Below are 55903 nucleotides of genomic sequence, written 5' to 3' on the forward strand. Positions count from 1 at the left end.
CTCAACCCCATGCTCGCCGGAGCCGCCATGGCCTTCTCCTCCGTCTTCGTCGTCGGCAACAGCCTGCGACTGCGCGGATTCCAACCGGCCGACCGCTGAACTGCTGACCAATAGGAGGAGGCCGCCATGGCCGGGTCCAAGACTCACCAGGACGACATCATCCGGCGGCTGCGCAGGATCGAAGGCCAAGTGCGAGGCCTACAGCGCATGGTCGAAGAAGGGGTGCGGGGGGCACCGCCCGCACGGGCGAAGATCCGGTACTGGGCCTTCCTGGTCACGACGTAGACGCCGGTGCGGGTCACCGCGAACGAGTTCCCGAGCTGCTCGTTCAGCCGGAGGGTGCGGACGTTGCCCGTCGAGCGGTCGAGGACCCCGACGATGCCGGACGTGCTGGTCACGAACCAGATACGGCCCGACCAGTCCGGGAGCGCGGAGATGATGTGGTCCGCCCCGACCTGGCCGCTCAGGTCACAGTCGTTGACGAGCCGGAAGCCGGGGTGGTGCTTCCGGCCGGTCTGGGCCACCACCATCACGTGATTGTTGGACGTGGCCACAACAGCGCGGTCGCGCTCGTCGAGGTAGAAGTACGAGGCGCCGAACGACTCCAACGTCGGGGCCGGGGTGGGCAGGTCGAACGAGGCCGGGACCACCAGCGACTTCGGGTCGAGCAAAAGCAGCCTGACGCGGCCCGGAACGCCACTGCGGCCCGGATTGCCACACACCATCTCCAGTCGGCCGTGACGGTCGAAGGTGATCGAGATACAGAAGGACAATGGTGAGGAACCGCTCTGCTCCGGCGACGTCGACGACCGGACGGCCGGCCGACGCCAGAGGGGCCCGGCGATCGCATACGTCTCACTCATCCAAGCGTCGTTGTGCAGGTTGTTGAACGGGTTCGGCGCCATGAACGGGTTCTGCGGCGGCTTGTGCGCGGGCAGCCGCTTGCCCTTGGCCGCGTGCCCGATGAAGGACGGCAGGACAGTGGGACCTCCGTCCGGAACGGGGGTGACCGCACTCGCCGCGGCGAGCACCGAAGAGACGGCCAGAACTCCGACGGCGAACAGCGCGGCCAGGCGCACCCGGCCGAGTCGTCTCGGACGCATCAACAATCCTCTCCACCGGCTCCAGCTCACCCTGCGCACGACGGGACTTACCTGGCCAGACGCCGACCGGTCGGCCCATGAGGAGAACGGTCGGTTCAGCACCCGGATGTCGGAACCCCGTCTCGTGTCGCGCGAGCGACGATCAGGCGAGTATGTCCGGGCTCCAGCTGACCCGCGTCAGACCTACCGCCCCTAACTCCGCGAGTTGGGGATCAGCAGGTCAGGGCGGGTCGGAACGGGATCGGATTCAGCTGATCGGCCGTCATCCACTCAGCATCGAGACGGCATTCCACACGTTCATGCGATCGGCCGCCCAGGGCTTCCCCGGACGGCCGATCGGACAGAACAGCAGGCAATCTCTACGACATGACCTAGACGTGGGCGCGTTCGCCCTCCGTCGCCGACGCGGAGTCCGCCTGACCCGCGGCGGCAGCGGCCGCCTTGTCGCCGCGCATGACGAGCAGCGTGGCGAGCCCGCCGACGGCCGCGATCACCGCGGCCCAGACGAAGGCCGAGCTGAACCCGTCCGTGAGGGCGGGCAGGTTGCCCAGTTCACCGGCGCCCTGCGACGTGGCCACGGCGGTGAGCGCGGCGAGACCCAGGGCCGACCCCACCTGGTAGGTGGTGTTGACGATGCCCGAGGCCAGGCCCGCCTGCTCCTGCGGGGCGCCGGACATCGCGGTCATCATCGTCGGGATGTACGCGAGCGACATACCGAGCGCCGCGACCAGCGAGGCGGGCAGGACGTCGACCACGAAGGTACCCGTCGGCTCGACGGCGGACAGCCACAGCAGACCGGCCGCCAGGACCAGCAGGCCACCGGCGATCAGCGGCTTGGCCCCGAACTTCATCATCAGCCGGGCCGTGATGGCCGTCATGAAGATCATCAGCAGGACGGTCATCGGCAGCAACGCGGCGCCCGACTCGAACGCCCCGTAGCCCAGGACCTGCTGCAGGTACAGGTTGAGGAAGTACCACATCGGGATCCAGGCGGCGCCCAGCAGGGTCATGGCCAGGTTGGCCGAGCCGAGCCGCGGCACACGCCAGATACCGAGCGGCATGAGCGGTTCCCGCAGGGCCTTCTGGATCACGAAGAAGAGCAGGAGGAGCACGCCGGCACCGACCAGCTGGAGCACCGTACCGGTGGAGCCCCAACCGACCTCGGGTGCACGGACGACGGCGAAGACGGCAAGCGCCAGGCCCGCGGTGACCGCGATGGCGCCCAGTACGTCCACGCCACCGCGGCGGCCGGCGACGGCGGGCAGCAGTCCGGTGGCCGCCAGGGTGGCGACACCGATCGGCACATAGATGATGAAGACCCAGGGCCAGCTCAGCCACTCGGTGAACACTCCGCCGAGGAAGACGCCGGCCGTGCCACCGGCAGGAGCTGCCGCCCCGTAGAGCGCCATGGCCTTGCCGAGCTCCTTCGGGTTGTGCCCGAAGAGCATCATCAGCAGCGTCATGGCCGAGGGCGCGATCAGCGCACCGCCCACACCCTGTACGGCGCGCCCGACGACCTCCACGGTCGCGGACTGCGCGGCGGCCGCGACGACCGAACCCGCGATCAGGACCACCCAACCGGTGGTGAAGACCTTGCGCGCACCGAGCAGATCGGAGAGGCGGCCGCCGAGGAGCAGCAATCCGCCGAAGGCGATGACGTACGCGTTGAAGACCCACTGCAACTCACCTTGTGAGAAGCCGAGGTCCTTCTGCATCTCCGGGAGCGCCACCCCGATGATGGACGTGTCCATGATGACCATGAACTGGGCGGCAGCGAGCACGAGAAGCGCCCACCAGCGCCGGGGATTGACGGCTGACATGGTTTCACCCTTTCTGCAACATACCCCCAGGGGGTACCCTGAGGCAGCAACGTAGCATACCCCCGAGGGGTATGTAAGAGGTCTGCGTCGGCAGCGTTGCACGAGTCGGAGGACGGTCACCCTTCACCGCATCCTTCCGGGGTGACCGTCAGTGCGGGCGGGACCACGGGAGTCTGACGGCGTGACGCTGCCATCGCGCGACTCGTTCGTTGCCACGAGCCGGGAAACCACGGGAATGGCACGCGGTCGACGATCGTTCCCTTCTGCGGCGAACATCTGACCCAGCGGAGGCACGGCATGCACGGCGAGACGGAGACGGTCCGCAAAATCCTCGACGAACTCGGTGACACCTGGGCGATCGTCGGCCTCTCCTCGAACGAGCGGCGCACCGCCTTCGGAGTCGCGGACGTACTTCAGCGCTACGGCAAGCGGATCGTCCCCGTTCACCCGAAGGCGGAGAAGGTGCACGGGGAGCAGGGCTATCCCTCTCTCGCCGCCATTCCCTTCGACGTTGACGTGGTGGACGTCTTCGTGAACAGCGAACTCGCCGGCGCGGTAGCCGACGAAGCCGTGGCCAAAGGCGCCAAAGCCGTGTGGTTCCAGCTCGGCGTGATCGACGAGTCCGCCTATGAGCGCACCCGCGCCGCGGGCCTCGAGATGGTCATGGACCGGTGCCCGGCGATTGAACTTGACTCCCCACGTCAACGAAAGCTTGCTGACTGTTGCCCGCCAGGCACACCACGTGATCAATCAACTGGTCGCTCGAACGGGTGTGGCAGGCATGCACCTCTTGATAGCAGGCATGCACCTCTTGATAGAGGGAGATGACTTTGCGCCCACGCTTGGAAAGCGTGTTGGGGGCAACCCCTCACGAGTTCAAATCCCGTATCCTCCGCAGCCGCCTGAACAGGCGAAACGAAGAGCTGGACCGCTCATTGCGGTCCAGCTCTTCGGCATGCGCATCCGTCGGTGCCTTATTCACTCATCGCAGGCTGACCTGCGGCGACTCTGGTTCTCGGCGGATCCATGCGGATCCGTCCATGGTCCCGGACGATGTCGCGCTCATAGCGCGATCACCCGGACCTTGCTGCCGCACAGCCGGGTCATGTCATCGACATCCGACGTGAGGATGGCGACCGGGCCAGGCTGACGCAAGGCCGCTTCCGCGACGGTGGCGTCGATCGCGTACTTGTGTCCGTGCAGACCGGCGCCCTTGAGCAGTTGTGCCGCCGCCTTCGCCGCTGCCTCCGTGACCGGCTCCACCTTGACCCGGGAGAGCGTCCATTGCAGTCGGGGCAGGTTCACCCTGGCGTGGCTCACCTCCACGATGGTGTTGGCGCTGACGACCAAGTCCGCTCCCATGTCGTGGAACACCTGGAACAGCGCCATAACCTTCCGATCCTGTGCCACCCAGGCCGACAGCCCCTCGCCGTCCAGGACGACGGTCTCAAGGTGCCCGCTCACGCGGCGCTCGCACCGCCGGCGGCCGACGTCGTACCGAAGATCCGCGCCCGCGCCTCAGCCAGCTCTTCCTCACTGAAGGCCCCGTGCTCGTCTGTGTGGCTGCGCAGGTCGGCCCCCAGGAGCTGGTGCCGGATCTGTCTGGCGACCGCTTCGGCCACGTAGCTGGAGATGTTGTCCGTGATCTTCTTCAGCTCCATCACCTGTTCGGTGGGGAGCGTCACCGTGATGCGTGTGGTGTCAGCCATAGCCGCAAGCATACTGCGGTATGCGTGCTACGTGCTGTCTGTTCCCCAAGGTCAGTCCGAGCCGGCGGCAGTCGGGGCGACTGCCCGTTCGAGCAGGGGCTCAGCTGGGCAGTTGTGCGACGCGCCAGTTCAGCGGGCCCAGCAGCGGTATGCCTCGATCCATTGCGAGCCCTCTGGGGCGGGTTCCGGCAGCGGCAGGTCCAGAATTCCGATGTCCTGTCGGACCGACCCTCGGGCGCAGCGTGCGATCACGCGCCCGTCCTCGGCCAGGTGACACCGACCACGTTCACCTCGACGCCGAGAACTGTCGTGGTGAACGGCACGGCAAGGCTCTCCTCGATCATCGTGAAGAAGCCGGTGAGCTGCTCGTCCTCGCCGTAGGCGTCGACGGTGGCCTCCTCGATCAACGCCTCCGGCGCGGCTGGATCCCAGGTGCTCATGGCCTCGCCGTAGCGCTGCACCGTACGGTTGAGGACCGGTGTGTTCAGCAGCGGCGTATCCGCCGTGGCGCCGTCGCCGGCAGTCAAGCCAAGGCCCGTGGTTGCCAGCGTGTGACCTTGCCTGGTGGGGTTCGGTAGTGAGCGGCCCAAGGGAAGGTCCGGCAAGCGACAGGGCGGAAGAGAGTGGCACGAGTCGTCGTACGAGAGCCGAGTGCGGGCGCGAGGAGCGCACCGCCGCTGGCTCGGCAGGAAACATCCGCATTCGTGAGGGAGTTGCTCGGCGCCGGCTGGGCGGCGGTGTTCCTGCCCGGTGAGCCCGCCCGCCTTGGGCGGCTGCTGCTGTGGAAGCCGACCGGGGCAGCAGCCGGAGACAGTGTGGCGCCCACCGGCCTCGAGACCGAGGCGGTGGAGCTGGTCCTACCGCACGGCCGCTCGGTCAGGCGGCGCAGGGTTGAGGGTTACGCGCTGCCTGTCGCCGTCGCTGTCTCCGCCCTGGCCGATGCGGAGCCGACGCATCCATCCGGCGTCGCCTGGCAGGCTGCCACTCGCTTCGCGCTGCGGCTGCTCGCCGACGGCCGCCTCCACCCGGCCCTCACCCCTGCCGGTTACGACACCTGGCAGATGGGTCCCTGCACCGCCGCCCAGCGCCAGACGCTGGACGCCTTGGCCGCCGCCTTCCCGCCGCACGCCCACTGCCTGCCCGAACCGGGCCCTGCGCCGGTACGGATCGCCGAACCGGCCGCGCTGGTACGCCAGTTCTGCGACGCGGTCGCCGATGATCTGGTGCGTACCCCGGCCGCGCCGCTCGCCATGGGAGCGCTGCCGTACGCCTGGCGCGAGGCCCGTGCCGTGCCCACCTTGCGTGAGTGGGCCGAGGAAACCCAGGCGGCGCTCACCGCCGAGGTCAGTGTCTCCCTGCGCGTCGACGTACCCGAAGGACGCCGACGGCAGTTCCGGGCCGTCCTGCAACTGCACACCGCGGCGGATCCGGCGCTCGTCATCGAGGCCGCACGGCTGTGGAGCGAGCCGACCGAAGTGGAGCGGCTGCTCGGCCCGCGCGCCGAGACCGAGACCCTGCTCGCCCTGCGCCGCGGCTCCCGCGCCTGGCCCCCGCTGCAAAGGCTGCTCGACGATGCCGCTCCCGATCAGCTCCGGTTGACCGACGCCGAAGCCTTCGAGCTCCTCGGGGACGCCACGGACGCGCTGCGCGCGGCAGGTGTCGACGTGCACTGGCCGCGCGAACTGGTCAAGGCACTCACCGCGACCGCGGAGATCGGGCAGCGCACCGCCCCCGGCTCCACCGCGGGCGGCCTGCTGGACACCGAGGCCCTCCTCGACTTCCGCTGGCAGGTCTCCCTCGGCGGCGAGCCGCTCACCGAGGCCGAGATGGATGCCCTCGCGGAGTCACGCCGTCCCCTCGTCCGGCTTCGCGACCAGTGGGTGGTCGCCGACCCGAAGCTGGTGGCCCGCGCCAAGCGCCGCCGGATGGAACCGCTCACCCCCATGGAGGCGTTGAGCGCCGCGCTGACCGGCGAGGCCGAACGAGACGGTGACCGGGTCCCCTGTGCGGCGGTCGGTGCGCTCGGCGACTTGGTCGCTCGTATCCGCGACCCCGAGTCCCGTACCCCCGTGCGCCAGCCCGCCGCCCTCCGGGCCACGTTGCGCGAGTACCAGAAGCGGGGCCTGGCCTGGCTGGCCGAGATGTGCGCACTCGGCCTCGGCGGCTGTCTCGCCGACGACATGGGCCTGGGCAAGACCATCACCTTGCTCGCTCTGCACCTGCACCGCCAGAGCGACCCCACCACCGCGGGCCCCACCCTTGTCGTCTGCCCAGCCTCGCTGCTCGGCAACTGGCAGCGCGAGGCCGCCAGATTCGCACCGCTCACCCCCGTACGCCGTTACCACGGCGGCGACCGCCACCTCAAGGACCTGGCCGGCGACGAGATCGTCCTGGTCACCTATGGGGTGCTGCGCCGCGACCGCGAAGTGCTCGCCGAGACAGCCTGGTCGCTGGTGGCCGCCGACGAGGCCCAGCACGTCAAGAACCCCTACGCCGTCACCGCCCGCGAACTGCGCGCCCTGCCCGCCCGCGCCCGCGTCGCTCTCACCGGAACCCCGGTGGAGAACAACCTCTCCGAGCTGTGGGCACTGCTCGACTGGACCACCCCCGGGCTCCTCGGCACACTAGCCGCCTTCCGCGACCGGCATGCCCGTGCCATCGAGGCGGGTGAGGATCCCGAGGCAGCCGAGCGCCTGTCCCGTCTGGTACGTCCCTTCCTGTTGCGCCGCAAGAAGTCCGACCCCGGCATCGCACCCGAACTGCCGCCCAAGACCGAGACCGACCACGTCGTCCCGCTGACGGCCGAGCAAACCAGCCTGTACGAGGCACAGGTCCGCGAGACCATGGCGAAGATCGCGGAGTCAGAGGGCATCGCCCGACGCGGTCTGGTACTCAAGCTGCTCACCGCGCTGAAGCAGATCTGTAACCACCCCGCCCAGTATTTGAAAGAGCACAGCCTGCGCCAGTCCACTCCCCTGCGGGGTCGCTCCGGCAAGCTCGATCTGCTCGACGAACTTCTCGACACCATCACCGCCGAAGGCGAATCCGTGCTGGTCTTCACGCAGTACAAACAGATGGCGGCTCTGCTGGAGAAGCATCTCGCCGAGCGCGGCGTCCCCGCGCTCTTCCTGCACGGTGCCACCCCCGTCGCGCGGCGCGAGGAGATGGTGGACCGCTTCCAGCGCGGTGAAGTGCCGGTGTTCCTGCTGTCGTTGAAGGCGGCGGGCACCGGACTCAACCTCACCCGCGCCAGCCACGTCGTGCACTACGACCGCTGGTGGAACCCGGCCGTCGAGGAGCAGGCCACCGACCGCGCCTACCGCATCGGCCAGGACAAACCCGTCCAAGTACACAAGCTCCTCGCGGAGGGAACCGTGGAGGACAAGGTAGCGAAGCTGCTCGAAGCCAAGCGCGCCCTCGCCGACGCAGTCGTCGGCTCCGGCGAGGCAGCCCTGACCGAACTGTCCGACGCCGACCTCGCCGAACTCGTCGCCCTGGGAAGGCAGTCATGAGCCCCGCTGTCCCCGGTCCGCGCCGTGCGCCCACCCGCGGCAAGCGAGCTTTCGCCGCGACCTGGTGGGGCCAGGCATGGGTGGCTGCCCTGGAGGACTCCACCCTGGACGCCGGACGGCTCTCGCGCGGGCGCACCTACGCCCGCAAAGGCATGGTCGGCCTGGTCACCATCGCTCCGGGCCAGGTCAAGGCCGCTGTTCAGGGCAGCCGCCCGCGCCCGTACCGCTCCGCAGTCCACCTGCCCGTCCTCACCCGCCCTCAGTGGGACACCCTGCTCGACACGATCGCGGCCCGCGCCGGGCATCTCGCAGCACTTCTCGACGGCGAGATGCCCGCCGAACTCGTCGACGACGCCCGGCACGCAGGCGTCCCACTGCTCCCACTGCCCACCGAACTCGATCCGGAGTGCTCCTGCCCCGACTGGGGATACCCCTGCAAGCACGCCGCCGCGCTCTGCTACGCCATCGCCGCCACCATCGACACCGACCCGTTCGTCCTCTTCGCGCTGCGCGGACGCGGTCGCGAGGAGGTCTTCGCCCAGCTGCGCGCACTCCGTACGGCAGCACAGGAGACCGCCGCCCCGCCAACACCGGCCGGCATCCCGGCCGCCGCCGCATACGCCCATTGGGCCGAAGAGGCTCCCGAACTGCCCGAACTCCCGGAACCCGCCGCCCACACCACAGCACTGCCCGTCGCTCCGCCACCCGGCACCGGCTTGGCCGCCGCAGACCTGGAACGTCTCATGGCCGACGTCACCGCGCGCGCGGCCCGGCTCCTCGCGGGCGACACCGCCGACCTGCACCTGACCCAGCACCAGGACGGCGTGCGCATCGCCGCAAGCAACCCCGGGCCCGGGTGGTTCCACCACCTGATCCAGAACACCGGCACCAACCCCACTGCCTTCGCACGCCTCACCCGCGCCTGGCGTCACGGCGGCCCCACGGGCATCACCGTCGCCGAACAGCCCTACACCCCCGACCCGGGGGTGATGAAGGCCACCCGCGCCGCCCTGGACGCGGCCCTCGCCGAGATGACTGACTCCCCCACACACCTCAGAACCTGGCGCAACCGCGTCACCCTCATCCACCACGGCATCCAGCTGCGTCTGGGCCCCGACACCCGCTGGTACCCCTACCTCCAGGGCGACGACGGCGAATGGTGGCCCGCGGCACCAGCCGACAGTGACCCGGTCACCGCGCTCACTGCGGCCTGGTCGGAGAGCGGGGAGGGGTATGGAGGCGGTTCCCCGCTGACCAGGAGCCACGGGCAGAAAACGCAAGGAGCAGCCGCAGACGACTGCCCCGGTCGACTACGGCGCCGCAAGTGCTTCCGTCGGGGAGAGGCGGGAGGCACGGACGGCCGGGTAGACGCCGGCCAGTCCGCCGATGGCGAAGGTGGCGGCGAAGCCGCCGGCCACCGCCCAGGGCGGGACGACGATCGGCCAGCCCTGGTACAGCGCGTATCCGGCGGTGACCGCGGTTCCCAGCAGCGCCCCGGCGACCCCACCCAGACCGGAGAGCAGCAGTGACTCGGCCAGGAACTGGGTGCGGATCTGGCCTCGGGTAGCGCCCAGCGAGCGGCGCAGGCCGATCTCGGCCCGGCGTTCCAGAACTGAGATGACCATGGTGTTGGCCACTCCGACGCCGCCGACCAGCAGCGCCACCGCGCCGAGGCCGAGCAGCAGTCCGGTGAACGCCTTGCCCGCCGCCTGCTTGGCGGCCAGCGCGTCCGAGGGGCGGGAGACCTGTACCTCGTTGGGTGCCTCGGGGTTGGCGGTGGCGCCCAAGACCGACTGGACCGATGTCACATGCGCGTCCGCGGCACGCGTATAGATCATGGTCGCGTGGCCGTCGAAGCCCAGCTCGGTCCTGGCCGCCTGCCAGCCGATCAGAGCCCCGGTGTCCAGCTCGGGGGCGAGCGGAACCCGCCCCAGGATGCCGACGACGGTGAACCACCGGCCGCCCACCAGCACCCGGATGCCGGGTCCGGCATGGCTGATCCCGAGACGTTCGGCCGCGCTGGCGCCGAGGACCGTGGCCGGATAGCGGCTCGTCGCCGCGTTGAGCCAGGTGCCGCCGGCCAGCTTGGCGCCGGTCGTGGAGCGCAGACCGGTGCGGGCCGCGTACACCGCGATTCCGTTCGTCTCCGCCTTCGGGATCCTCTCCGTCCGGTAGACCTTGGCATCGGTCAGCCGTCCGATGGCCGAGACCGATTCCACCGGGCCGATCCTGCCGACCATCGACTCGGCTGCCAGTGGCAGTTGGGCCTCCCCTCCCATCAGGGTGTTGCCCGGTGAGACGGTGAGCAGATTGGTGCCCAGCGAGGCCAGCGTACGGTCGAGTTCGGCGCGGGAGGAGGACGAGATCCCGACCACGGCGACCATGGCCGCAATCCCGATGGCGATGCCCAGCGAGGAGAGGAACGCCCGCAGCGGGCGGGTGCGCAGGCCGACCGCGCCGACCTTGGCCACGTCGAGTGGCCGCAGTCGGGCCGGCCGCAGTGCTTCCGTGATCATCGGCCCGCCTCCGAGAGGGCGAACCCGCGCTGCGCGGTGTCGGCGATCACCTGACCGTCGCGCATCCGCACCTGACGGGGCAGGGACGCGGCGATCTCCTGGTCGTGGGTGATGATGACCACCGTGGTGCCTCCCGCATGCAGTTCGCGCAGCAGCTCCATCACCCCCGCCCCGGAGGCGGAGTCCAGGGCACCGGTCGGCTCGTCGGCGAGCAGCAGGGACGGGTCACCGGCGACTGCTCGGGCCACCGCGACCCGCTGGCGTTCGCCTCCGGACAGTTCGTGCGGCCGGTGCTCCAGGCGGTGCCCGAGGCCTACCCGGGTCAGCGCCGCCGCGGCCCGACGGCTCCGCTCGTCGGGTCGCAGTCCCGAATACAACAGGCCGTCGGCCACGTTCTTGAGCGCCGAAGTTCCCGCGGCGAGGTGGAACTGCTGGAAGACGAAGCCGATATGGCGGGCGCGCAGTGCGGAGAGCTTTTTCTCCGACAGGGTGCCCGCGTCATAACCGTTGACGTGCACGCTGCCCGATGTGGGGCGGTCCAGGGTGCCCAGCATGTTGAGCATCGTGGACTTGCCGGAGCCGGACGGGCCGACGATGGAGACCAGCTCACCGTCGGTGATCGTCAGCGTCACTCCGGCGAGGGCGGTGACGCCACCGCTGTAGACCTTTGTCACGTCCGTCAGGATGATCACTCCGGCATCCCCACCTTCGTGCCCTCGCTGATGCCGTCGCCGCTGACCTCGACCCGGCCGCCCGCGAAGAGGCCGGTGGTGACGGGGACGTACGAGGTGATTGAGCCCTTGACGACCTCCACTCCGAAACCGCCCTCCTCGAGCGCCAGCAGTGCGGCGACCGGGACGGTCAGGACGTTCTCGCGCCTGCCCGCGGTGAAGTCGACGTGCACCGCGGCCAGGGCGTACTTGTCCGCTGTCTTCTGCGCCTTCGCCCCGTCGAGCGCGACGACCACTTCCACCTTGGTCTTCGCCTCCTCCTGCTCGCTGCCGGCCGCCTCCATGACCGTGGAGACCTGGTCGATACGGCCCTCGACTTCCGTGTCGTCCGGGAGCCTCACCGTGACCTTCTTGCCTTCCTCGGCCAGCCGCTGGTCGGCGGTGTCGAGTTCCACGGTGACGACCTTGGTGGTGCCGGTGTACGACAGCACCTTCTGGCCCGGGGCGATCTGGTCGCCCTTCGCGGCCGCGAGGGTGTCCACGCGAACGGAGCCCGACGTGAACACCACCTGCCCGGGCTCCACGGTCCCTGTTTCCTCCAGGCCCCTGTCCTTCTGCCACTCCTCGACCGCGGCAGCCGTGCTGTCGGTGTACTCGTCGTCGACGGCGAAGCCGGTGTAACCGAGCGCTTTCAGGTTCTTCTCCAGTTGCTTGACGTCGGATCCTTTGGTGCCCGTCCTGAGTGCGCGATACGCGGGCACCGAGCCGTACATCAACGTCACCGGGCGCTCGTCCACCTCGTACAGCGCCTGTCCGCGGGTGATCTTCCGGCCGGCGTGCGGCAGTTCGGTGAGAGTGCCGGACAGCCTGCTGGTCGCGGTGATCGTGGACCCGTAGCCGAGCTCTCCTTCCTCGCTCCGGGAGTCGGTGAGCGTCTGCCGGGTCACCTCGGCCGTCTTGGGCGGCAGCGCGTCGTGCGACTCATCCGCGGACGAGCCGCCCCCCAGGCCGAGGCCCGCGGCCGCTGCCCCACCTGTGGCGACCACGAAGAGGGCGGTGGTGGCGGCGATCCTCCCGCGCAGCCGCTTCCGGCGGGGTGACCCTTCCGTTCCGGGCGACGGCCGGTCCGCCGGAGTGGCTGCTGCGGGCTCACTCATCCCTGCTCCTTCTTCTGCCTGTCGCCGTTACGGAAGGCCTTGATGAGGTCCTGGCACGCTGTGTCGGCCTTCTTGAAGTCCGCGTCCCCGGTGACCGACTTGTCGAGCCGCATGCCGCCGTCCCCCGGGTCGGGGAAGTTCTCCACGCCGTTCTTGCGCATGCACTTCGCGTACTTCCGCATCTGCTCCTGGGCCTTGGGATCCGAGCCGGGCGAGCCGGGACCTCCCTGGGGCATGTACTTGCGGCACGCCTGCATGGCCTTGTTCAGGTCGGTGCTGCCGTCTCCCATGACACGCATAGGCTTGCCGGGCTGCGGGTCCTCCATGTCGACCCCGTTCTCCCGCATGCACCGGGCGAACTTCACACCCGCCTCCTGCTTGTCCTTGTCGGACAGGCTGCCCTCGCTCCTGCTCTTCTTCTTGTCTCCATCGGCCGAGGCCACCTTGGCGCCGCCGTCATCGGAACCGCATCCGGTCAGCACCAGGGCCAGGGCGAGCGCCGGTGCCGCAAGTGCGCCACGGTTGAATATGCGCACGTCGTCGTCTCCTCCTCGTCACGACCGGCTGCAATGCCGGTCTGGGAGGGAATGGAAGACGACCGCGCGTTTCCTCGTTGTTTCCTCCTGACGAAAAGGAAACAACCCGACCAGCATCATGGGCTGTTGTGAACGTCGGACGGTCACGTACACCGAGGAAGGGCAGGAGACGAATGCGGGTGCTGGTGGTGGAGGACGAGCCGGTCCTCGCCAACACGATCGCGGAATGGCTGCGCCAGGAGGCCCACGCCGTCGACGTGGCCCACGACGGCGCCGCCGCCCTGGAACGCACGGACGTCAACGCCTACGACGTGGTCATACTGGACCGGGACCTGCCCCTGGTCCACGGCGACGAGGTCTGCCGCCGGCTCGTCGCGAACGGGGCGTCCTCGCGGGTACTGATGCTGACCGCCGCCTCGGACGTCACCGACCGGGTCGTCGGGCTCGGTCTCGGCGCCGACGACTACCTCACCAAGCCCTTCGCCTTCCCCGAACTCGCGGCCCGCGTCCTGGCGCTGGGGCGTCGCAGCCGCCCCGCGGCACCACCGGTCCTGAGCCGCTCGGGAATCACCTTGGATCCGGCCCGCCATGAGGTCTTCCGGGACAGGCGGTACGTTCCGCTCGCGCGGAAGGAGTTCGCCGTACTGGCCGAACTGCTGCGCGCCGACGGGTCCGTGGTCTCCGCCGAGCATCTGCTGGAGAAGGTGTGGGACGAGCACGCCGACCCGTTCACCGGCGCGGTCCGCCTCACCGTCCTCAAGCTGCGCCGCAAACTGGGAGATCCGCCCGTCGTCGAGACCGTGACCGGGGTGGGGTATCGCATCGCATGAAGCCTCGGAAGCTGTCGCCGCGCCGCATCACCCTGCAGAGCCGGCTCACGCTGATCTACAGCGGCATGTTCCTTACCGCGGGCGTCGTCCTGCTCGGCGTCACCTATGCCCTGTTCACTCAGCAGCTGGGCGCGCAAGGCCCCAAGATCTTCAGCGGCCGTGGCAGCGCGAGCACCTCGCCCCCCACCGTATTGCCGCCTCCCGGCGGCGCCGTACGCACCGGCGAAGACCCGACAAAGTGGATGAAGGTCCAACAGGACACGTTGCGCGACGCCGCAACCAACTCCCTGATCACCCAGGGCAGTATCGCACTCGCCGTCGTCGGCAGTGCCGCTGCCGGATTCGGCTGGCTCATCGCCGGCCGTGTCCTGGCCCCGCTGCACCGGGTCACCGACACCGCCCGGCGTATCGCCGCCGCTCCGGCCGCCGATCGCGGGCTGCACGAACGCATCTCCCTGCGCGGCCCCGACGACGAGGTCAAGGATCTCGCCGACGCCTTCGACACCATGGTCGAACGCCTCGATCGTTCCTTCGACGGCCAGCGGCGCTTCGTGGCCAACGCCTCCCATGAACTGCGCACACCCCTCACCCTGGGCCGTGCCCTGGTCGAGATGGCCGTGCACCGAAAGGCCGCCTCGGAGGACGTCATACGGCTCGGCGAGGACCTGCTGCAGATCAACGCCCGGCACGAGCGGCTGATCAACGGCCTTCTGCTGCTGGCCACTTCGGAGAACGAGGTAATCGAGCGGCGTCCGGTCGATCTGGCCGATGTCGCCGGTCATGTGGTGACACAGACGGCCCCGGAGGCGCAGCAGAACGGGGTCACCCTGCACGAGGAGTCGCACGAGGCGCTCACCGCCGGCGATGCGCTGCTGCTCGAACGGCTGGTCCAGAACCTGGTGGAGAACGGCATCCGGCACAATTGCGACCGCGGCGGCTGGGTCCGGGTCGACTGCCGCGCACTCGACGACGGCAGGGCCGAGATCGAGGTCGCGAACACCGGCCCCGAGGTGGCGGCGTACGAGATCCCGGCCCTGTTCGAACCCTTCCGCCGCCTGGGCGCCGATCGCTTGGTCACCGCCAAGGGAGCAGGCCTCGGCCTGTCCATCGTCCGCTCGATCGCCCGCGCCCATGGCGGCGACGCCACAGCCCGACCCCGCGAAGGCGGCGGCCTGGTGGTCACCGTGACCCTGCCGCCCGACTCGATTCCCCCGCACGCTGAGACATAGGCCGCTGCACCACGGCACGTAGGTGCCGCGGGATACCGATGGGCGCACGGCGGAACTTGTGCTCCGGCCATGAGGCTCACCATTTTGATCAGGCGGGGACAGGCCTGGGGGGTCTGCCGGCCCACAGCGGCCGCTGAGGCGTCGCCCCACCGCAATAATCGCTGGTCGTACCCGTACGCATCTGTCGCCGGGTGCCCTGCCGAGAATTCCACGCGACTGGCACTGGTTCCCTCGCTGGGAGTATCCGACCCACCGACCTGGCCGTCTGGTTCCAGCTCGGCGTCGTCGACAAAGCCGCCTACGAGCGCACCCGTGCCGCGGGCCTCGTCGTACTCATGGACCGCTGCCCGGCGATTGAACTCAATGCACTACGTTAGCTCCGGCTCGGCGAGCACTTCCAATCCGTCTTCATCCGCGATCTCCACGACCGGGAAGCGGTAGCGCGAAACGACAGCTTGCCGATCACTGTGCTCGACGGTCGCAAGGCGCAGTCTGCAGGGGACATCCAGATCCGCCCGCAGAGCTGTGCTCGACTGCACGGCATACCGAGACGCCGTGCACAACTGGAACGCTGCCATCTCGAAGGCGTCCACGAGTCGGAACCACATCGTCACAGTCAAGGGCAGGCGAGCCCGCCGCAGTTGGAGACCGAAGGGCGTCTGCGAGACGATGTGATTCCGACTCGCCGGCAGGCCGTTCGGCGACATCAACCCCGCCCTTCACCGGCTGGGCGCGACCGAACCCGCCTCTGGGATCGTCGACGTCACCGAGGGCTCCAACACCTACGCCGAGGTTCCCGGGTTCGCCACAAGCCCGGGTTTCGACACGGACAGCGGCTGGGGGAACGGTCGACGTGCTCCGGTTCGTCCAGGCCCTGGCCCGAGCCGTGGCGTGAACCGGCTGGTGGACCGCCCCGCGCCCCCGCTCGGCATGACAGCGTGATGGTGGCCGTGTTAAGACGAGCCGAGTCTTGCGCTGGCGGCCGCCGGCCACCGGGCAGTACGTACTGAAGCGAGAGAGAGCGCACGTGAGCGAACACGCAGGCGCCGGAACCGGCCATCACTTAGGCCGGACCGTGCAGCACCGGCCACGGGGCGGCGCCGAACCGCCACCCGCTGGGCGCCCCTGGGCGGTGTGCCTCGACGGCGTGCGCAAGGTGCACGGACGCGGCAGGTCCGCCGTGACGGCACTCGACGGGGTCACCATGCAACTGCCGTACGGGACGTTCACCGCCGTGATGGGCCCCTCCGGCTCCGGCAAGAGCACCTTCCTGCACTGCGCGTCGGGCCTGGACCGCCCCGACCACGGCACCGTCGAGATCGGCGGCCGGGACCTGGGGCCGCTGGGCGAGCGGGAGTTGACGGTGCTGCGGCGCGAGCGGATCGGCTTCGTCTTCCAGGGGTTCAATCTTCTGCCCGCGCTGACCGCCGAGCAGAACATCACGCTTCCGGTGCGGATGGCCGGCCGGCGCATCCGGCTCGACCGGCCCTGGCTGGAGGAGCTGCTCGACTACACCGGGCTCACCGAGCGGCGCGGACACCGGCCGGCCGAACTCTCCGGCGGCCAGCAGCAGCGGGTGGCCATCGCCCGCGCGCTGATCACCCGCCCCGAGGTGGTCTTCGCCGACGAGCCCACCGGCGCCCTGGACACCACCTCGGCCCGCAAGATCCTCGAACTGCTCCGCGATCTCGTGGACGACGTCGGCCAGACGGTCCTGATGGTCACCCACGACCCGGTGGCCGCCTCGTACGCCGATTCCGTACTGATCCTGGCGGACGGCAAGGTCACCGAGGTCCTACACCGGGCGTCCGCCGGCACCATCGCCGAGCGCATGGCGGGACTGGGGGCCTGATCCATGCTGTTCCTCCTGGCGTGGTGGTCCATCCGCGCCCGCAAGGTCTCGTTCGCCGGATCCTTCGTGGCCATGCTCTGCGCGCAGACACTGGTCACTGCCTGTGCGGCGCTGCTCGACGCCGGCCACCGGGCCGCGCGGGGGCAGGGCGGCGCGGACGTCGTGTCTTTCGTTATGCCCTTCGGCTTCATCTGCCTGTTCGTGATGGCCTTCGCGGTTTCGGGTGCCTTCGCCCTGTCCGTCCAGCAGCGGACCAGGGAGGTGGCCCTGCTGCGGGCCGTCGCCGCGACCCCCGGCCAGGTCCGTCGGATGGTCGCGTACGAGGCGCTCGTCGTGACCGTCCTCGCCGCCGTCCCCGGCTGCGGGCTCGGCCTGCTGCTCGCCGTGGGACTGCGGGCCTGGCTGGTGGCCCAGGGCGTGATCCCCGGCGCCTTCCGTCTCGACTTCGGGCCGGTGAGCATCTCGATCGCCGTGCTGATCTGCTGGGTGACCGCCGAGGCCGCGGTGTGGAGCAGCGGCCGGCGGGCCTCTCGGGTGCGCGCCGTCCAGGCGCTGGGCGAGGCCTCGTTGCCGCGTCGTCGGGTGGGCGTGGCCCGCACCTGCCTCGGGCTCGCGGTCCTGACCGGGGGCGTCTGGGAGCTCGCGGCGATCAAAGGTTCGGGAGGCTCCGACGCGGCGAGCACGGCCGGGGCCATGGTCATGGTGCTGATGACCGCCGTCGCGCTGCTCGCCCCCTGGATCGGCAAGCTGGCCGGAGCCGTGCTCGGCCTGCTCTGCCAGGTCCTGTTCCCGGTGGTGGGACTGCTGGTGAAGACCAACCTCACTACGGGCTACCGGCGGCTCGGCGCCGCCGCCACTCCGCTCGCCCTCACCGTCGCGTTCGCCGCCGCGGCTCTGTTCGTACCGCAGATGAAGTGGCACGAGCTGTCGCAGCAGGACCGGCAGCGCATGGTGGCCGACCGGATCGTGCAGAGCGCCGGCGACGGACTTCCGGCCTCGGCCGCGTCAACGATCCGCCGTGCGGCCGGGGTCGGCGCCGCGATCGCCACCACGGGCACCTACGTGACGGTCGTCGACGACCCCGAGTCCGGGCAGCTGGGCCCTGACGGCATCGCGCAGGCCGTCTCGGACGGACCGCTGGACGAAGTGCTCGATCTGGGCGTCGTCCAGGGCCGGATCGGTCGACTGGGGGCGCGGGACGTCGCGTTGAGCGAGGGCCTGGCCCGGCGCGCCCACGTCCGGGCGGGCGACGAGGTGCGCCTCGCCCTGGAGGACGAGCGGGTGGTGAAGGTCAGGGTCGCCGCCGTGTACAGCCGCGCCCGCGGCTTCGGCGACGCCGTGCTGCCCCAGCGTCTTGCATCCGGGCACCTGGTCGGCCGGTCGCTGCTCCTGGACGCCGTGTATGTACGCGCCCAGCCCGGCCGGGAGGGGCAGTTGGCCAGCAGCCTCGCGACGTTGCACCGGGCCGAGCCGTCCTGGCAGGTGCTCGACCGTGATGCCTACCGGGCCGAGGCCCTGCGCCGTCAGGACGCCTCCATGACTGCCACCTATCTCCTCCTCGCGGTGGTGACCGTCTTCACCTCGATCTCCGTAGTGAACACCCTGGTGATGACCACGATGGAACGCTCCGGCGAGTTCGCCCTGCTGCGTCTCGTGGGCGCCACCCGCAGACAGGTCGCCCGCATGATGGGCCTGGAGAACGCGGTGATCGTCCTGGCCGCGCTCCTGGTCGGATCGCTGGTCGCGGGGGCCGTTCTGTCGGTGTTCAGCCAGGCCCTGACCGGCTCGTCGCGCCCGCGCCTCGAAGGCGCCACGCTCGCCCTCATCCTGGGCGGCGCGGGCATCCTCGCCCTTGCCACCGGCGTCTCCACCACACGCATCGCCCTGCGCCAGCGCCCGTCCGCCGCACTGCGCGGAGCCGAGTAGAGGGCGGGGCGAAGAGCCGGTTCTTGAGCCGGTCGGCCTGGTGATTGGTCCGCTCTCGTGATTAGGCCGCTGCCGCCTTGCGCTTGGCGATGGTGCTGGCGAGGCGGAAGGACTGGGGGCCGGCCAGCCTTCTGCTGCTGGCCACCCGCCAGCGCCGTGGGACCGGAGGCCTCACCGACCCACTGGGCAACCTGATCGATTCCGCCCGCACCGCAGGCTTCCGCTACCTCCAGCGCATCGTGGTCGTCCACGGCTACCCCGCCATCGAGATCCCGCGACTCGGCTGACGCCTGACGGGCGCCTACGCTAGTGCTGTGAGCCACCCGTGAACGCCGTGCCCAGCAGACCCGAGGATCTCGTGCGAGCCCTCAGAGCCGCCGGGATCAGGGATGAACGGCTGCTCGAGGCCGTACGGACGACACCCAGGGCAGACTTCGTGCCGGCCGGCCAGGTGGCCGCCGCCTACCGGGACGCACCCGTTCCCATCGGGCAGGGGCAGGTCACGACGCAGCCGTCGCTGTCCGCCATGATGATCGAGAGCCTTGAACTGGGCGGGAACGAGCACGTCCTCGAGGTGGGTACCGGTCTGGGCTTCCAGACCGCGCTGCTCGCCCGGCTGGCGGCCGACGTGGTCAGCATCGAGATGCGGCCGGACATCGCCGCGCAGGCGCGCAGCAATCTGGCGGGCCGGGGCGTGCGAAACGTGGAGCTGCGGGTCGGCGACGGCAGCGGCGGTGTGCCGGACCGCGCTCCCTACGACGCGGTCGTGGTGTCGGCTGCCTTCCCGGAGGTGCCCGCGCCCCTGGTCACACAGGTGCGGCCGGCCGGGCGCCTGGTGCAGCCGATCGGGCCGGGCGGGCACGAGCAGGTGGTGTGCTTCGTGCGCACCGCGTCGGGGCTGGAACAGTGGCGGGTCCTGACCGCTGCCCGTTTCGTGCGGCTATGGGGACGCTACGGCTTCACCCAGGACGAAGCGGATCTCCCCTGAGGGACGGCACGGCACCCGGACGCGTCGGGCCTGGCCGCGCGCATGCCGCGAGGGCCTGCCTTACACGCCCCTGCTCGCGTCCTCTCGTCACTCCGCCAGTCCCCACTCGTCCCCGACGCGTACGACCGCCAGTGTGATGTTGTCGGGGCCGCCCGCCTCGATGGCGGCCTTCCACAGCTCGAAGGCCGCCCTGCCGTCGTCGTGCTCCCGCATCACCTCGGCGAGCACGTCCGTCGTCAGAGGGTCGGTCACACCGTCGGTGCAGACGAGGTAGCGGTCGCCGGGCGAGAGGGACGAGGCGGTCACGTGGGGCTGGACGGCTCGGTAGGTGGGAGCGCCGCCCAGACACTGGGTGACCACGGACGTGGTGCGCTGCCCGGGTGCGAGCGGCGGGCTGTCGTCGACACTCACCTGGCGCAGCCCGTCGCGGGAGGCCGCGAAGACCCGGCTGTCCCCCACATTGAACGCCAGCAGCGAACCGGGCTGTACGACGGTGCCGGCGACCGTCGTCCCCATGGCGACGAGCTCGCTTCCCTCGTCACCCCCGGCGGCCTCGTACACGGCGCGGTTGCAGGCCTCCAGTGCGTCACGGACGGCGTCCTCGCTGCTCAGGGCGGGGCCGATCGAGGCGATCCGGCGAACGACCAGGGCACTGGCCACATCGCCGCCGGGCTGTCCACCGAGCCCGTCGGCGACGGCGACGACGAGGGGCGTCCGAAGCGGGAAGACCAGGGTCTGCGGGCTCTCGGTCACGGTGGCGCACAGGGTCCACGGTCCGATGACCAGGCTGTCCTCGTTCCGCTCGCGCAGCAGCCCCGGATGGCTCAGCGCGCTCACAGCGACATACGGCATGGAGACCACCGCCTTCCCGCAAGGGACACATCGAAGGAAGCCGGGCTACCGCTCCAAGTCTAGGAACGGCGCCATCCGGCGTGCCAGCGTGCGGTGGCCCGGGGAAACGGCCGCCTTGCTCACGAGGCTCGACAGGCTCCACCTCCCGGCCGTCGACGGGGCCGTTCGGCGCACCGGTGCGCCGGCCCGCCTTGCGCGGTTCGGAACCGCCTCGGAAGCTGTACCCGATAAAGGCTCTTCGGATACGGAGAGGGAGTTCGTGATGCGCAAGGCATCGACGGCCGATGCCCGGGACCAGTTGGAGGCGACCCGGCCGATGTCCCCCGGCGTGCGGGCGATCACTCTGGACGGTGCAGGTGTCCCACTGTCCGGGCTGCTCGCCGAGCCGGTGCGTGTGCCGCCCCGCGCCACCGTGGTCGCGCTGCACGGTGGGGGCATGACCGCCGGGTACTTCGACGGCCAGGCGCATCCCGACCTGTCCTTGCTCACCCTGGGTGCGCGGCAGGGATTCACGGTTCTCGCCCTGGACCGTCCCGGCTACGGGTCCTCGGCCGCGTTCCTCCCCGAGGGACAGACGCTCACCGAGCAGGCGGCGATGGTGAACGCGGCGATCGCGGACTTCGCCAAGAGGTTCGCGACCGGGGCGGGCGTCCTGCTGCTCGGGCACTCCTACGGCGGCAAACTCGCCCTACGGCTGGCTGCCGACGCCCTGCCCCTGTCCCTGCTCGGTCTGGACGTCTCCGGATGCGGGCACCGGTTCGCCGCCGACCGGTCCGCCCTGGGAAAGGCCGAAGGAATCCGTCAACGGCACCTCAACTGGGGGCCGTTGAGGCTCTACCCGCCCGGCGTCTTCTGGGCGGGTTCGAGCGTGGTGGCGACGATGCCGCGCCGTGAGGCCGAGGACGCGGCGAACTGGCCCGGGGTCTGCGGGACCCTGCTGCCCCGCGTCCGGGTACCGGTACGGCTGACCTTCGCGGAGCACGAGGCATGGTGGCGCCATTCCGACGAGGACGTGGCCGACCTCGTGGGATTGCTGACCGCCGCACCCCGTGTGGTCGCGGAACGACTTCCGGACGCGGGCCACAACATCAGCCTGGGCTGGGCCGCCCGGACTTACCATCTGCGCGCTCTCACCTTCTTCGCGGAAGCGGTCCGCTCCCGGGACCTGGCGGCGGAGAAACACTCCGGCCCGGAAGTGGCCCTTCAGCCCTGACACCCACGCCGCGGGTGCGGCCAGGGTGTTTGGGGAGGGCCCGACCCATGGTCCTAGGTCGGGGCCTAAGTCTTCCGCCTGTTACACCCCCTTGGCATCCCGCCTACCGTCCTTGCCATGGATACGACAGGATCCCTGGACGAAGCGCTCGAACGACTGCACAACGCGGGGCCCGAGCGGCTCGGACGGCTCACCAATCACGCACCGATGGCCGTTGAGGCCCTCGCCGCTCACGGACAGGCACGTTCGGTGCACCGCTGGCTCGACCTGTACGCACGCAAGCTCGAGGAGTTCCCGTCCCGCGTCGAACCGGTCACGGCCGCCAACTGGCGTTCAGCGCTCGGCGATCCGCGCCGCGCAGCCGACTGGATCGGCTACTTCGAGCGCGAGGTCGCCGAGCACCCCTGGCGCGAGGTACTCGCCCACTGGTGGCCCCGTCTTCTACCCGGCATGTACGGCGGCGCGACGCATCCGGTGATCCGGGTGGGCCATGCCGTGCGCACGTTACTGTCCGGCGAGATCACCGAACCTCGTCTGGCTGAACTTGCCCACGGCCTCGGCTACTGGGCCGCGCGCTACCGGCCCATCGCGGTTCTTGCCCCACAGAGCGGCGCCGTCGGCGCGGCCGACGCTCTCGACGCGGTACCGCCCATCGCCGTACAGGACGGTGGCTTCCCCGCCCGGCTCGACCGCGTCAAGTCCCTGCCGGTGTGGGCGGCCGCGGTAGCCGAACCGAGCGACGCGTACCGCCATCTCACCGAACTGGTGCGGGCGGCTACACACCGGTATGCCACCCACGGCCACGGCGAAGAAATAATGCTGGTGCACGCGGCCACGGCCCCCAACGCCGTCCTGCGCACCCTGCCCGCGCTCCCGCAGTCCGTGTGGGTGTCGAGTCTGCGGGCAGCCTGGACGGCTTCCGCGGCAGTGACCGCGATGTACGCACCGGCCGCGTCGGGCGCATACAGCCCGCCCGGCACCTTCACCCCCGAAGAGGTTTTTGAACGGGCCTTGGCGCACGGCGACGAACACGTCATCAAGCTGACGGACACCGCCCTGGACGTCGGCGACGAACCGGCCCTGGCAGCGGCTCTGCGCTCCATGGACCTGTGCGTCCCGTTGGGATGAGGCTCATCCAAACCCGCACCGCGTAACGGAGGCCGGAAACCAGCGCCCGGGCGGGGAGAGACAAGGAGCCGGTACGGGGACGGCATCTGGGGCGGGAAGTCAGCCGCGGCATCGACCCGTAAAGCGGTCGACCAAGTCGCACCAGCCGGCCGCCACGCGTTCCACGGACATCCCTCGGTGGGTGAGCAGGTCGTCGACGAGCACCGTCTCCAGGTAGCCGAGCAGCGTGTGCGCGACGAGTTCGATATCGCCGTCCACCCGCGCCTCGCGCAGCAGCATTCGGACGTGGGCCGACCGGAACTCGTACGCCGGGTGGCTGCGGCGGCGGCCCGGCTCCATGTGCGCGGCCAGGTAGAAGTCCCGGTGCGCGTGCTCGTGACGGATCACGGCGGAGCCGAAGGCGCGCAGCCGCTGCGCCGGGGGCGCACCCGGGCCGAGTGGCGGCGGCCCGGAGAGGAAGGAGGACTGGAGCTGCTGCTCGTGATGGCTGAGCAGCTCCACCAGCAGGCCCATGCGGTCACCGAACCGCCGGAAGACGGTGCCCTTGCCGACCCCCGCACCGCAGGCGATGTCCTCCATGGTCACGTTCACGATGCCGCGCTCAGCGGCCAGGCGGGCGGCGACCTCCAGCAGCCGGGTGCGGTTGCGCGCGGCATCGGCGCGCAGTCGAGGCGTCCGGCCGGTCGGCATGAGAGCGAGGTCCGCACGGCTACCGCGGTCGTCCCGTGGCGCCGGAGAGGGCGGAGGCAGCTCGATCACGAAGTCAGCGTACCGTCCACGCAGACAACCGGACCACGGTCCGCTAAGCGCGAGCATCACGACCTTCCCAGGGAAGTGGACCGTAGTCCGGTTAAGGTGGTACAACATTCAACGGACTCAGTCAGTCCGCTTGGCTTCTCAACGCACCTCCCTGGGAGTTTCCCCATGTCCGTACGCATCCTCGCGCTCGTAGGCAGCCTTCGCGCCGGGTCCCACAACCGTCAGCTCGCCGAGGCCGCCGTTCAGCACGCCCCCGAGGGCGTCGAGGTGGAGCTCTTCGAGCAGCTGGCCGACGTCCCCTTCTACAACGAGGACATCGACGTCGAGGGCAGCCTCCCGGAGGCCGCCGCCAAGCTGCGCACCGCCGCCGGCCAGGCAGACGCCCTGCTGCTCTTCTCGCCCGAGTACAACGGCACCATGCCGGCCGTCCTGAAGAACGCGATCGACTGGCTGTCCCGTCCGTTCGGCGCCGGCGCCCTCTCCGGCAAGCCGGTCGCCGTCGTCGGCACCGCGTTCGGCCAGTACGGCGGCGTGTGGGCGCAGGACGAGGCCCGCAAGGCCGTGGGCATCGCCGGTGCCGCTGTCGTCGAGCAGGCCAAGCTGTCCATCCCCGGCTCCGTGACCCGCTTCGCCGAGACCCACCCGGCCGACGACACCGAGGTCGTCGAGGACCTGACCAAGGTCATCGCACTGCTCGCGCAGGCCGCGCCCGCCGCCGCCTGACCTCCCGGGATCCGGGCCCGTCGCCGGTCCGGAGCACGACAGGCCTGTGGGCCAGGACCGTCCGGTCCTGGCCCACAGGCCTGTACGTCCTGATACGGCCGGGGCACGGCCGTCAGACGCCCAGCCCCTCCAGCACCACCACGTTCGCCAGTTCCGCGAACGCCTTGCCCGGCACCAGCAGCTTCCCCCGGCGCCGACCGCTGCCGACCAGCACATAAGGCAGGTCGACCACGGCCGAGTCCACCAACACCGGCCAGGTGCCGGGCAGTCCGATCGGCGTGATGCCGCCGTACTCCATGCCGGTCTCCCCCGTCGCCACCTCCATCGGCGCGAACGAGGCCTTGCGGGCTCCCAGTTGCCGGCGGACCACACCGTTCACGTCGACCCGCGTACCGGAGAGGACCACACAGGCGGCCAGCGTCGTCTCGCTACCCCGCTTCCCCGCGACCACGACGCAGTTGGCGGACCGGTCGAGCAGATCCTTGCCGTAGTGCTCGAGGAAGACCGCGGTGTCGGCCCACTCGGGTTCGGTGTCGACGTGGACGATCCGATCGGCGGGCACGCTGCCGCTCCACTGGCGTACGGCGTCCGCGACCGGGCGGACCAGCTCCTCGACGCAGTCCGGGGCGGGCGTGGCGTTGTCGAAGTCTCCGATGGGTGCGCGCATGACGGCACGCTAACAGCCGTGGACCGCCCCTTTGACCGGCGTCTCGGCGCACGGGTGGCGGTACCGAGACCGCCGTGACCATCCCCATCGGTGCGTCACCGTCGTCGCCGTGGGAATCGTTCACCGAACCGTGCTGCGAGGCGGCCCATGACAGCGGACACCGGCCGAGGCCGGCTCAGGACTCGGCGTCCAGTTCCGCGAGCCGGGTGGTGGCCTCCTCGTCCAGGTCCGACAGCGCCAGCAACTGCTCCGGCGTGACCCCGACGGGAATCGGCACCGGGGCCGGCGTCCTCAGCGGCGGCTGCCACCCCTCTGCCGACGTCCAGCGCCGTACGACCCGGGCCGGCGCCCCGGCCACCACCGCGTGGTCCGGCACCTCCCCCCGTACGACCGCACCGGCCGCCACCACCACGTTCCGCCCGATCCGGGCGCCCGGCAGGATCACCGCGCCCGTCCCTATCCAGCACCCCGGGCCGACCTCCACCGGCTCCATCCGCGGCCACTGCTTGCCGATGGGCTGGTGGGGATCGTCGTAGGAGTGGTTCGTTGAGGTCACATAGACGTACGGCCCGAAGTAGCAGTCACTGCCGATCGTGACCGCGGTGTCGGCGATGACATGGCTGCCACGGCCGAGCACGACACCGTCGCCGATACGCAGGATCGGGTCGGGCCCCAGATCCAGGTCGGGCATCAGACCGGCGGTCAGGGTGACCTGTTCTCCGATGATGCAGTGCGCGCCGATGTTGATCCAGGGCTCACCGAAGACCGTACCGAGCGGGAAGGCGAGTCTGGTGCCTGTTCCCATCGCGCCGAAGCGGAAGCTCCCGGGGTGCTCCGCGGTCACGGAACCCGTGCGCTGCGCCCAGGCCCAGGCCGCGTGTACGGCGCGCTGGGCGAGACCGCGTCGCCATGATGAGAACGTGTTCCTGCTTCTGGGCACCCGCTCACCGTACTCAGCGCGGGGTACGCCCATGGCGCCGTACGGCTGTGATCTTCGCCCCACCCATGGCGTACGGTGCCGGTACCTAGCGACCAGGAGGAGACGGCAATGACGCACAAGGCGCTGATCGCGGGCATCGGCGGCAGGGATCCCGAGGTGGATCAGGAGGCGTTCACGGCACCCACGTCCGTGGTGATCGGGGATGTGACGCTGCACGCGGGCGCCGGCGTCTGGTACGGCGCGGTGCTGCGCGGCGACGTCGAGCGGATCACCGTCGGCGCGAGCAGTAATGTCCAGGACAACTGCACGCTCCATGCCGACCCGGGCTTCCCGGTCACCGTCGGTGAACGGGTCTCCATCGGGCACAACGCCGTCGTCCACGGAGCGACCATCGAGGACGACTGTCTGATCGGCATGGGCGCCACGGTCCTCAACGGCGCGGTGATAGGCGCGGGTTCCCTCGTCGCCGCCCAGGCCCTGGTGCCGCAGGGCATGCGGGTGCCGCCGGGCTCACTGGTGGCCGGCGTACCCGCCAAGATCAAACGGGAACTGACCGCTGAGGAGCGCGAGGGCATCACCCTGAACGGAACGATGTACGCGGAACTGGCGCGCGCACACCGAGAGGCGCACGAGCGGTCCTGAGCCTCAGTCGGCGGCCGGGACGGTCTCGGGCTCGGCCGCCTCGCGTTCGGCCGACGCCTTCTTCGCCTTCCGCTTGACGATCAGCATCGAGGCGAGACCGATGAGCACGGCCGCCACCAGTCCCAGATACGAGAACTTCTTCAGCCAGGACTCGGCGACCACGCCGACGTAGTAGATGACCGCGGTGGTGCCGCCCGCCCAGATGACGCCGCCCAGGACGTTGGCGATCAGGAACTTCCAGTACGGCATGTGCAGCACACCGGCGAGCGGGCCCGCGAAGATGCGCAGCAGGGCGACGAAGCGGCCGAAGAAGACCGCCCACATGCCCCACTTGGTGAAGGACCGTTCGGCGGTCGCGACATGGCCCTCACTGAAGTGCCTGGGGAACTTCTTCCCGAGCCAGGCCAGCAGGGGCCGTCCACCCTTGCGTCCGATGGCGTAGCCGATGGAGTCGCCGACGACGGCGCCGACGGTCGCGCAGGCGCCCAGGATCACGGGATTGATGCCTGCGTGCTGGGAGGACATCAGCGCGGCGGACACCAGGACGATCTCGCCCGGCAGGGGGATGCCCAGGCTCTCCAGGCCGATCACCAGGGCCACCACGGCGTAGACGAGGGCCGCGGGTACCGTGTCGAGCCACTCCTGGACGTGCACCGCCGGTTCCTCCCCGATTGGCATCCCTGTCTTGGAGTACGCCCGCCGGGGCGCACTCCAGGAAGCCTACCTGCTCGGTCGGCCCCATGGCTGGCCCAGCCCTCGCCGTCCGTGCCCGCCCCGACCGTCACCGTGCTCGCTCGTCCTGTGACGCAACTCATCGGCGGCGTCGCTCGTTGACCCGGTGAACGGCCTGGACAGCGGTGGCGCCTGGCCATCGGCCCGGGGGCGCGGCTCGCCGAGGAGAAAGGTATGGACGCATGACCACGCTTGCAGACCCCGAACCGGGCGGACGCCCGGGTGACGTCGAGCGGGCCGCCGCGCTGGGCGCGGAACTGTCGGCGCGGGGCGTGCACGGCATCGTCCTGGCATACGTCGACACCGCGGGCATCGGCCGGGTCAAGACCATCCCGACGGCCCGGCTCGCCTCGGCTGCCGCCTGGGGGGTGGGGATGTCGCCGGTGTTCGACACCTTCCTGGCGAACGACTCCATCGTGTCCACCGACGTGCTCGGCTCACCTGACGGCGACCTTCGCCTGTATCCCGACCTCGACCACCTCGTGGTTCTGTCCGGACAGCCCGGCTGGGCGTGGGCCCCGGTGGACCGGATCACTCAGGAGGGCGCGCGGCACCCGGCGTGCAGCCGCTCCTTCCTGCGCCGTGTCGTCACGGACGCCGCCCAGCATCACGGCATCACCTTCAAGGCGGCCATCGAGGTCGAATGGACCGTCGGGCAGGGGTCCGCACCGGGGGACGAGTTCGTCCCCGCGACCTCGGGTCCGGCCTACGGCGCTACCCGGCAGATCGAACTGAGCGACTACCTCGACGAGTTGCTGACGGCGTTCGCGGCCCAGGGCGTGGATGTCGACCAGGTCCACCCGGAGTACGCGGCCGGGCAGTTCGAGATCTCGGTGGGCGCGCTGGACCCCGTTGCCGCCGCGGACCGGAGCGTGCTGGTACGGCAGACCATCCGGGCGGTGTCCGGGCGCCATGGGCTCAGGGCCGCCTTCAGCCCGGCCGTCACCGCGGAAGGGGTGGGCAACGGTGGGCATGTCCATCTCTCCGCCTGGCGCGGCGGGGTCAATCTGCACACAGGTGGCGAGCGCCGGTACGGCATGACGGCTGAGGCCGAGTCGTTCACCGCCGGACTGCTCGCCCACCTGCCCGGTCTCACGGCGGTGACCGCCCCGAGCCCGGCCAGCTACCTGCGGCTCAAACCCTCGCAGTGGGCCGGGGTGTTCACCGTCTGGGGTCATGAGACCCGCGAATCCGCGGTGCGCGTCATCACCGGCACGACGGGGCTGTGCGGCCGGGCGGCGAACCTGGAGGTGAAGCCGGTCGACCTGGCCGCCAACCCTTATCTCGCGCTCGGTTGCCTGATCGCCGCCGGGCTCGACGGTCGGGAGTCGGCCTTGCCGCTGCCCGAGGAGGTCACCGGAGATCCCGCACGGCTCACCGCCGAGGAGGCCGTGGCCCGGGGCGCGTGCCGCCTGCCGACGTCGCTGGAGGAGTCCGTCGGGAAGTTCAGCAAGGACGAACGGCTCCGTGCCGCGCTGGGGCCGGTCCTGGCGGACGCGGTGATCGCGGTGCGCCTCGGGGAGATCGCCGCCGTGGCCGGGCTCGACGACGAGCTCGTGGCAGCGGCGTACCGGTGGAAGTACTGATACGGAAGTACTGATCAGACGGGGACAGCGGATTCCCACGACCATCCCAGGAGGCGGTCCGACCGTGAGCAGCCCGTTACCATCCGTCGCCGGGCCGGTCCACGAGGCCGTCGCCGGTCTCTCCCTCCTGGATCACCACTGTCATGGTGTTGTCACCGCTGATCTGAGTCCGGGGACGTTCCTGTCGCTGATCACCGAAGGCGACCTGTGGCCCGAGAGCGGCATCACACCCTTCGACAGCCCTGTCGGTGTGGCCATCCGCCGTCACTGCGCTCCCCTGCTGGACCTGCCGCGGCACGCTCCCGCCATGGAATACCTGGAGCGGCGGGCCGAGTTGGGCTGGCGCGAGGTGACCCGGCGGTTCCTCGCGGCCGCGGGGACGGACGGGTTCTGCGTCGACACCGGCTACACCCCGGACCGTCTCACGTCACCCGCGGAACTCGCCTGCGCGGCGGGTGGTCCGGCGGTGGCCGCGTACGACGTCGTGCGTCTGGAGGCCGTCGCCGAGTCCGTGGCAGCCGAGGGAGTGGAGCCGGACGAGTACGCCCGCGCGCTCCTCGCCGCCTTGGGGGAAGCCATCGGCGAGCGGGGCGCGGTGGCGGTGAAGTCCGTCGCCGCGTACCGCACCGGATTCGATCTGGACCCCAGCCGGCCTTCGGACCCGGACGTCACCGGCGCGGCCCGGCGCTGGCTTGCCGGGACAGGCACCGGCAGCACGGCGCGCGGAGCCGGGGAGGAAACGTACACCCGGCCACGCCTGGACGACCCCGTCCTCGTACGGCATCTGCTCTGGACCGCGGTGGACCTCGGGCTCCCCCTTCAACTGCACACCGGATTCGGGGACAACGACATCCGGATGCACCGGGTGGACCCCACCCATCTGACGGACTGGCTCCGCCTCACCTCCGGCACCATCCCGGTCCTGCTGCTGCACTGCTGGCCCTACCAGCGTCAGGCCGCCTACCTGGCCACGGTCTTCGAGCGGGTGTACCTCGACGTCGGGCTCACCCTCCACTACGTCGGTCCCGTGCGTGCGCGGGCGGTCCTGGAGGAGGCACTCGAGATCACTCCGTTCCGCAAGCTTCTCTACAGCTCCGACGCCTACGGGATCGCGGAGTTCTACCAACTCGGCGCGCTGGCCTTCCGGCGCGGTCTGGCAGGGCTGCTCCAGGACCGGGTGGACGCCGACGAACTGAGCCTGCCCGACGCTCGGAGGATCGCGGCGTGGATGGGCCGGGACAACGCCTGCCGCGTGTACGGGTTGCCCCGTGCCGACGATGACCACGGCCGCACGACCCTCGAGTGCTGAGGCGGTGCGGCCGTGCAGATGTGCGCGGGGAGCGCCGGACAGGTCTCAGCCGTTGGGCCGCAGGGTCCACACCACCGTCATCTCGCCCGTGACAGCCCCGTCCTCGCGCTGCAGGGCGATGGCGACCGGAAACTCCGGCCGCTTGCCCGCGTCGAGGTCCGCGATGACCTCGGCCACCGGGCGGCCCAGGGTCGCCGTGGCCGTCACGGCTCCCATGGCCAGCTTCTTGTAGTCGATCTCGGCCCGCACCGCGAGCGGCACCGCGCGCGAGAGCTGGTCACCGAAGGCCGTCAGGACGATGGCACCGCTGGCGGACTCGGCCAACGTGAACATGGCGCCCGCGTGGGGGCCGCCGAGGTGATTGTGGTAGTCCGGCTGGTCCGGAAGCCGGAGCACCGCGCGCTCCGCGGTGACCTCGACGAACTCGAGGTTCAGGGTGCGCACCATCGGGACCGCGGTGGCCAGCTTCTCGCCCATCGAGGCGCTTTCAACTGTCATGAACGAGATGTTACCGGCGAGTAGTAAAGCTGGCCACCCCAGGGGAGGGACCAGGGGGCGCGACCACGCTTCCAAGCCAGGGATCACGAGGCAGCCCTTACGGAGGAATGTCAGCGTATTAGGGCCCCGCAAGGGCCCACTGGGCTCCTCCTTCCGTTTCCGGTACGGGCCTGACGAACAGTGGTGACCCAAACGTGTCCCGGGCGGCACTAGGGTTGTTGACCATGTGGCCAGGACAGCAGCCGCCCGGGGGCGAGCAGAATCCGCAGAACCAGAACCCCTACCAACAGCCGGGGTACCAGCAGCCGAACCCGTACGAGCAGCCGGGTTATCAGCAGCCGAACCCGTACCAGCAGCCCGGGCAGTCGCAGTGGAGCGCGCCCACGGCGGTGGGGTCGCCGAAGCCGCCGAGCGGCGGGGGCGGCGGAAACCGGACGAAGCTCGTCGCCATCGGTGCGGCGACAGCCGTGATCGTGGCCGCCGGCGTCACCGGATTCATGGTGTTGGGCGGCGACAAGGACGACAAGGCCGACGGCAAGAACGTCGAAGCGTCGACCAGTGCCTCGCAGAGCGCGACGCCTTCGGCCTCCGAGTCCGAGTCCGGCAACCCGCGCAGTGCCGAGACGGAGAAGCCGACCATCGCGGGCTGGAAGACAGTCATCAACCCCAAGTGGGGCACCGCCTTCGACGTGCCCCCGGAGTGGGACGTCCAGTCGCCCGACACGCTGATCGGTTTCGAGAAGCACAACGCTCAGGCCGGTGACAAGCCCCTCATCATGATGTCGGCGCCCGCGTACCTCAAGGAAAAGTGGTGCACGACCGACGACGACAAGGACGGGCGGCTGGAGAGCACCGCCCTTGCCGCGGTGGGCACCAAGGGCGCGAGCGGCGCCAAGAACCCCGGAGACGTCGCCATCAGGGAAGTTCCCTGGTGGGTGTACGGCGGCTACACGCAGCCCGACAAGAAGAGCGTGTCCTACGACCACAAGGCGAAGCCGTACAAGACCGCGTCCGGCATCGAGGGCATGATCGCCTGGGCCCGCTCCACGAACACGCCGCAGAAGGGGAAGTGCGCGAGCGACGGCAAGGCCGTCACGTTCGCCTTCAAGAACTCCAAGGGTGACTTCGTCTCCTGGGATTTCTACGGCGCCAAGGGCGTGCGCGACGAGGTCCCGACCGCGACGATCATGAAGATCCTCAACACGGTACGACTCCACGGCGAGCCGACGGAGTCCTGAACCGCACACCGGGTTCCCACGGCCGTGCCCATGGCCGGTCGTGGGGACCCACATGCCGCTGACGCACCCGGGGGTCCGGGTCAGCCGATGGTGAAGGCCCCGCCCGGCGGTTCGGGCGACGGTACGGCGTTGTCGTCGTCCACCGGCTCGGCGCTTCCCATGAAGTCCCTTAGTGCGGCGCCGTGTTCGACGCGTGCGGGGAAGGCGTCCGCGGCGGTGCGACGGGTCAGGAGGGCTGTGTCCAGCGGCCGGTGGCCGGCGATGAGGACGGCGTTGCCGAAGCGGCGTCCGCGCAGCACCGCCGGCTCGGCGATCAGCGCCAGTTCCTCGAAGACCGCGGCGAACGTGGCGAGTTGAGATCGGAGGAAGGCGAAGGGCGCGGCGTCGGCGAGGTTCGCCAGATAGACGCCGTCCTCGCGCAGTACCCGCTCGGCGGCGCGGGCGTACGCCACGGTCGTCAGATGGGCGGGGACACGCGAGCCTCCGAAGACGTCCGCGATCACGACGTCGGCGGAGTCCGGCGGGGCGTTCTCCAACCAGGCACGGGCGTCGGCGGGGTGCAGGGTGATACCGGCGCCTACGGGCAGGGGCAGGTGCTCGACGACGAGGTCGAGCAGGCCCCGGTCGGCCTCCACGACGTCCTGCCGTGAGCCCGGCCGGGTCACGGCGAGATAGCGAGGCAGGGTGAGCGCACCCCCGCCGAGGTGCAGCACGTCCAGAGCCTGCCCCGGCTCCGCCACCATGTCCAGCACATGGCCGAGCCGTCGCGCGTACTCGAACTCCAGATGCGTCGGCGCGTCGAGATCGACGTACGACTGCGGCGACCCGTCGACGGTCAGCAGCCAGGCGCTCTCACGGTCCACGTCGGGCATCAGCTTGGCGGTCCCGTGGTCCACGGCGCGTGTCACGGGTATGGGCTCGGTCACCAGTCCATTGTGCCGGGCCCGCAGGCCCGAGCCGTACGCCGAGTACGGCAGCCCGGACGGGCCGTCACGTCGGCCGACGCGGTGAGGGGGTGCCCACCCTTCCCGGGTGGGCACCCCTGTGCCGGGCCGCCCGGCCGTCACCGTCGGGCCCGGCTCAGCCCACGGCCGTCACCGTGCCCGCGCCGACCGTCCGGCCGCCCTCGCGGATCGCGAAGCCGAGGCCGGGCTCCAGCGGGACCTCGCGGCCCAGCTCCACCGTCATGGTGACCGTGTCGCCAGGCCGTGCGACCGCCGTCTCGCCGAGGTCGATGTCGCCGACCACGTCCGCGGTGCGGATGTAGAACTGCGGCCGGTAGCCGGTCGACACCGGTGTCGTACGGCCACCCTCGCGCGCCGACAACACATAGACCTGTGCCGAGAAGCGACGGCTCGGTACGACACTGCCGGGCGCCGCGACGATGTGTCCGCGACGCACCGCGTCACGCGGCACCCCGCGCAACAGCAGCGCCACGTTGTCCCCGGCCTGCGCCTCCGCCATGGGCTTGCCGAAGGTCTCCAGGCCGGTGACCACGCTCTCCAGGCCGGCGCCGGGTACCTCGACGCGGTCGCCCACGCGGACGGTGCCGCGCTCCACGGCGCCCGTGACGACCGTTCCGCGGCCGGTGATGGTGAGCACGTTCTCCACCGGCAGCAGGAACGGCGCGTCCACATACCGCTCGGGCATGGGCACATAGGTGTCCACCGCGTCGAGCAGCGCGTCGATGGCCGCGGTCCAACGAGGGTCTCCCTCAAGGGCCTTGAGCCCCGAGACACGGACGACCGGTACGGACTCGCCCGGGTAGCCCTGCGCGGTCAGCAGCTCACGGATCTCGAGCTCGACAAGGTCGGTGAGCTCCTCGTCGCCCACGTCGGCCTTGTTCAGGGCGACGACGATATGGTCGACACCCACCTGCCGGGCGAGCAGCACGTGTTCGGCGGTCTGCGGCATGATCCCGTCGAGTGCGGAGACGACGAGGATCGCACCGTCGAGCTGCGCGGCCCCGGTGACCATGTTCTTGACGTAGTCGGCGTGGCCCGGCATGTCCACGTGTGCGTAGTGCCGGGTGTCGGTCTCGTACTCGACATGCGCGATGTTGATGGTGATACCGCGCGCCGCCTCCTCCGGGGCCCGGTCGATCCGGTCGAAGGGCACGAAGGCGGAAGCTCCGCGCTCGGCGAGGACCTTGGTGATGGCGGCGGTCAGGGTGGTCTTCCCGTGGTCGACGTGACCCATCGTGCCGATGTTCAGGTGCGGTTTGGTGCGCACGTATGCCGTCTTGGGCATGGCTGTACCTCGAAGCCTCTTCGGTGGTGACGAGTGTCGGCCCCGGCACGGGGAAGTCCGGCCGGGACGGGGACCCCAAGGAAGTGCCGACCCTCCCCCTTCGGGGTCCGCCGGACGATCCGGGAAGGGTCAGCTTCGGGCGCCGTCGACGGCTGCCACGAGAAGCGGAACGGCAGCCTTCGGCGCATCCGCAGCGGCGGATGCTGTGAGGAGGAAGGCAAACCGGAACATGTCGTAGATACTCGTCGACGAACGCATCCAAGTCGAACGATTTTTCGCGTGTGCCGAACGCGAGGACGGTCCGTGGCGACAGGCGACAGGCGACAGGCGACAACGGAAAGACACGGAGCGGCTGTTCGGCATCGCAGGCGGTGCGTCCGTGACATCCGAAGCCAAGACGCCCGGAACACCCGCCATAGGGCGATCACCCGCGCCGGTCGGTTACTGTCACCAAATGCTCGATGCCACCACCCGCTCTGGGGGCACCGCCACGACCTCTCCCCGGGCCGCCGCCACGGAGTTCACCACCACGCCGGCCGCTGCCGTCGCCGCATCGCTCGGTTTCACCGCCCGCTGCACCAGAGTGCTGCTCTCGCCCTGGTCCCGGCTGTCCCTGCTGGTGACGCTGCTCGCCGGAGCCGCCTCCTGCATGCTGCTGTTCGAGCCACAGCGGCTGCTGACCCACGGCTGGCCGCCACAGCTCGGGGGCCTCGCGGCGGCCCTCGTCTTCGCGGTGGCGTACGGACTGTGCACGGTCGCGTTCGTGCCGCGCCCGCTGCTGAACCTCGCGGCGGGTGCCCTGTTCGGCTCCCAGCTGGGCACGGGCACGGCTCTCGCGGGCACGGTACTGGGGGCGGGCGTCGCCTTCGGGCTCGGCCGCCTGCTGGGACAGGACGCGCTGCGCTCGCTCCTGCGCGGACGCTGGCTGAGGGCGGCGGACGGGCAGCTGAGCAGGCACGGGTTCCGCTCGATGATGGCGGCCCGGCTGTTCCCGGGGGTGCCGTTCTGGGCGGCCAACTACTGCGCTGCCGTCTCTCGGATGCGCTGGGCGGCGTTCCTGATCGCGACGGCGCTCGGGTCGATCCCGAACACCGCCGCATACGTCGTCGCCGGCGCCCGCGCCGGGCGGCCGACCTCTCCCGCCTTCCTGATCGCGATGGGCTTCATCGCGATCCCCGCGCTGGCCGGCGCGGTGGTGGCTTGGCGGAAGCGACACCACTTCAAGGGCCACGCCGTTCCCAAGGACTGAGCACCGCGGGCAGTCCACGACGTCAACGGCCAGTAAAGCCCCCCGTAACGGTGCCGTCACCTTGGGGGGCTACTCTGCGCCCAACACACCCGAGCATCGGCTGCGCTCCGGCGCGCCGCGGCTCGGCGTGCCCGTCGCCGCCACGATCAGCGCTTGGACACATCACTTCATGTCTTGGTTTGAATCCCTCGTCCTCGGACTCGTCCAGGGGCTGACCGAATTCCTCCCCGTCTCCTCCAGCGCGCACCTTCGACTGACCGCGGCCTTCGCCGGCTGGACGGATCCGGGTGCCGCGTTCACCGCGATCACCCAGATCGGCACGGAGGCCGCGGTGCTGATCTACTTCCGCAAGGACATCGCGAACATCCTCTCGGCCTGGTTCCGCTCGCTGTTCGACAAGAACATGCGGCACGACCACGATGCCCGGACGGGCTGGCTGGTGATCGTCGGTTCCATACCCATCGGGCTGCTCGGCGTGACCCTGAAGGACCAGATCGAGGGCCCCTTCCGCGATCTGCGGATCACGGCGACGATGCTGATCGTCATGGGTGTGATCCTGGGCGTCGCGGACCGGCTCGCGGCGCGCGACGAGGCGGGCGGCCGCCACCGGGTCCCGAAACAGCGCAAGACACTCCAGGACCTGAACATCAAGGACGGTCTGATCTACGGCTTCTGCCAGGCGATGGCCCTGATTCCCGGTGTCTCCCGGTCCGGTGCCACGATCAGCGGCGGCCTGTTCCTGGGTTACCGGCGTGAGGCCGCGGCCCGCTACTCCTTCCTGCTCGCCATCCCCGCCGTGCTGGCGTCGGGCGTGTTCGAGGTCAAGGACGCCGCGGCGACCGGGCACGTGAGCTGGGGGCCGACACTGCTGGCGACGGTCATCGCGTTCGTGTCGGGTTACGCGGTCATCGCGTGGTTCATGAAGTTCATCTCGTCGAAGTCCTTCATGCCGTTCGTCTGGTACCGGGTGGCTCTCGGGGTGGCCATCATCGCCCTGGTCGGCGCGGGTGTGCTGAGCCCGCACGCGGGCGAGTCGGCGGGCTGACGGGATAGCGGTGGTGGAGCCGTGAACGTGCCGCAGGTGCTGGCGAGTTCGTCGGCGGTGAGTTCAATGCCGCAAGGCGGACCGGGGCGTCGCGCTGTGCATGGTGTCGGCCATCTGATCACGCGCTGACAGTATGCGGCTGCCGGTGCGGGAGGGGCGTGGGCGGCCACTGGTGCCTTGCGGCCGAATTCGCTTCCTCGTCGGGTGAGGGCGGTCTCAGGGCATGCTGTAATCGCCGCATGTCCTTCCTTCTTCGCGCTCTCGGTGTCCTCTTACTCGCTTCTTCCGTGTTCCTTGGAATCGGGATTTACGTGGCTTCTCACACTTCTGATGACGTCCGCTGTGGTGACCAACTCATGCACCCGGGAGACAGTTGCACCTTTCGGGGAGACCCTCTTCCGGGGCACGGCGCCTCCTATGACGTCATGGCCAAGAAGGCCGAAGACACACGCAGTATGCGGTCCAGCATGATTGTGATCTCCTCTATCGTGCTTGTGCTCTCCGGCGTCGGCACGGTCCTGGTGTGGAGACGTACGCGCGCCCTGTGATCGAGCATGGGTCTGCTCTGTCCCTCCGTGGTGCAGGTCGATCGGATCATCAGAGCGTCGCCAAGCGTGCAGACGCCGAGCTGACCTGCACTCCGGCCCGTCACGGGGCGGGTTCCAGATTCGCAAAAGGTTGCAGACATGTCATGGAGCGTCGAGGTTGCGTTCGGGCATAGGGCGATTGCTGCGCTCTCAAACGTGCGGCAAAAGGATGCACTGACAGGTAGTCAGCAGATGCGTTGGTATGGCCCGGGGCCAGGCAGTCGGCCCCGGGTGGTGCCGGCTGCCTGGACCGAACACGGTCTTTGACCCGACGAGGGCCCTGATGGCGGTTTCCATGGCTCCATGATGTGGCGGCGGGCCCCGCCGCGACGGGGGATTTCGCAGCGGGGCTCGGGTTCGGTGTGGCAGGTGGTCAGTCGTCGAGAAGAGGCGTGCAACGTCGTCGAAGTGGCGCTCCACACCGGGCTCTCCAACGCTCTCCACGTCACTCTCCATTGGAGAACCGTGCAGGTCAGCAGCGTGGAGTGAGCGGGCTGCAGCCCCCGTCTCCGGGAGCGGGGAGAGGGTCTTGAGGAGGCCCTCGATGGTGGCCCGCGAGATGCCTGAGCAGCCGGCTACACCGCCCACCCGCAGGGTCCTGTCGACGGTGATGTGGTGCCGGTCCAGCCATGCCCTCATCTCGGGGTGCTTCTTGCCTGCAAGGTCGGGGTGCCGGGTGAGCCTGTGGTGCAGCTCGTCGAGGTGGATGCTGGAACGGTCTCGGGGTGAGGCGGTCGAGCCAGTGGATGAGCAGCGCTCGGGGGTCTATGCCTGGCGTTCCGACGGGGGGGTGTCTTACTCTTCGGCGGCCGGGGCCGGGGTCGGCATCTGTTCGCCGGGGAGTGTGCACAAGGTCGCTTTAACTCGATCGTGTGTTGGTCGGCTCTCGGGCTTGCAGTGCGCTGGGCTGTTCGGGTTAGTGGAGTATTAGCGTGATCGTGCGATCTGGGACGTCGGGTAGGGCGTCTGGGGGTGCCCCCTCTGGGGGAGTGCGGGCCCCCGCTCCACCGGAGTGATGGTTCGGGGCCTCCCCGTCGCCTCTGGCCGTACCCGTCTGGCCAGGTCGTCAGGGCGCTGTCCATCAGCGGCCTCCGGCCGCGGGGGCCTCCCGGGATCGGACCACGGACAGGATCCGTGTCGCTGCCCCGGGGTCGAGTACGCCGGGGACCAGTGCGCCCAAGACCGTTCGGGGCAATTTCACGTACACCTACTGGCGGAAGATCGCGTGAGACGCGGCCTGGTGAGACACGAGGGGAACGCCGCCCGTCGTGTCCGTGCCGGGTCAGTGGTCGCGCCACAGCCCGAGCCGGAGAGCGTAGTTATCGAGGCGGCGTGAGCCACCCGCACCCCGAGTGCCTCTTTGCACCACGCTCGGTCACCACACGAAACGAACCGTATACACCCGAACAGCCCAACATGCGGGCCACGCCTCAATGGGCGAAGCTGGTCCCATGGCCGAGCACCACCTGATCGTGTCCGCGCCCACCGGGACCGGTGGCCGACGCATCCAGGCCGACGACGTGACCTTGGGGACGGCGTACCGCCTGCATGATGTCGCGGTACTGCTCCAGCGTGCCGGGCTGGGGGGCTGGGATGAGCTGGACGTGATCGAATCGCCCTTGATCGAGTGGTACGGAGGCGGCCCCGAGGAGTGGTTCGAGCGCCCTAGTTGGCCCTGACAGCCCCCTCGGTCGTCCGGTAAGCGGGGAAGCTTTCCTTCCCGGCATCGAACGTATGTCCGATATATCGCCTGATCCCGCTCGCCGAGCCCGGCCCCGCCCGGAAGGCGGCCGGACTCGTCATCGCTTGGCGAGGTCCGTCAGCTTGGCGGTCAGGCCGGCCAGGGCGTCCTTGACTGTGCCGCCGCTCTTGCCGGCCGCCGCGGTCAGGGCCTTGATGGCGTCGGCGAGTTCCACGTTGCTCTGAGCAAGGGCCAGGCTGGCCTCCACCTGGAACAGGGCGACCTCGTCCGGGTGCGGCTGTTGCCTCTTGCGTATCTGGTCTTCCCGTTTCTTGATCGCCTTGTCGACCAGGTCCTTCGCGGTAGCTGCCAAGGTCCCCCCTTGGTTGGCGTGACGTATCCGGACCAAGATAGGTCGCCGACCGGGGCGCTGGGTAGATCACGAGCCCTTCTGCTCCAGAGGTTCTCCGTCAGTCCTGACACGAGTCGCCAGCCGCTCGTATCGCTGCCTGGCGGCCTGCGGAGTGCCGAGCCCGAGACCGAAGGCGATCTCCGGCCAGGTCATGCCACGACCGCGCGCCATCCGAAGGAGGCCGGCCTCCAGTTCGTCCATCTCCCCGCGCACCAGCGGGACGAGGCTCAACGCCGCCGTGACGTCGGCCTGGTCCACCTCAGGTTCGCCGTCATCCGGCTGCGCGGCACCGCTGAGCAGGAACGACACCAGCCTGACCGCCTCGTGCGGCGCGATGACCGAAGGGTGAACCTGTCGGCGGCGCTGCTCCTCGGTAGCCGCGTGCCGCTCGGCGATGCGGAACAGGGAGGCGTACACCCGCTGCGCTCGCGCCTGGTCCGGCTGCGGAGGCGTGAAGGGATCGGTGTGCTGCCCAGGAGTCGTCGACATGAGATCAGGATGAGCCGGCGCACGAATTGATGTCAACTATTCATTGTGAACGATTCGTTTACAACGCCCACTTCCGCTGATGCCCGGTCTCGCGGCTCGACCAGACGCCGGAGGGCCGATGGGAGGACAGCGCGCCGGACTGGCCGATACCAAGCCCTCAACCTGCGGTCACGGAACTGTTCGTGACCAACCGCATACGGTGTGCGTAGCCGCCTGGTAGCGCAGTGTCAGTCCCTGCCCCTAGGCTTGCCCGCATGTCCCCCGATTCCTTGAGCCTTGGTTCCGCACGCTCCGCCGATGACCTGAACGAGCGAATTCGCGCGCTCTGGCTGCGCGCGGGTGGCTCCCTGTCGACCCAGGAGCGCGCCGAGTACGAACTGTTGGTCGTGGAGTGGGCTGCGGCGATACGCGGCGAGGTCATCAAGGCGGCCTGAACGCGCCGCCGGTGAAACCGGGTTGGGCCGAAGCCGGGCCGCAGGCGTGAGACCGCTCCCGCTGTCGGAGATCTCTCCCGTCGCGCACACTAAAAGGGCACGTACCCGGGAGGGAGGCGCCGACTTGAGGATGCCCAGCGACTGGCTCTCCTCCCGCTGGTGGCGTGGTGCCGCCGCCGTGATCGCCGGCGCGCTGCCGATGCTCACCTTCCCGGCGCCCTCCTGGTGGTGGTTCGCGTACGTCGCCCTGGTTCCGTGGATCCTGCTCGCCCGCTCCGCCCCGACCGGCAGACGGGCCGCCTACGACGGCTGGCTCGGCGGGTTCGGCTTCATGGTGGCGGTGCACCACTGGCTGCTCCCGAGCCTGAACGTGTTCACGTTCGTCATCGCGGCACTGCTCGGCGCGTTGTGGGCGCCCTGGGGCTGGCTGGTGCGGCGCTTGCTGGCCGGTGTGCCTCCGCCGAAACGGACCGGTTCCGCCCTGCTCGTACTGCCCTCGGGCTGGCTGGTGGTCGAGCTGGTCCGCTCCTGGCAGGGGCTCGGCGGTCCCTGGGGGCTGCTCGGGTCGAGCCAGTGGCAGGTGGCGCCCGCACTGCGGTTGGCCTCGATCGGCGGGGTGTGGTTGCTGAGCTTCCTGATCGTGGCCGTCAACGTGGCACTCGCCGTGCTCGTGTCGGTGCGCAAGTCGCGCGTCCCCGCGGTGGCCGGGCTCGTCGCGACGGCCACCGCGACCTCGGCGGCCTGGGTCTGGTCACCACGCCCCGAGATCGACGGGCGGGTGCGGATCGCGGTCGTCCAGCCCGGAGTCATCGGTGGCCCCGACAGCGGCGCCAAGCGGTTCGACCACGAGGAGCAGCTGACCCGTGAACTCGCCGGACAGAACGTGAGCCTGGTCGTCTGGGGCGAGAGCAGCGTCGGTTTCGACCTCGCCCGCAGGCCCGGTCTCGCGGCCCGGATCGCCGCCCTGTCCCGGCAGGTGAAGGCGGACATCCTCGTCAACGTCGACGCCCGCCGGTCCGACCTCCCCGGCATCTACAAGAGTTCCGTGCTGATCGGCCCGCACGGGCCGACCGGCGACCGCTACGACAAGATGCGGCTCGTCCCGTTCGGCGAGTACATACCGATGCGTTCGTTGCTCGGCTGGGCCACCTCGGTCGGCAAGGCTGCCGGCGTGGACCGCAGGCGGGGCACCGAACAGGTGGTGATGAACGTCGGGGACGGGCTGCGTGTCGGTCCCATGGTCTGCTTCGAGTCCGCGTTCCCCGACATGAGCCGCCACCTCGCGAAGGACGGCGCCCAGGTCTTGATCGCCCAGTCGTCGACCTCCACGTTCCAGCAAAGCTGGGCACCGGAGCAGCACGCCTCGCTGGCCGCGCTGCGTGCCGCGGAGAGCGGACGCCCGATGGTGCACGCCACGCTGACCGGCGTCTCCGCCGCCTACGGTCCGAGCGGCGAGCGCATCGGCTCCTGGTTCGGGACCGACCGGAGCGCGTCGGTGGTGTACGACGTCCCGCTCAGCCACGGCATCACCCCGTACGTCCGCTACGGCGACTGGCCGGTGCACGGGGCCCTGCTGATCCTTGCCGGGCTGTGCGCGGCCGAGAGCGTCCGGGCGGTCAGAGCGCGACGGGGCGCTCCTGCACCGCAGCCACCACCCGCTCGCACAACTCATGGGTCGCCAGCGCGTCCCGAGCGCTGAGCACTGTGCCCGCACGGACGGCGTCGAGGAAGGCCAGCGCAGCCTGCTCGATGCCGCGCTGCCGGGCCACCGGCACCCAGTCCCCGCGCCGCCGCACGGTCGGCTGACCCTTGTGGTCGACTGTCTCGGCGAGATTGAGCACCTGCCGTTTGGTGTCCTGCCCGGAGACCTCCAGGGTCTCCTCCACCGAACCGCTCAGCCGGTTCATCACGCCGAGCGCGGTGAAACCGTCGCCAGCCAGCTGGAGCACCACGTGGTGCAGCAGCCCGTCCTCGACCCGGGCCCGTACCGTCACGTCGTCGACCGGCCCCGGCACCAGGAACCGCAGGGTGTCGACGACGTGGATGAAGTCGTCGAGGATCATCGCGCGCGGTGCCTCGGGCAGTCCGACTCGGTGCTTCTGCATCAGGATCAGCTCGCGCGGATGCTCGGCGCACTGTACGTACCCGGGTGCGTAGCGCCGGTTGAAGCCCACCGCCAGGCCGACGTTCCGCTCCTCCGCGAGCCGCACCAGACGTTCGGAGTCGGCGAGTTCGTAGGCGAGGGGCTTGTCGACGTACGTCGGGACACCCGCTTCCAACAGCCGGGTGACGATCTCGGGGTGTGCGGTGGTGGGCGCATGGACGAACGCCGCGTCGAGGTTCTGGGCGAGCAGCGCGTCCAGGTCGGCGTGCCGCCGGCCGTCCGGGAGGTGCAGGCCGTCGGCGACACGGTGGAGGGTTTGTGGGGTACGCGTCTGGAGATGCAGTTCGATCCCCGGCTGCACCCCGAGCACCGGCAGATAGGCCTTCTGCGCGATGTCGCCGAGTCCGATGCAGCCGACCTTCACGGGACGTCTCCTAGCGGTTGCCGATGGGTGTCTCGGCGGAAGCATACGGTCCTTGCGGAGGCCGCCAGTCGAAGATGTCCGCGAAGCTGCGCAGGAGCAGCGCAGGCCCCGCCTTGGCGATCGCGGCCATGGAGGCGTTGCGTACCGCGATCCCGGCGGGGCTCCTCATCATGCCGAGCCGGGCGGTCCGCACGGCTTGGCGTGCGATGGCGGTCGTACGGGGCAGCCGGGCCGCCGAGTAGGCGGCGAGATCGTCGCCGTGGTGGGCCAGCACGACCGCGTCCTCGATGGCCTGGTTGCCGCCCTGGCCCAGGGTCGGCGGCATGGCGTGCGCCGCGTCCCCGAGCAGGGCGACCCGTCCGCGGTGGTACGCGGGCAGTGGCGCGGCGATGTGGTGGACGTCATGGCGCAGGACGTCCTCGGGGCGCGCGGCGGCGAGGACGGCGGGGATCGGGTCGTGCCAGTCACCGAAGCGCCGCAGGAGTTCGGCCCTCTCGTCGTCCGGGGCGTGCCGCCCGGCGGGGGTGACGGCTGTGGCGTATGCGTAGACCCGGCCGTCCTTGAGCGGGTGCGTGCCCCAGAGGCCGCCTCGACCCCAGGTCTCATGGGAGGCGAACGTGGCGCCGGGCACGGGGATCACCACGCGCCAGGCGGTGAAACCGGAGTAGACAGGCCCCGGGTGTTCCGGGAACAACGCTCGGCGCACCCCGGAGCGGACGCCGTCGGCGGCCACCACCAGGTCGGCCTCCAGGTCACCGTCCGGCGTGGTGACGCGGGCCGGGCGCTTGGCGTCGCCCGGGTCGGCGAGCGTCGCGGCAGCGGCCGTACGAATGGCGTCCGGCGGGATCAGGGCGGCGAGGCTGCTGATGAGTGCGGCCCGGTGCAGCAGGACCAGCGGGTCGCCGAAACGCTCGGCCGAAGCGGTGGCGTCGATACGGGAGAGCCAGCGCCCGCGCGGCGTGCGCAGCCCACCGTCACCCTCCCAGGCGGCGAGGTCACGGATCTCGTCACCGATGCCGAGGACGTCCAGGGCGCGTAGGGCGTTCGGAGCGAGCGAGATGGCCGCGCCGACCGGCTCCAGGGAGTGCGCCCGCTCCAGAACGGTGACCCGCAGACCGCGCAGATGCAGAGCTGCGGCGGCGGTGAGGCCTCCGATGCCGCCACCGATGACGACGGCATGCGACGACTGTGCCATGACTCCTCCTGGGTACATCGGCGACCACCCGGCTCACTACAAACGTAGTGGGGTGATGCATCGACCTTACTACGGGCGTAGTGAAGGGGGTAGCTTGAGCCCCATGTCCGTACGCACCACAGGCGCTTCCCGCACCGATCTCATCGCCGACACCGCCCTCACCCTCCTCGCCGAACGCGGCATGCGCGGGCTCACCCATCGGGCGGTGGACGAGGCCGCCGGGCTGCCCCAGGGTTCGACCTCGAATCTCGCGCGGACACGCCTGGCACTCCTGGAGATCGCGGTGCGACGCCTCGCCGACCGTGAGGCGCGGGTCCTCGCGCTGCACGAGATGCCGGCCCCCGAGGACGGGCTCGGCGCGCTCGTGGACAGCCTGGCCCTGGCGACCCACCGTTCCCTGACCCGTAATCGCGAACTCACGCTCGCTCGCTACGAGTTGGCTCTGGAGGCCACGCGCCGACCGGAGTTGCGGCAGTACTTCGACGCGGCCGGCGCCCGCTTCCGGGACCAGGCGAGCGCCCTGGTGACGGCCATGGGCTCGACCGACCCGGCCCGGCACGCGCTGTCACTGGTGGCCTGGGTGGACGGGTTGATGTTCTCGTGCGTGGCCGGTTCCTTCAGCGCGGAGGCGCCGAGCCTGGACGCGCTGCGGGCAAGCATGCGGGAACTGCTCGACGGGATGCTCGGCCACTGACCGTTCCCGCGGAAACTCCGCCACGCCGATCCGATCCGCGAGCGGATCGACGGGGTGATCGGGGACTGACGTCCGCCGCACCGGGCCGGGCCCTCCGCGCGAGCCAGGGTCACCCGTAGGGGGCATACTCCGCCTGTCCGCTCCCCAAAGCGAGCCGGACACAGCAGAGTTGCCCGGGTGCATCGAACGACGACGACCGCGCTCCTGGTCACCGTGACCATCTCCGCCCTCAGCGGCTGTGTGACCGTCCAGCGACCGACCGCTCCCGGCCCGCCTCCGGCACACTCGTCCCCCTCGACACCGCGGCCGGACGGCAGCGCGGGGCCCCGCGCCGTCCAGGCCCCGGCACGGGAAGCACTGGAACTGGTCCGGCCCTCCCCCACCTCGTCACCGTCCGCCGGTCCGCACCGCACGACCACGCCGAGGCCCACCGCCGTACCGGCGGCACCTCCGCCCGGTCCGTCTGCCGAACGGCACCCGAAGCACGCCCGCCCCGGACCACACGTCGGGGCACCGCCCACCGCGGGGATCCCCCGAGACATGGACGTGTGCGCGCTCGGCCGCAGGTACGGCGGCTGGCAGCCGAACAGCACCGAGGCAGCCATCTGCCAACGCACCTACGGGCGTTGAGAACGGAACACGAATCCGGCCCGAACCTCCGCCGAACCTCGTACGAAAGCCCTCCCAAAGCCGTCGGCCCGTGCCCCCACGGCCCCCTATGGCCGCCGCCTCGGCGGCCACAGGGTCTCCCCGCCCGGACCGTCCAGGGGGCCTGGCTCGGGTGCGCCGCCCTCCGGCTCCTCCTCCGCGAGCCGCTGCTCCAGGCGTCCGATCGCCGCCCTGACGCCGTCGCCGTAGCCGTCGTCGCCGAGGGCGCCGGCCGCGCCGCGGGCCCGGCCCAGATGCACCCGGGCAGCCCCGGAGCGGCCGAGCTTCACATAGTCGGCGGCCAGGTTCAGATGCAGCGAGGGATAGAACGCACGTACGACAAGTGCGCCGTCGTGCTCGGCGATGCGCTCCTCGGTGAGTTCCTCAGCCGCCGACAACGCCCTGAGATCCCAGGCCAGTTCGTCGTCCGGGTCGTCCTGTGTGTCCGCCAGGTAGTGAGCGAGCGTGCAGCGGTGCAGCGGGTCACCGTCCTCGCCGATCTCCGCCCACAGCTGCAGGAAGCGGTTACGGGCCTCCTCGCGGTCGCCGCCGTGGTGCAGCATGACGACCTGTCCGATCCGGGTCATCACGGCGTCCGACGCCGCCTGCTCCTGTCGCTTCGCCACCGCGTCCTCCACGCTTGTCGCCCGTCCCCCATGACGCTAGCCCCCGCCCCTGGCAATCGCGCTCAGGCGGCTCCGTACGAGCACTGGGCCAAGCCGGTGACGGCTGGGGCCACGACTGGCGGGGCGGGGACGCAGCAGTCCCCGCCCCGGGGCTTCACCCCAGATTCGGGATCGTCCAGTCGATCGGCTCGTGTCCCTGTCGGGCCACCGCCTCGTTGATCTGCGTGAACGGCCGCGAGCCGAAGAACTTCTTCGCGGACAGCGGGGAAGGGTGCGCACCCTTGACGACAACATGCCGCGTCTCGTCGATCAATGGCAGCTTCTTCTGCGCGTAGTTGCCCCAGAGCACGAACACGGCCGGGTCGGGCCGGCTCGCGACGGCACGGATCACCGAGTCCGTGAACTTCTCCCAGCCCCTGCCCTTGTGCGAGTTCGCCTCGCCCGCGCGCACCGTCAGCACCGCGTTGAGCAGCAGTACGCCCTGCTGGGCCCACGGCATCAGATAGCCGTTGTCCGGGATCGGCGTGCCCAGCTCCTCCCGCATCTCCTTGTAGATGTTCCGCAACGAGGGCGGTGTCTTCACACCGGGCCGCACGGAGAAGCACAGGCCGTGTCCCTGGCCCTCGCCGTGGTACGGGTCCTGGCCGAGGATCAGCACCTTCACCTGCTCGTACGGTGTGGCGTCGAGCGCGGCGAAGACCTCCTCACGCGGAGGGTAGACGGGACCCTTGGCACGCTCCTGCTCGACGAACTCCGTGAGCTCCTTGAAGTAGGGCTGCTGCGGTTCGTCACCCAGCACGCCCCGCCAGGACTCCGGCAGCATGGCGATGTCGGTCACGTCAACTTCCTCCGATGTGCGGTCGCTTCCAGGTCTCAGAACCTACAGGCGCCCACTGACAACCCGCTTCCGAGCCTCCGCGCGGCCCGGCTACCAACTGGTCTTGCGGTGCAGCTCCCACATCTTCATGATCGTCGACGGGTCCAGGGCCTGCTCCCCGCCGGAGATGTCCTCGCTCGCCGCCACGAACTGCTTGCCCTGCCACAGCGGCAGCAGCCGCGCGTCGTCGACGAGGATCTGCTGGGCCTGCTGGAACTCCTCGACCACGTTGGCGCGGTCGCTCTGGCGCCGGGACTTGGGCAGCAGTACTCCGGTGATCTGCTTCGCCGGGTAGGGCGTGCCGAGCGCGTTCTGCTCGCCCACGAACGGCGCGATGAAGTTGTCGGCGTCCGGGAAGTCGGGGAACCAGCCCCGCCCGGACACCGGGTACTCGCCCTTGTTGGCCCCCTGCTCGTACGTTTTCCAGGGGCGGCTCTTGAGGGTGACGGTGAACAGGCCCGACGCTTCGAGCTGGCTCTTCAGCTCACGGAACTCCGGGGCGGTCTCGGAGCCGTAGCGGTCGGTCGTGTACCAGAGGGTGAGCGGCACGCGGTCCGTGATGCCCGCTTCCTGGAGGATCTTGCGCGCCTCGGAGGGACTCGGGTCGCCATAGCGGTCGAAGAAGCCCGCGGTGTGCCCGGTGAGCCCGGTGGGGACCATCGAGTACAGCGGGTCCACGGTGTCCTTGTAGACCTTGTGCGCGATCGCCGGGCGGTCGACTATCTGCGCGACGGCGCGGCGGACGGCGAGCTTCCCGGCCCACGTGTCCTTCGGGTTGAAGACCAGATAGTTGATCGTGATGCCCACGCCCTCGACGAGCTGGAGGCCATCCTTGGAGGCATCGCCCTGGAGGGAGACGATGTCGGAGGAGGCGAGCCCTCGGTAAGTGACGTCGATCCGCTTCTCGCGCAGGGCGGTGACCATCTCGCCCGAGTCCTGGAAGTACCGGATGGTGACCGCGTCGTTCCGGAGCTTGTTGGCGCCCTCGTAGTGGTCGTTGCGGAGGAGTTCGGCCTGACTTCCCTCCTCGTACGACCCGAGGCGGTAGGGGCCGGAGCCCACGACCTTGCCGTCCTTGCGCAGCGAGCGGGCCGGGTATTCGCCGGGGTCGACGATCGACATCGCGGGCGTGGCCAGCACGAACGGGAACGTCGTGTCGGACTTGTTGAGGTGGAAGACGACCTCGCGGTCACCGCTCGTGGTGACGCGGTCGAGGCTGCCGAGCAGGCCCGCCGGACCGCCGGGAACGTTGATCGCGCGAATACGGTCGATGGAGTACTTCACGGCCCTCGCGTCCAGCGCGTGCCCGTTGGAGAACGTCATGCCCTTGCGCAGCACACAACGGTAGGCACGGTTCTCGCCGCTGGTGAAGGAGCAGCTTTCGGCGGCGTCGGGCTGGGGCACCGTCGTGCCCGTCGGGTAGCTCAACAGGGTCTGGTAGACGTTGCGGAACAGTTCCCAGGAGCCGTCCCAGGAGGCGGCCGGGTCCAGTGTGCTCGGAGCACTGGTGGTGCCCACGACGATCGGCTTCTCTTCGGTGGAGGACGACGAGGAGAGGAAACCGCAGCCGGTCACCAGGGTGAGGGACGTGATCGCCGCCAGCCGACGCAGACAACGAATCCGGTTGAACACGCGCGCTCTCCTCGTTCTGCCGTACCAGGGTTGGCGGCAGACCCTACCGCAGCGCCCCACCGGCTGAACCGGGTTCGCGTAGGTTCTTGATCAGCACGTGATGACGACGTTGTCATCCGCTGTCTTTCCGGCGTACCTCGGCACGGGCTCCTCTCCACCCACGGGGCGCCCGTGCCGGAGGTTCACCTATCCGACCCCGGCGTTCAGGAAGATGCCGCCGTCGACGACGAGCGTCTGGCCGGTGACCCAGTCGGACTGGTCCGACGTGAGGAAAGCGGCGGCGCCGCCGATGTCGGAGGGCACGCCGAGCCGGCCCAGCGGGTAGGCCGCGGTGACCTCCTCCTCGCGGCCCTCGTACAGGGCCTTGGCGAACTGGGTCTTCACCACGGCCGGTGCGATCGCGTTGACCCGTACCCCGGGCGCGAACTCGTGCGCCAACTGCTGGGTCAGGTTGATCATCGCGGCCTTGCTGACGCCGTAGGCGCCGACGAAGGGCGAGGCCGACAGGCCCGCGACGGAGGCGATGTTGACGATCGCGCCGCCGTTGTCCTTCTGCCAGGCGTGCCAGGTCCGCTGCGCGAAGCCGAGCGCCGAGATCACGTTGGTCTCGAACACCTTGCGTGCGACACCCAGGTCGAGGTCGGCGATCGGCCCGAACACCGGGTTCGTACCGGCATTGTTGACCAGGTAGTCCACCCGGCCGAACGCCTCCATGGTGCGCTCCACGGCGACGGCCTGGTGGGACTCGTCGTGGGCCTTGCCCGCGACGCCGATGACGCGGTCCGAGCCGAGGCTCTCGACGGCCTTCTTGAGAGCTTCCTCGTTGCGTCCGGTGATGCAGACGCGGTCGCCGCGGGCGACGAGGGCCTCGGCGACCCCGTATCCGATACCACGGCTGGCGCCGGTGACGAGGGCGACCTTGCCGGAGGGTTCAGGCAGTGCAGTCATGTTCCGTGTTCCCCTGGCCCTTAGTCGAGCGGTCCACCGGCGACGTACAGCACCTGGCCGGAGACGAATCCGGCGGCGTCGCCCGTGAAGAAGGCGATCGCGTTGGCGATGTCGTCGGGCTCACCGACGCGCTGCACGGGGATCTGGGTGGCGGCGGCGGCCTTGAAGTCCTCGAAGCCCATGCCGACCCGCTCGGCGGTGGCCTTGGTCATCTCGGTGGCGATGAAGCCGGGGGCGACGGCGTTGGCGGTGACACCGAACTTGCCGAGTTCCTTGGCCAGGGTCTTGGTGAAGCCCTGCAGACCGGCCTTGGCGGCGGAGTAGTTCACCTGGCCGCGGTTGCCGAGCGCGGAGGACGAGGAGAGGTTGACGATGCGGCCGAAGCCCGCGTCCACCATGTGCTTCTGCACCGCGCGCGACATCAGGAAGGCGCCGCGCAGGTGCACGTTCATGACCATGTCCCAGTCGGAGACACTCATCTTGAACAGCAGGTTGTCGCGGAGCACGCCCGCGTTGTTGACGAGGATCGTCGGCGCGCCCAGCTCCTCGGCGATCCGCGCCACGGCCGCCTCGACCTGCGCCTCGTCCGAGACGTCGCAGCCGACGGCGATGGCCTTGCCCCCGGCGGCGGTGATCTTCTCCACGGTGTCCTTGCACGCGGCCTCGTCGAGGTCGATCACCGCGACGACCCGGCCCTCGGCGGCCAGTCGTACGGCGGTGGCGGCGCCGATGCCGCGCGCTGCGCCGGTGACGACGGCGACGCGCTGCTCAGTGGTGGACATTTCTGGTTCTCCTCGCCCTTGGAAAGCCTGGAACACCTTCGGGAAATCTGCGGGCCCCGCGGTACACCCAACGGGTGAGCGACCGCTTAGTACCTTCAGTAGACGTGACGCTAGAAGCACTGGCACCCGGTGTCAACGGCACACCGGGTGCGTGTGATCCATTACCTCACCAGGAGGTCCAGCAACCGCTCCGCCTCGGCCGCGGGGTCGGTGGTCAGCCCGGTGTGCACGGGCCCGGGCTGGACGACCGTCGAGCGGGGGGCGATCAGCCAGCGAAAGCGTCGCCCGGCGTCGTCGCCTGCCGCCTGCCCCGCCTCCACACCACCCGCGCACACGCCCTCGACGGCGCGGAGCGCGGCGCGCACGCCGGCCACGTCCGCGTCCGGGTCCAGCGCGAGCAGCTTCGTCACATCCAGGTGCGTCCGGGCGGCGACGAACGACTTGGCACGGCAGTACACCAGTACGCCCGCGTTGATGCACTCGCCGCGTTCGACGCGCGGCACGACCCGCAGCAGCGCGTACTCGAAGACGTCCCGCTCGCTCACTTGCCCCCCTGAAGGGTCTCGATGCCCTTGATGCGTTCGTGGATGACGGCGGCGCGGGCGAGCAGCGGCCGGGCGTACGCCCGTCGCAGCGCGTCCGGTGCGTCGAAGCCGGGCTCGCCGGCCAGCCACTCGTCCGGGATCCCGGCGGTCACCTCGGCCAGCAGTTCCTCGGTGACGAGCGGCGCCAACTCGGCGGCGGCGCCCGCGACGTCCGGCGCGAAGGGGGCGAGGGCGTGGTCACAGGCGTCGTAGGGCCGGGCGGCGGAGGCCTCGGCGCCGGGCCAGTTGTGGTGCCAGATCATGGTGGCTCCATGGTCGATGAGCCACAGGTCACCGTGCCACATCAGCAGGTTGGGGTTGCGCCAGGAGCGGTCGACGTTGCCCACGAGCGCGTCGAACCAGACGATCCGCCCGGCTTCCTCGGGGCCGATCTCGAACGCGAGCGGGTCGAAGCCGATCGCCCGGCTGAGGAAGTCCATGCCGAGGTTCAGTCCCCCGCTCGCCTTCAGCAGTTCCTGCACCTCGGGGTCCGGCTCGCCCAGGCCCAGCACCGGGTCGAGACCGACCGTCACGAGTGAGGGCACACGCAGGCCGAGCCGACGGGCGAGTTCGCCGCAGACGACTTCGGCGACGAGCGTCTTGCGGCCCTGCCCGGCTCCGCGGAACTTCATGACGTAGGTCCCGAGATCGTCGGCCTCAACGAGCCCCGGCAGCGAACCGCCCTCGCGCAGCGGCGCGATGTAGCGGGTCGCCGTGACGTGTGTAAGCATTTCGCCAGGCTATGCGATGCCTGGGCCTTACAATCCACGCCCGGTCCTGGATACGCACGTCCCGGGGAGCGACCACGGTCACCCTCGTGGTCATGTAGCGGCGGGCCCCGGTCCACTCGTTGTTCTACGGCCGCGTCCACGGGCACGGTGCCCCAGCGGAACGTATGACACATCCGCAGGAAGTGTCATACCTGCGGGATGCCCCTGCCGACAGGCAGCCGCCGTATACCGGTCCGTGGCGGTGTCATTGGTGCGATACACGTCCACGCCCGCATGCCACGTGTCCGGGTCAAAGGGTTCCGTTGCGCGGGAAAGCACGAGAGAGCTGCCGGTGAGCATCGAGGAACTGTCGCCCACCCGTCTTCGCCGGCGTGCGAGGGCCCCGATGCAGGAAACTCCGGTTTGCCCGCGCCAGTTCCGCCGCCTGCTGAAATACGACCTCACCTGTTTCGTCCGCCACCCCAGTCATCAGGTGTTCTTTGCCTCCCGGAAACCAGCTCGGTCAACAAACAGCAGCTCCGACTGTGCAGGTTGCGCGATGCAGCACGTCAACCGGCGCGAGGAGATGACCAATGTTTTTCTCCGCAGCGTCCGCGGTTTCGTATTTCCGCCGCAGGTCTCATTTCCCTTTGATCCGGCCGACGCGGTGTCCGGCATTCAGGAATCACTTCCGCCCAGGCCACTGGGGCGTTCGGGTCCCTTCGCCAACAGCGCGTGCGCGCCTTGCCGGCGGCCGATCCCGAGCGGGTCAAGATGTCGACGTCGTCTGAACGACCACCACTCGTAGGCCGTACCTGCATACAGCCCTACGAAACTTCCGTGGAAGGGAACGTCAGCATGACCAGCGAACCGCTCCAGTCCGTCTCTGCACCGTCCCGCCGCACGGTCGTGGCGGCGGTCGGCGTGACGGGACTCGCCACCGCGCTGACCGCGTGCGGGGGCTCGGAAAGCAACTCGTCGACCAAGCCGTCCGGCTTGCCGGACAAGAGCAAGAGCAGTGCCGGCCCGAGCGAGCCCGGCAGCGGGGCGGCCGGCTCCGGTGGCACGGTCCTCACGAAGACCTCCGAGATCCCCGAGGGCGGCGGCAAGATCTTCGCCGACCAGGGCGTGGTGGTGACCCAGCCGACCAAGGGACAGTTCAAGGCGTTCTCGTCCAAGTGCACCCATCAGGGCTGCGCGGTGACGGACATCGCGGACGGTTCGATCGTCTGCCCCTGTCACCACAGCGAGTTCTCGGTGACCGACGGCAGCGTGAAGACGGGGCCCGCGTCCCAGCCGCTGCCCGCCGAGAACATCGCGGTGGACGGGGACTCGATCAAGCTCCTCTGATCCCTGCGTCCTTTCAGGCCCGTGCCGCCCGGCGCAGCGACCTGAGCCGGGTTGGCTCCTCGTCCGCGGTCGCGGCGGTGACGAGCAGCGCCAGGGCGTTGCCGATCAGTTGCCTGTCCGGGCGCTAGACGTAACTCCTGACCGGAGCCGGACCGAGGGCGGCGGCGACCGCGTCCGCCAGCGACCCCGCCTCGTCCGCGGTGAGCGTCGAGACGGTGATCCGGATACCGGGCCGTGCGCTCATCCGGAAGCGGGCGCCGGGCGCGACGGCCCAGCCCGCGTGCAGCAATCGCGCGACCACCGGAGTCTCGTCGGGCACGGGGACCCATACGTTCAGTCCGCTGCGCCCGTGGGCCGTGACACCATGCCGTGCGAGCGCGTCGATCAGCGCGGCACGGCGTGAGTCGTATGTCGCCGCGACCGCTCCGGAGTCCACCGCGTCGTCGGTCCACAGCCGCACCACGGCCCGCTGCAGGATCCGGCTCACCCACCCGGGCCCCAGCCGCTGCCTCCCCCGGACCCGGTCGACCGTGACGGTGTCCCCGGTGAGCACGGCGAGCCGCAGATCGGGCCCGTACGCCTTGGCGACCGAGCGCACGAAGGCCCAGTGCCGGGTGGCCCCGGCGAGGGGGTTGAGGGGCGCGTCGACGATCCCGTGGCCGTGGTCGTCCTCGATCAGCAGAGTCCCCGGGTGCTCGCGGAGCACGGATCGCAGGGCGCGGGCGCGCGAGGCGCTCACCACGGCACCGGTCGGGTTCTGCGCCCGGCCCGTGACGATCAGCGCGCGCGCCCCGGCCTCCAGAGCACCGCTCACGTCGACCGGAAGGGGCCCTTCGTCGTCTACGCCGACGGGGACCATGCGCAGCCCGAGCGCCGGCACGAGGTCGAGGGTGCTGCCCCACCCGGGGTCCTCGACAGCGACCGTGTCCCCTGGCTTGAGGTGGGTGGTGAGGACACGCTCGATGGCATCCAGCGATCCGGAGACCACGGCGAGCGGCCCCTTCGGCACCCCGTCGGCGTCCAGAGCGGCCCGTGCGAGACGCGCCAGTTCCGGTTCCACGGCGACGTCGCCGTACAGAACCGGCTCGCGGTCGCCCTGCGCTCCCGCCGCCGTGAACGCGGTGGCCAAGGGGGGCAGCAGCGCCGGGTCCGGATTGCCGCTCGACACGTCACGCACCCCCTCGGGGACGTCCATGCGCATGTAGTCCCGCCCCGTCGTGGCGGGCGCGGGCCGCACCCGGCTGCCCCGGCGTCCGGCGGTCTCGATCACCCCGCGCTCGCGCAGGATGCGGTACGCGGCCGCGACGGTATTGGGATTCACACCCAGATCGGCCGCCAACTCACGCATAGGCGGGAGCAGTTGACCCGGTTGCAACTCCCCGTCTCCCACCGCGCTCTCGATACTCGCCGCAATCTCCGCTGCGCGCCGCCCTGTGATCCGATATCCTCCTAGCACAAAACATATTATGCACTAGTGCAATGGAGATCGCCCATGGGGACCCAGCAGCCGACGTCGCCGACCGCCGCCTACACGCCGACCGACCGCACCGTCCCCACACGCTCCGCGGACCGGGCGTCGTACGACAGGGAGTTGGTGCACTCGGTCCTCGACGAGGGGTACGTCTGCCACCTCGGTTTCGTCCGCGACGGCGCGCCGGTCGTACTGCCCACGCTCTACGGCCGGGTCGGAGAGCGGCTCTACGTACACGGCTCGACGGGCTCGCGGCCGCTGCGGATGACGGACGAAGCCGACCCGGGGCTTCCGGTGTGCCTGACAGTGACGCATGTCGACGGTCTGGTCCTGGCCCGCTCGGCCTTCCATCACTCGATCAACTACCGTTCCGTGGTGGTGCACGGCATCGCCCGCCAGGTCACCGACCCCGAGGAGAAGCGGACGGCCCTGGACGTGCTCGTCGACCATGTCGTGCCGGGCCGCTCGCGTGACTCCCGCCCCGCCAACAAGAAGGAACTGGCCGCCACCGCGGTGATCCGCCTCGACCTGGACGAGGTCTCCGCCAAGGTGCGCACCGGCGGCGTGAACGACGAGCCCGAGGACCTGCCCCTCCCTCACTGGGCCGGCGTGGTCCCGGTCCGCAAGGAGTACGGCGCCCCGATAGCCGACACCGACCTGGCGCCCGGCATCGAAGTACCGGGCTACCTGGCGGCCCTGTGATGCTGATCCGCCCCTGGGACGCCCCTCGCGACGACACCGAGTGGCAACACTGGCTCAAAGCCCACGACTTCGGGCAACTCGCCGTGAACGGACGGCCGGGCGAGCCGCCCCACGTCCAGCCGCTCCACTTCACCTATGACGCCGAGCGCGGCGAGGCGCTCGGCCATCTGGCGCGCCCCAACCCACTGTGGCCCGCCCTGGAGGCGAACCCGGACGTACTGCTGAGCGTGGTCGACGACTATGTCTACGTCCCCGGCCCCTGGCAGGCCCTGCCGGACACCCCGCCCGAGCACGGGGTGCCGACGAGTTTCTACGCTGCCGTCCAACTACGGTGCACTGCCCACATCGTGGACGATCCGGCGCAGATGGCGGAGTTGCTGAACCGGCTGATCGCCCACTTCCAGCCGGAGGGCGGCTCCGCGCGGGCCTCGGCGGGCGAGGATCCGTATGGCCGCATGCTGCCCGGTATCCGCGGCCTGAGGCTCGAAGTGACGGACGTACAGGCGAAGTTCAAGTACGCCGGCAAGAGGCCCAAGGAGGTCCGGGACCGCATCGCGGCCCGGCTGGCGACACGGGGCGGCCCGCTCGACGCGCAGGCACGCGCGCATCTGCTGCGGCGCGAGCACGAGGCGTGAGGCGTGAGGCGTGAGTCCGGGTGCGGGATCCGCACCCGGACCGCCTGGACGACCCGGGCCCGAGCCGTTCCGTCACACGGGAACCGGCTCCTGCTCCGGCTTCCGTGCCCCGCGCGCCTCCGTCACCGCGAGCCCCGCGACCGAGCCGAGCATCAGCGCGGTGCCGCCGAGAGTCGCCGCCGTCAGCCGCTCGCCGAGCAGCACGACGGCGAGCACCGCGGCGCTGACCGGTTCGAGC

At 70.1% G+C, this 55903-nt stretch carries 55 protein-coding genes and 3 pseudogenes (1 of these 58 cut by a window edge); 28 read left to right on the top strand and 30 right to left on the bottom strand.

Annotation, left to right across the window (positions count from 1 at the left end):
- Positions 1–126: 126 nt before the first annotated feature.
- A complete protein-coding gene (locus ACWDEX_RS29835) occupies positions 127–285 on the top strand; it encodes a metal-sensing transcriptional repressor (protein ID WP_450467495.1) in 159 nt (52 codons plus the stop codon).
- Between the two features lie 1189 nt (positions 286–1474).
- Here the strand turns inward: ACWDEX_RS29835 and ACWDEX_RS29840 are convergent.
- Positions 1475–2923 carry an MFS transporter gene (locus tag ACWDEX_RS29840; RefSeq protein ID WP_450467497.1) on the bottom strand — a complete coding sequence of 483 codons (1449 nt, stop codon included), beginning with the start codon at positions 2921–2923 and terminating at the stop codon, positions 1475–1477.
- A 297-nt stretch (positions 2924–3220) separates the two neighbouring features.
- On the opposite strand from ACWDEX_RS29840, the pseudogene ACWDEX_RS29845 reads away from it, so the two are divergent.
- Positions 3221–3613 (top strand): annotated as a pseudogene (locus ACWDEX_RS29845) (CoA-binding protein); the annotation flags it as partial.
- A gap of 372 nt (positions 3614–3985) precedes the next feature.
- Here the strand turns inward: ACWDEX_RS29845 and ACWDEX_RS29850 are convergent.
- The 3 genes from ACWDEX_RS29850 to ACWDEX_RS29860 all read right to left on the bottom strand — a co-directional run bounded on the left by ACWDEX_RS29850 (position 3986) and on the right by ACWDEX_RS29860 (position 5159).
- A complete protein-coding gene (locus ACWDEX_RS29850; protein WP_450467498.1) occupies positions 3986–4387 on the bottom strand; it encodes a DNA-binding protein in 402 nt (133 codons plus the stop codon).
- Positions 4384–4632 carry a hypothetical protein gene (locus tag ACWDEX_RS29855; RefSeq protein WP_450467500.1) on the bottom strand — a complete coding sequence of 83 codons (249 nt, stop codon included), beginning with the start codon at positions 4630–4632 and terminating at the stop codon, positions 4384–4386. The genes ACWDEX_RS29850 and ACWDEX_RS29855 overlap by 4 nt, the downstream gene beginning before the upstream one ends.
- Positions 4633–4880: 248 nt before the next feature.
- Positions 4881–5159, bottom strand: coding sequence for a hypothetical protein (locus tag ACWDEX_RS29860; protein WP_450467502.1), 279 nt, complete (start codon positions 5157–5159; stop codon positions 4881–4883).
- Between the two features lie 177 nt (positions 5160–5336).
- Here ACWDEX_RS29860 and ACWDEX_RS29865 point away from each other — a divergent pair, with 177 nt between their 5' ends.
- Positions 5337–8144 carry a DEAD/DEAH box helicase gene (locus ACWDEX_RS29865; protein ID WP_450467503.1) on the top strand — a complete coding sequence of 936 codons (2808 nt, stop codon included), beginning with the start codon at positions 5337–5339 and terminating at the stop codon, positions 8142–8144.
- 329 nt (positions 8145–8473) lie between these two features.
- Positions 8474–8605: pseudogene (locus tag ACWDEX_RS29870) on the top strand (SWIM zinc finger family protein); the annotation flags it as partial.
- Between the two features lie 849 nt (positions 8606–9454).
- On the opposite strand, the gene ACWDEX_RS29875 reads toward ACWDEX_RS29870, so the two are convergent.
- From ACWDEX_RS29875 to ACWDEX_RS29890, 4 genes are read right to left on the bottom strand one after another with little or no spacing between them, the layout of a single operon-like run.
- Positions 9455–10660, bottom strand: coding sequence for an ABC transporter permease (locus ACWDEX_RS29875; protein WP_450467504.1), 1206 nt, complete (start codon positions 10658–10660; stop codon positions 9455–9457).
- Positions 10657–11352 carry an ABC transporter ATP-binding protein gene (locus ACWDEX_RS29880; RefSeq protein ID WP_450467506.1) on the bottom strand — a complete coding sequence of 232 codons (696 nt, stop codon included), beginning with the start codon at positions 11350–11352 and terminating at the stop codon, positions 10657–10659. The genes ACWDEX_RS29875 and ACWDEX_RS29880 overlap by 4 nt, the downstream gene beginning before the upstream one ends.
- Entirely contained in the window at positions 11349–12488 is a 1140-nt protein-coding gene (locus tag ACWDEX_RS29885) for a peptidoglycan-binding protein (RefSeq protein WP_450467507.1), read from the bottom strand. The genes ACWDEX_RS29880 and ACWDEX_RS29885 overlap by 4 nt, the downstream gene beginning before the upstream one ends.
- Complete coding sequence (locus ACWDEX_RS29890; protein ID WP_450467509.1) at positions 12485–13024, bottom strand: hypothetical protein; 540 nt, start codon at positions 13022–13024, stop codon at positions 12485–12487. The genes ACWDEX_RS29885 and ACWDEX_RS29890 overlap by 4 nt, the downstream gene beginning before the upstream one ends.
- Before the next feature lie 173 nt (positions 13025–13197).
- On the opposite strand from ACWDEX_RS29890, the gene ACWDEX_RS29895 reads away from it, so the two are divergent.
- The 3 genes and pseudogenes from ACWDEX_RS29895 to ACWDEX_RS29905 form a co-directional block, all read left to right on the top strand.
- The gene (locus ACWDEX_RS29895; protein WP_450467510.1) at positions 13198–13854 is read left to right on the top strand and encodes a response regulator transcription factor; all 657 of its coding nucleotides are present in this window, start codon (positions 13198–13200) and stop codon (positions 13852–13854) included.
- Positions 13851–15083 (top strand): sensor histidine kinase, encoded by a 1233-nt coding sequence (locus ACWDEX_RS29900; RefSeq protein WP_450467511.1) that lies wholly within the window; start codon positions 13851–13853, stop codon positions 15081–15083. The genes ACWDEX_RS29895 and ACWDEX_RS29900 overlap by 4 nt, the downstream gene beginning before the upstream one ends.
- Before the next feature lie 260 nt (positions 15084–15343).
- Positions 15344–15460 (top strand): annotated as a pseudogene (locus tag ACWDEX_RS29905) (CoA-binding protein); the annotation flags it as partial.
- Here the strand turns inward: ACWDEX_RS29905 and ACWDEX_RS29910 are convergent.
- Positions 15452–15676, bottom strand: a complete 225-nt coding sequence (locus ACWDEX_RS29910) for a hypothetical protein (RefSeq protein WP_450467513.1) — start codon at positions 15674–15676, stop codon at positions 15452–15454. The pseudogene ACWDEX_RS29905 and the gene ACWDEX_RS29910 overlap by 9 nt on opposite strands.
- Positions 15677–16158: 482 nt before the next feature.
- Between ACWDEX_RS29910 and ACWDEX_RS29915 the strand changes: the two genes are divergently transcribed.
- The 4 genes from ACWDEX_RS29915 to ACWDEX_RS29930 all read left to right on the top strand — a co-directional run bounded on the left by ACWDEX_RS29915 (position 16159) and on the right by ACWDEX_RS29930 (position 19849).
- On the top strand, positions 16159–16935 hold the full coding sequence (locus ACWDEX_RS29915) for an ABC transporter ATP-binding protein (RefSeq protein ID WP_450467514.1): 777 nt from the start codon (positions 16159–16161) through the stop codon (positions 16933–16935).
- A 3-nt stretch (positions 16936–16938) separates the two neighbouring features.
- The gene (locus tag ACWDEX_RS29920; protein ID WP_450467515.1) at positions 16939–18861 is read left to right on the top strand and encodes an ABC transporter permease; all 1923 of its coding nucleotides are present in this window, start codon (positions 16939–16941) and stop codon (positions 18859–18861) included.
- A 77-nt stretch (positions 18862–18938) separates the two neighbouring features.
- On the top strand, positions 18939–19148 hold the full coding sequence (locus ACWDEX_RS29925) for a hypothetical protein (RefSeq protein ID WP_450467516.1): 210 nt from the start codon (positions 18939–18941) through the stop codon (positions 19146–19148).
- A 71-nt stretch (positions 19149–19219) separates the two neighbouring features.
- Complete coding sequence (locus ACWDEX_RS29930; RefSeq protein ID WP_450467517.1) at positions 19220–19849, top strand: protein-L-isoaspartate(D-aspartate) O-methyltransferase; 630 nt, start codon at positions 19220–19222, stop codon at positions 19847–19849.
- Positions 19850–19936: 87 nt separating this feature from the next.
- On the opposite strand, the gene ACWDEX_RS29935 is transcribed toward ACWDEX_RS29930, so the two are convergent.
- Positions 19937–20701, bottom strand: coding sequence for a PP2C family protein-serine/threonine phosphatase (locus ACWDEX_RS29935; protein ID WP_450467518.1), 765 nt, complete (start codon positions 20699–20701; stop codon positions 19937–19939).
- 262 nt (positions 20702–20963) lie between these two features.
- Between ACWDEX_RS29935 and ACWDEX_RS29940 the strand changes: the two genes are divergently transcribed.
- Together ACWDEX_RS29940 and ACWDEX_RS29945 are read left to right on the top strand one after the other, a co-directional pair.
- Entirely contained in the window at positions 20964–21914 is a 951-nt protein-coding gene (locus tag ACWDEX_RS29940) for an alpha/beta hydrolase (protein WP_450467519.1), read from the top strand.
- 117 nt (positions 21915–22031) lie between these two features.
- Positions 22032–23042, top strand: a complete 1011-nt coding sequence (locus ACWDEX_RS29945) for a questin oxidase family protein (protein ID WP_450467520.1) — start codon at positions 22032–22034, stop codon at positions 23040–23042.
- Between the two features lie 99 nt (positions 23043–23141).
- Here the strand turns inward: ACWDEX_RS29945 and ACWDEX_RS29950 are convergent, their stop codons facing one another.
- On the bottom strand, positions 23142–23801 hold the full coding sequence (locus ACWDEX_RS29950) for a TetR/AcrR family transcriptional regulator (protein WP_450467521.1): 660 nt from the start codon (positions 23799–23801) through the stop codon (positions 23142–23144).
- Positions 23802–23966: 165 nt separating this feature from the next.
- Here ACWDEX_RS29950 and ACWDEX_RS29955 point away from each other — a divergent pair, with 165 nt between their 5' ends.
- Positions 23967–24524, top strand: coding sequence for an NAD(P)H-dependent oxidoreductase (locus tag ACWDEX_RS29955; RefSeq protein ID WP_450467522.1), 558 nt, complete (start codon positions 23967–23969; stop codon positions 24522–24524).
- Between the two features lie 112 nt (positions 24525–24636).
- On the opposite strand, the gene ACWDEX_RS29960 is transcribed toward ACWDEX_RS29955, so the two are convergent.
- Together ACWDEX_RS29960 and ACWDEX_RS29965 are read right to left on the bottom strand one after the other, a co-directional pair.
- Positions 24637–25191 carry a YbaK/EbsC family protein gene (locus ACWDEX_RS29960; protein ID WP_450467523.1) on the bottom strand — a complete coding sequence of 185 codons (555 nt, stop codon included), beginning with the start codon at positions 25189–25191 and terminating at the stop codon, positions 24637–24639.
- 175 nt (positions 25192–25366) lie between these two features.
- Positions 25367–26131: an acyltransferase gene (locus ACWDEX_RS29965; protein WP_450467525.1), complete on the bottom strand. Its 765-nt coding sequence runs from the start codon at positions 26129–26131 to the stop codon at positions 25367–25369.
- A 108-nt stretch (positions 26132–26239) separates the two neighbouring features.
- Here ACWDEX_RS29965 and ACWDEX_RS29970 point away from each other — a divergent pair, with 108 nt between their 5' ends.
- Positions 26240–26773 (top strand): gamma carbonic anhydrase family protein, encoded by a 534-nt coding sequence (locus ACWDEX_RS29970; RefSeq protein ID WP_450467527.1) that lies wholly within the window; start codon positions 26240–26242, stop codon positions 26771–26773.
- A 3-nt stretch (positions 26774–26776) separates the two neighbouring features.
- On the opposite strand, the gene ACWDEX_RS29975 is transcribed toward ACWDEX_RS29970, so the two are convergent.
- The gene (locus tag ACWDEX_RS29975; protein ID WP_450467529.1) at positions 26777–27427 is read right to left on the bottom strand and encodes a DedA family protein; all 651 of its coding nucleotides are present in this window, start codon (positions 27425–27427) and stop codon (positions 26777–26779) included.
- A gap of 260 nt (positions 27428–27687) precedes the next feature.
- Here ACWDEX_RS29975 and ACWDEX_RS29980 point away from each other — a divergent pair, with 260 nt between their 5' ends.
- Together ACWDEX_RS29980 and ACWDEX_RS29985 are read left to right on the top strand one after the other, a co-directional pair.
- The gene (locus ACWDEX_RS29980; RefSeq protein WP_450467531.1) at positions 27688–29091 is read left to right on the top strand and encodes a glutamine synthetase; all 1404 of its coding nucleotides are present in this window, start codon (positions 27688–27690) and stop codon (positions 29089–29091) included.
- A 64-nt stretch (positions 29092–29155) separates the two neighbouring features.
- On the top strand, positions 29156–30400 hold the full coding sequence (locus ACWDEX_RS29985) for an amidohydrolase family protein (protein ID WP_450467533.1): 1245 nt from the start codon (positions 29156–29158) through the stop codon (positions 30398–30400).
- 45 nt (positions 30401–30445) lie between these two features.
- On the opposite strand, the gene ACWDEX_RS29990 is transcribed toward ACWDEX_RS29985, so the two are convergent.
- Entirely contained in the window at positions 30446–30898 is a 453-nt protein-coding gene (locus ACWDEX_RS29990) for a DUF4442 domain-containing protein (RefSeq protein ID WP_450467535.1), read from the bottom strand.
- Between the two features lie 224 nt (positions 30899–31122).
- Between ACWDEX_RS29990 and ACWDEX_RS29995 the strand changes: the two genes are divergently transcribed.
- Positions 31123–32136, top strand: coding sequence for a hypothetical protein (locus ACWDEX_RS29995; RefSeq protein WP_450467536.1), 1014 nt, complete (start codon positions 31123–31125; stop codon positions 32134–32136).
- An 80-nt stretch (positions 32137–32216) separates the two neighbouring features.
- On the opposite strand, the gene ACWDEX_RS30000 is transcribed toward ACWDEX_RS29995, so the two are convergent.
- Both ACWDEX_RS30000 and tuf read right to left on the bottom strand, forming a co-directional pair.
- Entirely contained in the window at positions 32217–33062 is an 846-nt protein-coding gene (locus tag ACWDEX_RS30000) for a spermidine synthase (protein ID WP_450467537.1), read from the bottom strand.
- Positions 33063–33216: 154 nt separating this feature from the next.
- Positions 33217–34386 carry an elongation factor Tu gene (gene tuf / locus ACWDEX_RS30005; RefSeq protein WP_450467539.1) on the bottom strand — a complete coding sequence of 390 codons (1170 nt, stop codon included), beginning with the start codon at positions 34384–34386 and terminating at the stop codon, positions 33217–33219.
- A 454-nt stretch (positions 34387–34840) separates the two neighbouring features.
- Here tuf and ACWDEX_RS30010 point away from each other — a divergent pair, with 454 nt between their 5' ends.
- From ACWDEX_RS30010 to ACWDEX_RS30020, 3 genes are all read left to right on the top strand, one after another.
- Positions 34841–35635: a TVP38/TMEM64 family protein gene (locus ACWDEX_RS30010; protein WP_450467540.1), complete on the top strand. Its 795-nt coding sequence runs from the start codon at positions 34841–34843 to the stop codon at positions 35633–35635.
- A 169-nt stretch (positions 35636–35804) separates the two neighbouring features.
- Positions 35805–36680: an undecaprenyl-diphosphate phosphatase gene (locus ACWDEX_RS30015; RefSeq protein WP_450467542.1), complete on the top strand. Its 876-nt coding sequence runs from the start codon at positions 35805–35807 to the stop codon at positions 36678–36680.
- Between the two features lie 2038 nt (positions 36681–38718).
- Positions 38719–38946 carry a hypothetical protein gene (locus ACWDEX_RS30020; RefSeq protein ID WP_450467543.1) on the top strand — a complete coding sequence of 76 codons (228 nt, stop codon included), beginning with the start codon at positions 38719–38721 and terminating at the stop codon, positions 38944–38946.
- Between the two features lie 120 nt (positions 38947–39066).
- Here the strand turns inward: ACWDEX_RS30020 and ACWDEX_RS30025 are convergent, their stop codons facing one another.
- Complete coding sequence (locus ACWDEX_RS30025) at positions 39067–39321, bottom strand: hypothetical protein (protein ID WP_450467544.1); 255 nt, start codon at positions 39319–39321, stop codon at positions 39067–39069.
- A gap of 66 nt (positions 39322–39387) precedes the next feature.
- Positions 39388–39849: a DNA-binding protein gene (locus ACWDEX_RS30030; protein WP_450467546.1), complete on the bottom strand. Its 462-nt coding sequence runs from the start codon at positions 39847–39849 to the stop codon at positions 39388–39390.
- A 254-nt stretch (positions 39850–40103) separates the two neighbouring features.
- Between ACWDEX_RS30030 and ACWDEX_RS30035 the strand changes: the two genes are divergently transcribed.
- Positions 40104–40283: a hypothetical protein gene (locus ACWDEX_RS30035; protein WP_450467547.1), complete on the top strand. Its 180-nt coding sequence runs from the start codon at positions 40104–40106 to the stop codon at positions 40281–40283.
- Positions 40284–40413: 130 nt separating this feature from the next.
- Positions 40414–41982 carry an apolipoprotein N-acyltransferase gene (lnt, locus tag ACWDEX_RS30040; RefSeq protein ID WP_450467594.1) on the top strand — a complete coding sequence of 523 codons (1569 nt, stop codon included), beginning with the start codon at positions 40414–40416 and terminating at the stop codon, positions 41980–41982.
- Here the strand turns inward: lnt and ACWDEX_RS30045 are convergent.
- Positions 41900–42811, bottom strand: coding sequence for a Gfo/Idh/MocA family protein (locus ACWDEX_RS30045; RefSeq protein WP_450467548.1), 912 nt, complete (start codon positions 42809–42811; stop codon positions 41900–41902). The genes lnt and ACWDEX_RS30045 overlap by 83 nt on opposite strands.
- A gap of 10 nt (positions 42812–42821) precedes the next feature.
- The gene (locus ACWDEX_RS30050) at positions 42822–44006 is read right to left on the bottom strand and encodes an FAD-dependent monooxygenase (RefSeq protein ID WP_450467549.1); all 1185 of its coding nucleotides are present in this window, start codon (positions 44004–44006) and stop codon (positions 42822–42824) included.
- Positions 44007–44109: 103 nt separating this feature from the next.
- On the opposite strand from ACWDEX_RS30050, the gene ACWDEX_RS30055 reads away from it, so the two are divergent.
- Both ACWDEX_RS30055 and ACWDEX_RS30060 read left to right on the top strand, forming a co-directional pair.
- Positions 44110–44700, top strand: coding sequence for a TetR/AcrR family transcriptional regulator (locus ACWDEX_RS30055; RefSeq protein ID WP_450467550.1), 591 nt, complete (start codon positions 44110–44112; stop codon positions 44698–44700).
- 177 nt (positions 44701–44877) lie between these two features.
- The gene (locus ACWDEX_RS30060; protein ID WP_450467551.1) at positions 44878–45330 is read left to right on the top strand and encodes a hypothetical protein; all 453 of its coding nucleotides are present in this window, start codon (positions 44878–44880) and stop codon (positions 45328–45330) included.
- 86 nt (positions 45331–45416) lie between these two features.
- Here the strand turns inward: ACWDEX_RS30060 and ACWDEX_RS30065 are convergent, their stop codons facing one another.
- The 7 genes from ACWDEX_RS30065 to ACWDEX_RS30095 all read right to left on the bottom strand — a co-directional run bounded on the left by ACWDEX_RS30065 (position 45417) and on the right by ACWDEX_RS30095 (position 51528).
- Complete coding sequence (locus ACWDEX_RS30065) at positions 45417–45974, bottom strand: hypothetical protein (protein WP_450467553.1); 558 nt, start codon at positions 45972–45974, stop codon at positions 45417–45419.
- Between the two features lie 154 nt (positions 45975–46128).
- On the bottom strand, positions 46129–46812 hold the full coding sequence (locus ACWDEX_RS30070) for a uracil-DNA glycosylase (protein ID WP_450467555.1): 684 nt from the start codon (positions 46810–46812) through the stop codon (positions 46129–46131).
- 90 nt (positions 46813–46902) lie between these two features.
- The gene (locus ACWDEX_RS30075) at positions 46903–48483 is read right to left on the bottom strand and encodes an ABC transporter substrate-binding protein (RefSeq protein WP_450467556.1); all 1581 of its coding nucleotides are present in this window, start codon (positions 48481–48483) and stop codon (positions 46903–46905) included.
- Between the two features lie 186 nt (positions 48484–48669).
- Complete coding sequence (locus ACWDEX_RS30080; RefSeq protein WP_450467557.1) at positions 48670–49431, bottom strand: SDR family oxidoreductase; 762 nt, start codon at positions 49429–49431, stop codon at positions 48670–48672.
- Between the two features lie 20 nt (positions 49432–49451).
- On the bottom strand, positions 49452–50213 hold the full coding sequence (fabG, locus tag ACWDEX_RS30085; RefSeq protein ID WP_450467558.1) for a 3-oxoacyl-ACP reductase FabG: 762 nt from the start codon (positions 50211–50213) through the stop codon (positions 49452–49454).
- A 161-nt stretch (positions 50214–50374) separates the two neighbouring features.
- Positions 50375–50758 carry a DUF3037 domain-containing protein gene (locus ACWDEX_RS30090; RefSeq protein WP_450467559.1) on the bottom strand — a complete coding sequence of 128 codons (384 nt, stop codon included), beginning with the start codon at positions 50756–50758 and terminating at the stop codon, positions 50375–50377.
- On the bottom strand, positions 50755–51528 hold the full coding sequence (locus ACWDEX_RS30095; protein WP_450467561.1) for a HipA family kinase: 774 nt from the start codon (positions 51526–51528) through the stop codon (positions 50755–50757). Before ACWDEX_RS30095 ends, ACWDEX_RS30090 begins: the two co-directional genes overlap by 4 nt.
- A gap of 837 nt (positions 51529–52365) precedes the next feature.
- Between ACWDEX_RS30095 and ACWDEX_RS30100 the strand changes: the two genes are divergently transcribed.
- Positions 52366–52857, top strand: a complete 492-nt coding sequence (locus ACWDEX_RS30100; RefSeq protein ID WP_450467563.1) for a Rieske (2Fe-2S) protein — start codon at positions 52366–52368, stop codon at positions 52855–52857.
- Between the two features lie 124 nt (positions 52858–52981).
- Here the strand turns inward: ACWDEX_RS30100 and ACWDEX_RS30105 are convergent, their stop codons facing one another.
- A complete protein-coding gene (locus tag ACWDEX_RS30105; RefSeq protein WP_450467565.1) occupies positions 52982–54313 on the bottom strand; it encodes an aminotransferase class I/II-fold pyridoxal phosphate-dependent enzyme in 1332 nt (443 codons plus the stop codon).
- Positions 54314–54349: 36 nt separating this feature from the next.
- Between ACWDEX_RS30105 and ACWDEX_RS30110 the strand changes: the two genes are divergently transcribed.
- The gene (locus ACWDEX_RS30110) at positions 54350–55030 is read left to right on the top strand and encodes a pyridoxamine 5'-phosphate oxidase family protein (protein ID WP_450467566.1); all 681 of its coding nucleotides are present in this window, start codon (positions 54350–54352) and stop codon (positions 55028–55030) included.
- A complete protein-coding gene (locus tag ACWDEX_RS30115) occupies positions 55030–55665 on the top strand; it encodes an FMN-binding negative transcriptional regulator (protein WP_450467568.1) in 636 nt (211 codons plus the stop codon). The genes ACWDEX_RS30110 and ACWDEX_RS30115 overlap by 1 nt, the downstream gene beginning before the upstream one ends.
- 72 nt (positions 55666–55737) lie before the next feature.
- Here ACWDEX_RS30115 and ACWDEX_RS30120 read toward each other — a convergent pair whose 3' ends face one another.
- A protein-coding gene (locus tag ACWDEX_RS30120; protein WP_450467569.1) for a DMT family transporter crosses the window boundary here: on the bottom strand, positions 55738–55903 show its 3' end. The gene runs 785 nt beyond the window's last position; only the last 166 of its 951 coding nucleotides appear in the window; its start codon lies beyond the right edge, outside the window; its stop codon occupies positions 55738–55740.

Source organism: Streptomyces sp. NPDC001020 (assembly GCF_053599115.1).

What these genes read in the sequence shown, in the direction of transcription:
- ACWDEX_RS29835 (WP_450467495.1), top strand. Translation starts at nt 127, where the DNA reads ATGGCCGGGTCCAAGACTCACCAGGACGACATCATCCGGCGGCTGCGC.
- ACWDEX_RS29990 (WP_450467535.1), bottom strand. Translation starts at nt 30,898, where the DNA reads ATGACAGTTGAAAGCGCCTCGATGGGCGAGAAGCTGGCCACCGCGGTC.
- ACWDEX_RS29940 (WP_450467519.1), top strand. Translation starts at nt 20,964, where the DNA reads ATGCGCAAGGCATCGACGGCCGATGCCCGGGACCAGTTGGAGGCGACC.
- ACWDEX_RS29920 (WP_450467515.1), top strand. Translation starts at nt 16,939, where the DNA reads ATGCTGTTCCTCCTGGCGTGGTGGTCCATCCGCGCCCGCAAGGTCTCG.
- ACWDEX_RS30080 (WP_450467557.1), bottom strand. Translation starts at nt 49,431, where the DNA reads ATGACTGCACTGCCTGAACCCTCCGGCAAGGTCGCCCTCGTCACCGGC.
- ACWDEX_RS29840 (WP_450467497.1), bottom strand. Translation starts at nt 2,923, where the DNA reads ATGTCAGCCGTCAATCCCCGGCGCTGGTGGGCGCTTCTCGTGCTCGCT.
- ACWDEX_RS29960 (WP_450467523.1), bottom strand. Translation starts at nt 25,191, where the DNA reads ATGCGCGCACCCATCGGAGACTTCGACAACGCCACGCCCGCCCCGGAC.
- ACWDEX_RS30015 (WP_450467542.1), top strand. Translation starts at nt 35,805, where the DNA reads ATGTCTTGGTTTGAATCCCTCGTCCTCGGACTCGTCCAGGGGCTGACC.
- ACWDEX_RS29995 (WP_450467536.1), top strand. Translation starts at nt 31,123, where the DNA reads ATGTGGCCAGGACAGCAGCCGCCCGGGGGCGAGCAGAATCCGCAGAAC.
- ACWDEX_RS30110 (WP_450467566.1), top strand. Translation starts at nt 54,350, where the DNA reads ATGGGGACCCAGCAGCCGACGTCGCCGACCGCCGCCTACACGCCGACC.
- ACWDEX_RS30095 (WP_450467561.1), bottom strand. Translation starts at nt 51,528, where the DNA reads ATGCTTACACACGTCACGGCGACCCGCTACATCGCGCCGCTGCGCGAG.
- ACWDEX_RS29875 (WP_450467504.1), bottom strand. Translation starts at nt 10,660, where the DNA reads ATGATCACGGAAGCACTGCGGCCGGCCCGACTGCGGCCACTCGACGTG.
- ACWDEX_RS30100 (WP_450467563.1), top strand. Translation starts at nt 52,366, where the DNA reads ATGACCAGCGAACCGCTCCAGTCCGTCTCTGCACCGTCCCGCCGCACG.
- ACWDEX_RS29945 (WP_450467520.1), top strand. Translation starts at nt 22,032, where the DNA reads ATGGATACGACAGGATCCCTGGACGAAGCGCTCGAACGACTGCACAAC.
- lnt (WP_450467594.1), top strand. Translation starts at nt 40,414, where the DNA reads ATGCCCAGCGACTGGCTCTCCTCCCGCTGGTGGCGTGGTGCCGCCGCC.
- ACWDEX_RS30115 (WP_450467568.1), top strand. Translation starts at nt 55,030, where the DNA reads ATGCTGATCCGCCCCTGGGACGCCCCTCGCGACGACACCGAGTGGCAA.
- ACWDEX_RS30055 (WP_450467550.1), top strand. Translation starts at nt 44,110, where the DNA reads ATGTCCGTACGCACCACAGGCGCTTCCCGCACCGATCTCATCGCCGAC.
- ACWDEX_RS30030 (WP_450467546.1), bottom strand. Translation starts at nt 39,849, where the DNA reads ATGTCGACGACTCCTGGGCAGCACACCGATCCCTTCACGCCTCCGCAG.
- ACWDEX_RS29885 (WP_450467507.1), bottom strand. Translation starts at nt 12,488, where the DNA reads ATGAGTGAGCCCGCAGCAGCCACTCCGGCGGACCGGCCGTCGCCCGGA.
- ACWDEX_RS29955 (WP_450467522.1), top strand. Translation starts at nt 23,967, where the DNA reads ATGTCCGTACGCATCCTCGCGCTCGTAGGCAGCCTTCGCGCCGGGTCC.
- ACWDEX_RS29980 (WP_450467531.1), top strand. Translation starts at nt 27,688, where the DNA reads ATGACCACGCTTGCAGACCCCGAACCGGGCGGACGCCCGGGTGACGTC.
- ACWDEX_RS29900 (WP_450467511.1), top strand. Translation starts at nt 13,851, where the DNA reads ATGAAGCCTCGGAAGCTGTCGCCGCGCCGCATCACCCTGCAGAGCCGG.
- fabG (WP_450467558.1), bottom strand. Translation starts at nt 50,213, where the DNA reads ATGTCCACCACTGAGCAGCGCGTCGCCGTCGTCACCGGCGCAGCGCGC.
- ACWDEX_RS30035 (WP_450467547.1), top strand. Translation starts at nt 40,104, where the DNA reads ATGTCCCCCGATTCCTTGAGCCTTGGTTCCGCACGCTCCGCCGATGAC.
- ACWDEX_RS29935 (WP_450467518.1), bottom strand. Translation starts at nt 20,701, where the DNA reads ATGCCGTATGTCGCTGTGAGCGCGCTGAGCCATCCGGGGCTGCTGCGC.
- ACWDEX_RS30010 (WP_450467540.1), top strand. Translation starts at nt 34,841, where the DNA reads ATGCTCGATGCCACCACCCGCTCTGGGGGCACCGCCACGACCTCTCCC.
- ACWDEX_RS29970 (WP_450467527.1), top strand. Translation starts at nt 26,240, where the DNA reads ATGACGCACAAGGCGCTGATCGCGGGCATCGGCGGCAGGGATCCCGAG.
- tuf (WP_450467539.1), bottom strand. Translation starts at nt 34,386, where the DNA reads ATGCCCAAGACGGCATACGTGCGCACCAAACCGCACCTGAACATCGGC.
- ACWDEX_RS30020 (WP_450467543.1), top strand. Translation starts at nt 38,719, where the DNA reads ATGGCCGAGCACCACCTGATCGTGTCCGCGCCCACCGGGACCGGTGGC.
- ACWDEX_RS29855 (WP_450467500.1), bottom strand. Translation starts at nt 4,632, where the DNA reads ATGGCTGACACCACACGCATCACGGTGACGCTCCCCACCGAACAGGTG.
- ACWDEX_RS30050 (WP_450467549.1), bottom strand. Translation starts at nt 44,006, where the DNA reads ATGGCACAGTCGTCGCATGCCGTCGTCATCGGTGGCGGCATCGGAGGC.
- ACWDEX_RS29895 (WP_450467510.1), top strand. Translation starts at nt 13,198, where the DNA reads ATGCGGGTGCTGGTGGTGGAGGACGAGCCGGTCCTCGCCAACACGATC.